Here is a 57,143-nt window from a genome sequence, read left to right as displayed (position 1 = left end):
CGGCCGCCCAGCTCCAGAACGCGCAGCTGCGGCCAAAGGCTGTGGAAGGCCGCAGCACAGAAGTCCTGCGGGCATTGCTCAAAATCAAAGGTAAAAACCTGTCCTACCTCATGGCAGTGACATGCCCGCCCTGCCTCGTTTTTCGGACACTTTTCGACAACAATCCGTACTTTCTTCGGTTTCTGAAACGTTCCGTATTCACGATCCATAACATTTATGCTCCTTTTCCGTTTTATTCAATTAATGGGCAGCCTTACAGTCCCCGTATGCGGGACCCCTGCGCCAATTCTGCTTGGTCTCTGTACCCCAAAAAGTTTGCGCTGTTTAGGGATCCCTCCAGATGATAACAACCTTCTTTTATCACTTTGCACATATACGCAAGTTTTGTCCCCAGCGCCTGTGCCTCCAGCATACCAATCTGATCCCGTGGCGCGATCTCATTTTGGGACCATACCGCAGCTCCATTATAGAACTGAACGCCTCCGCCGACAATGTTGGTGCCGGTGGCCTGCAGCATATTGTTCAGCACGGAGAGGCAGAAGTCCTGTCCGCCATTTCTCATCCCGCCGACTACGATTCCGCCTCCCATGCGGGTCCCAAACACACCGCTGCGCGCATAGGCACCTAATGGTTTCATCCGGCTCATAAAATTTTGGATCAGTCCGGTGGCCGTCATGTAGTAAATCGGAGTTGCCAGGATGATTCCGTCGCAGCGCAAATAGAGATCGTAAAATCTCTCTTCCATGTCGTCTTCAATGACCGGGCAATAATGCGTCTCTTTTTTTACACAGACATTGCAATTCTTACAGCATCGGATGTCCTTCCCATAGAGCGCGATTTTTTCGGTATAGACTCCCTCAATGTTTTCCGCTGCATCCAACGCCAAATCCAGTGCACGGTCCGTTGCTCCCCGTCTTGGACTTCCGCAAATTCCTAAAATCAACACATCTTTCTCATTCATACTCTGTCCCCTTGCACTTTATTGCTGCGCCAACCGTATCGGGTTATCCTAACTGCGCCCCTTTTTTGAAAAAGACTCCATGTCCTTCCGGCTTATTTCCGCTGCCTGTGAGGAACATCACGATCAGGGTAAAGATGTAGGGGAGCATCAGCATAAACTGATACGGAATATTGATGCCAAAGGCCTGCAAATTAAGCTGAAGTGCATCTGCAAAACCATAGAGAAGGCATCCCAAAAATGCGCCTATCGGGTGGTATTTTCCCAATATGATAATCGCGAAGGCCGCGTATCCTTTTTCTGCGGAGATTCCCTCCACAAAGCTGCTTGCTGTGGCAATGGACAGATAGGCCCCTGCGATTCCCGCAATCGCACCTGTGATCAAAACATTGGTGAAGCGATAGCAGCGCACCCGCAAGCCGAGCGTATCGGCTGCATAGGGATTTTCTCCCATCGCTCTGCACTGCAGGCCCAGCGCAGTGCGGCTGTAAAAGAACCAGCTTCCGATCACCAGCAAATAGGACAAATAGACCAGAATGTTTTGCTCAAAGAAAATCGTTCCAATGACCGGGATCTTATGGAGCACTGGAAGTGCAATATCCTGGAACGGGTCCACCGACGGGAATTCCACGGATACACCAAAAATACTTCTGTAAAAAAAGCTGGTCACACCTGTGGCAAGCAGTACAATTGCCGTACCTACCAGGGCGGGCTTGCTTCCCAGGTACACAACCATATACCCATAAATCGCCGCGAGCAGCACTCCGGAGATCATTGCAGCCGCCAACCCGATCCAGAGCCGATTGGTCATATAGGCAGCTGTAAATCCAGAAAACGCGCCCATCAAAAGAATACCTTCCAGCTCAATACTGCTTACACCGGCCTTATCCGAGTATAAGCCTCCCATTGCCGCCAGCGTATAGGGCGTTGCCATTCGCACCGTGGACTGCAATAGCACAAGCCACACGGAACCGCTCAAGAAGCCATTCATTTTACGGTCTCCTTTCTCTTGAAGATAAACTGCTTCTGCTCCAGGATGGAGAATCCGACCACAAAGAGCAGGACCAGCGCCTACAAAATGGATGCGAGTGTACTCGGGATTCCGATGCTGCGTGCCATCTGATTGGAACCGGTATTCAGCATTCCAAACAGCAGCGCACTAAAAATAATTCCAATCGGATGGAGCCGTCCCAACAGGGCCACCGCGATGGCATTGTATCCATACCCGGGAGACAGGCCTGCATACAGTTTCCAGGATGTACCCAGCACTTCGATTCCTCCGGCCAGACCGGCGATGGCTCCACTGAACGCCATCGTGGAGAGCGTAACCATACCGACCCGGATTCCTGCATACTCTGCCGCATTGCTATTTAGGCCGGTTGCCTTGATTTTATAGCCCAGCGTGGTCTTTTCCAGCAAGAAATAGACCAGTCCCGCAATCAACAGCGCAAGGAAAAATCCCAGGTGCAGTCTGGTTCCGGGAATCACATACGGAAGCTTTGCCGCATCCATGATCTCCTGCGTCTCCGGATAAATCCCCCGCGGTTCCGCGATCGGACCTCCCTGGCCCACCAAAAACTTCACCAGAAGTACCATAATGGAGGAGAGCATCACAGATGTAACGACCTCAGAGGATCCCCGTACCGCTTTCAAGTACCCCGGGATGCCTCCCCACAGCGCACCAAAGAGGAATGCCCCCAGGAGGCAGAAGGGAATGACGACGATTCCCGGAAGACCGCTATTATGTACCAGCATCTCGCACAGGACGCATCCAAGTGCTCCGGCATAAAACTGTCCTTCACCGCCAATGTTGAACGCAGAGCCTTTGAAGGCCACCGCCACAGCAATTCCGATCAACAGAAGAGGGGTCGCCTTGCACAGTGTCTGTGTCAGTGCGGTCTTACTTCCAAATGCGCCTCGGACAATGTTTATATACGCCTCAAGGGGCTGATATCCGGCCGCAAGCAAAAAGAACGACCCTACTACCAGGGAACAGAGCAGCGCCAGCAGAATGAGGCAAATAGACCGCAGCATTCTCTGAAAAGATTCCGTCATTTTCACATTATCTCTCCTTCTCTCGGTACCTCAGCCCAATCCTCTGTTTTTTGTCCAGCCATCATCAAACCCAGTTTTTCTGCATCGACCTCATCTGGGTAGACAATTCCAGTAATCTCTCCGCCGTGCATGACCATAATGCGGTCACTCAATGTCATGAGCTCTTCCAGCTCGGACGAGATCAGCAATACCGCCTTCCCGCGATTGCGGTGCGCGAGCAGACAGGAATGGATGTACTCTACCGCACCAACGTCTAGGCCGCGAGTGGGCTTTACTGTGATCAGCAATTCGGGGTCTGTGGCCAGCTCCCGTGCAATGATCACTTTCTGCTGATTTCCGCCGGACAAGCTTGCGGCCGTGTCCCGCTCGGACTGGGATTTGATGCGATAGTCCTGAATGTTCTTCTTTGTAAATGCCACGGCCTCTTTTTGATCCAGAAGGATACCATGGGAAAATGGCGGGCTATCATGTTTGACCAGGATGCTGTTTTCTACCAGAGTAAACGGAAGAATCAGGCCGCGTTTTCTTCGATCCTCGGGTACATGCGCCACTCCGCTGTTGCGGATTTCCCGCACGCTTTTCCCGGACAGCTCCACTCCATTGACCTGAATGCTGCCCGACTCCATGTGGCACAGTCCCGTAATGGCCTCTGCCAGCTCCTTCTGTCCATTTCCATCCACGCCTGCAACGCCCAGTATTTCGTTGGAAAATACATCAAACGAAATGCCTTTGACGCAATATTTCTTATCCGACTTCACTGTGCAATTTTTTACCTGCAAAATCCGCCGGCGCTTCAAGTCTTGAGGCAGCGGCTCTTTTTTCAGTACCGCCAATTCACGCCCAATCATCATGCGTGCCATCTGCCCCGGGTCTGCATCCTTTGTCTCCACAATACCCGTCACTTTTCCAAGGCGGAGTACCATGATCCTCTGACTGATTTCCTTTACCTCGTCCAACTTATGGCTGATGAAGAGGACGGATTTTCCCTCTGCCTGCAACTGGCGGATGATATGAAAGAGCTCCTGAATTTCCTGGGGCGTCAGAACGGCTGTCGGCTCATCCAGCACCAATATATCGGCACCCCGGAAGAGAACTTTCATAATCTCCACTCGCTGCTGGAGTCCAACCGGCAAATCCTTCACCAATGCGTCCGCCGGAACATCAAAATGATACTGAGAAAAAAATTCGTTGATTTTCTGATTGATTTTTTTGCGGTCCAAAATCGGACCGGTTACCTCGCTCAACCCAAGAATCAGGTTTTCCGCCACCGTAAATTGGTTCATCAACATGAAGTGCTGATGAACCATGCCAATGCCAAGCCGGATCGCATCTTTGGGCGAAAGAATCTGTTCCTGCTTGCCATTGATCCATATCTCTCCCTGGTCCGGTACATCCATTCCGTAAATCCCGCGCATCAGGGTGGTCTTTCCGGCTCCGTTCTCTCCCAGAATGGCCATCACTTCTCCACTGTCCAGGGAAAAAGAAATGTCATCATTTGCCACAAGATTTCCAAATCGCTTTGTAAATCCCTTTACCTCTAATTTGTGCATAGATGCCTCCCTTTTGTTATGGGGCCCCTTCTCAAAACAACTTTGAGAGGGGCCCCAACAGCAAGCGACTCATTCACCTATTTTTTAATATTCGCCAATATCGATCTCGATTTCGCCATTCCGGAATTGTTCGACCGCCGCATTATAGGCATCCATTGCCTCATCCTCTACCGGAAGCTCATCATTAAAGTAAATCACCGCGCCTCCGTTGAAAATGTCTGCAAAATACTGCTCACCCGGTTTAAAGGTGCCGTCTTTGATCTCGCCAGCCATCTTCACAAACACGGGCTCATATTCGGACACCATGTCTGCGATAAAGCAGTCCGGATACGTCTCTGTAATACGGGCATAGCTTCCGAAGCCCAGCACGCCCTTATCCTTGTTTTCATCGACGGCCTGGAATACGCCCTGTGCCGCAGCATTTGCATTTCCAAAAATGATGTCACATCCGCTGTTGATCAGCGCTACGGTCGCTTCTCTCGCCTTTCCGACATCGGTGGCGCTTCCCAAATAAGTGGTGGTCACCTCTACACTGCTGTCCGTATCCATGACACCCTGTTCAAAGCCCACCATGGTCTTTGTGATAGAGGGAAGCTCTTCGCTTCCAATCAGACCAACTTTTCCAGTTTTCGTGATCTTGGCCGCCAAAACGCCCAGCAGATAGGACGCCTGCTCCGACTGTACATAGATGGGGGTTATATTCTCCGTCATAACCGTGCCGCCCGAAGTAATGAACTGCGTATCCGGATAGTCTGGCGCAACTCTGGCACAGGAATCCTGATAGTCATAGCTGTGGCAAAACACAATATCAAATCCTCGCTCGCCATAATCGGTGAGCGCCTCAATGGCATCTTGCGGAGATTTCGTCTCTGTATAGCTAAACTCAGCGCCAATGGATTCTGCGGCTTTTTTCGCTCCCTCATAGCCGGTCGTTCCCCAACCGCCATCGTTAATGGACCCTGGAATCAAAATCGCCACTTGATATGTGTGCTCTTCCCCTCCAGGATCACTTCCAGTTGTGGATTCTGTCTCTGTGCTACACGAAGTGGTTCCAATCAACATCGCTGTGGTAAGGACACACGCAAACCATCTTTTTGCTTTCATGAATACTCAACCTCCGATGCAGTAGCCTGTCGGCTTTGATGGCTCCATTATATTATTTGATTATTTTTATTTCAACCACAAAAACATATATGAAATATTTTTTTCATATATGAGCAAAAACACCGCCTTGTTTTTGTATGATATGACATAAAATTATTTTATTATTAATTATTTTTTGTGTTTTTTGTTTTCTGTCTTCACTTCTATTTCTGGCACAAAAAATATTAAAGCTTCCTTTTTTTATAAAATATGTTATACTTATAATGATATTTTCACCGCATTTAAAACAATTTTTTGAAAATACCAGCATTTTCCCCAGCACTCTTTACTTTGACTACAAAAGGGGATGCGTTATATGATTTTAAATAAAATCCAAAAAAGCTACGCTACCATGTCCGAACGTCAAAAAAAGCTTGCAGATTTTATTACAGCGCATACAGACGAAGCGGTCTATATGAACGTGAAACAGATGGCGCAGCAAGCAGGCGTGAGTGAAGCAAGTGTCGTCCGTTTCGCTACCTTTCTTGGGTATGGCGGCTTTCGAGAGATGCAGCGCGATATCCGTGGTGAAGTGGAGTCCGGCAAGTCGATTGTAGAACGCTTTATGAAAGCGCTGGCCTCAGACAATCAGGATCTGACCGATACCGACCAAATCTACAATCAAACACTCTACAATTTGAATGAAACCATTCGCCAAATTCCGGATTCTCTCTATGATGAAGCGATTTCTCTTATTTCCTCTTCCAGACGAATTGGAATCGCCGCCACCCGTGTGGCGATTGGCCCCGCAATTACCCTGCAAATTTTGTTAAATCAGTTAATCCCAAACTGTCAATTGCTGATCCCCGGGCTGGATACTTCCTTTGACATAATCAGTACCTGGGACAAAGAGGATCTTATCATCGCTTTTTCTTTCATGAAGAAAAAAAATTTCACCTATGATCTGCTTTCATACGGAAAAGAAAAAGGCTGCCGTATCATCTCCATCTGTGACGGATACCGCAATTGTGTTGCCAGCCTCAGTGATCTCATCTTCCCCGTGCAGAGCGAAGCGGCCTTTCTCTCCTTTGTCCCAACCATGCACATTATTGATACGCTGCTATATAAGCTTTCAAAGCAAGAGGGCCTATATAATACCGACAAGATCCGAGAAATCGATGAAATTATTGAGCGTTTTTCAAACCATTCTTAGTACTGTATGCGACAGCAGGGCGGCTTTGACATTCTTGTCAAAGCTGCCCTGCCCTGTTATGAGGTACTCCATATGACTGAAAAAGTTACTTCTCTCTGCTCAAAGGTGAGACCCCCGGAAGATTTCTTCCGGGGGTCTCATATGTTCTGCTCTTATTTCTCATAGGGCTTGGACAAAGCCGCCGGACGGGCGGAGGCCTTGCCCCGGACCAACAGCACCATGATGAGCGCCAGCACCATCGGGATCACCAGCAGCAGGCTGGTGGGGATGGGGACATTGTAAATCTGAAGGCGCATCTGGAGTGCGTTGCCCGCGCCGAAGATAAGTCCGCCGGCCAGCGCACCAAAGGGATTCCACTGGCCCAGGATCACACAGGCCACCGCCATATAGCCCCGGCCGGAGGCAATGTTATCCACAAAGCAGTTGGTAAAGCAGATGGACAGAATCACACCCGCCACAGCCGCGCAGACATTTCCCAGCACCGACATGCCATATTTCCAGCCGATGACATGGATACCCATGGTGTCGGCCGCCTTGGGATACTCGCCGATGGCCCGGATCTTCAGTCCCCAGGTGGTCTTATAGAGCACAAAGGCCAAAACAAACACCATCAGGTAGGAGACATACACCAGAAAGCTGTGCCGGAACAGGACCGGACCAATTAAGGGGATGTCGCTCAAGAGCGGAATAGGCACCTCCTGAAAGGCCGGCACGGTCAGGGGAACATCCCGGACACCCCAGATCATCCGGGCCAGCAGAGAGGTGAGACCCGCAAAGAGAATGTTGATTCCGGTCCCGGTCACCGCCTGGTTGGCGCGCAGGCTGATGGTGGCCCATCCAAAGATCACGCCCAGCACCACGCCGCCGAGGATGGCCAGAAGCAGTCCCATCCACGGACTCTGGAACAGATAGGAGCCCAAAACCGCCAGGAAGGCCCCCAGAAGCATACCCCCCTCAATGCCCAGATTGAAGATACCGGCCCGCTCCAGCATGACCTCGCCCGCAGCAGCCAGAATGATGGGAGCCGCCATCCGGATCGCCGTATAGAAAAAATCCTGATTGAAAATACCCAGAAATTCCATACGCTCTCCTCCTTAGACCGTGCCGGACAGGCTGCCGCTCTGGCGGTTCTTGCGGTTCATTTCCCGCAGCGCCAGATAGCGGGGCAGTTTCATCAAAATGGGACTGATCGCCACAAAGAAGATAATGACGCCGCTGAGCACCATGCTGAAGCTGGTGGGCAGATCGGCCGCCCGGGCCATGCTGCCCCGTCCGGATTTCAGCGCGCCGAAAAGGATACCCGCAATGACCACGCCGAAGGGATGCTTCTGTCCCAGCATGGCCACGGCCAGCGCCTCATAGCCGTAGTTGGACAGGAAGCCCGAGCGCAGACGGTACTGCGACCCAAGGATCTCCGCCGAGCCGGCCATACCGGCCAGTCCTCCCGCCAGGATCACAATGACCATCTGCATGCCAAAGACATGGATGCCCGCATGCCGGGCCGCCGTGGGATTTTCACCCAGCGTCCGCAGATCATGCCCAAAGGGGGTCTTGAAGAGCACGAAGAAGGCCAATGCCGCCAAAATCACCGCCAGCAAAAAGCCCGCGTGAAGGCGTGTCCCGGAAAAGAGAATGGGAAGCCGAGCGGATACCGCCACCTGGGCCGACTGAGGGGCAAATTTATCGGCCTCCTTCATGGGGCCCTGTACCAGCGCGGTGATGATGCCGTTTGCAATGTCATTGAGCAGCATGGTGGTGATCATGAAATTGACCCCATGCCGCGCGAAAAAGTACCCGGGGACGGCAGCCCAGAGGGCTCCGCCCAGAAAGGCGGCCAGCAGACACAGGGGCACATACACCGGGGCAGGCAGGCCCTGCAATTGGGGCAGCGTCCCCACAAAGGTGGCGAAGATGCCGCCCATCACGATCTGTCCCTCTCCGCCCAGGTTGATGATGCCGCACCGTGCCGCCAGGGCGATTCCCAGGCCGGTCAGGATCAGCGGAGTGGCCATGACCAGGCTGTTGGACAGGTTATAGGCCCCTCCGAACGCGCCCTGCACCAGCGCGGCGTAGGCCTCCAGAGGCGACGCCCCCTGCGCAAGGATAATGATGCTGCCGATCAGCAGGGAAACCACAATGGCCACCACTGGGATCAGGATGTTGAATACCTTTTCAAACTGCCGGACCAGTTGGTCCAGCCGGTCGTAGCTGGCAGACGCATCCGCTTTGGGCGGCGCCGCTGTTTTTTCACTCATAGTCGCGTTCCTCCTGGCCATTTATCTCTCCGAGCCCCGCCCTCTTTGCAGGTATTTTCCGGCAGGGCTCCTGCGGTACGGTGTCGGGTGTTCTGTGCCGGGGACGGTATCCCGCCCCCGGCAAGTAATGTACCGTTTAGCTGGCGGAAATCTCCAGATTCAGGGCGCCGGACGTCAGATCGTCCACCACCGACTGGACCTGCTGCTGGATCTCTTCGCTCATCAGCTCGCTGTTGAAGCCGCCCACTTTGAAGAGGCCGGAGGCAAAGGTGCCCTCGATCTTCAGATCGCTGTTGAAATTCCCCTCAGTATAGGCCTTTACCGCGCTGACGATCTGCTCCTTGGTATCGGTCTGCACGTACATGACGGCCGTATTGGCGGCCATCTCCTGCTGGCTGGGGCTGGTGACCACGATCAGCTTCCCGGCCTCCTCGGCCGCCTGGACCACGCCGATGCCGGCGCCCTGGGCGTACTGGAAGATGCAGTCCACTCCCTCGTCAAAGAGGGCGTTGGCCTGCTCCTTGGCCTTGGTGGAGTCGTCCATGGAGCCCACATAGGTGACCACGGCCTCCGCCTGGGGATTGGACGCCTTGAGGCCCTCTACAAAGCCGTTTTCCACGCGGGTCTGGGCCAGGCCCTCGATGGAGCCCACAAATCCCACCTTACCGCTCTGAGTGAGCAGGCCCAGGGTGTAGCCTGCCACATAGCCCTGCTCCTCATTTTTCACGTCGATGCCGACCACGTTGTCAAATCCCTCCACAGTGGAGTTGGTGATGGCAAAGGCGGTGTCGGGGAACTCGCCCGAGACGCTCTCGATGGCGTCCTGGAAGTCGTTTCCGTGTCCAATGATCAGGTTATAGCCACGGCTGGCATAATCCCGGATGGTGCTCTCCTGCTCGGCCAGGGGGACCGACTCAGAATAGTCGGCGGCCGCCAGTCCAAAATCCTCCTTGGCCTGCATCAGGCCGTTGTAGCCCGCTGCGGACCAGCCGGCGTCGTTGATGGTGCCCGGCAGCAGGATGGCCACCGATACGCCGTCCGGGTTCCCGGTCTCCGGCGTCTGTGAGGACGGAGTGCTTCCGCCGCCGCAGGCGGTCAGGGCAAGGGTCATCGCAGCTGCAAGAGTCATGGCTGTCAGTCTCTTTTTCATAACAATCACCTTTCTCCGTAACATAATATGGTTTTGGATCACAGTCTCCTGCGTCCATCCTCGCTTCCTCAGCAGGCGCCCGCCTGCACTTTCTTTCCCAGCATCATCAGGCCGATCTGCTGTACCGCCTCCGGCGTAGCGGGCGCCTCGCCCATGATCTGCCCCTTGAAGAGGACCAGGATCCGGTCTGAGAGGGCCAGCAGCTCATCCATCTCCGTGGAGACTAGCAGGACTGCCTTCCCCTCCTCCCGCTCACGCAGGATCCGCCGGTGGATGAATTCAATGGCGCCGATGTCCAGTCCGTGGGTGGGATGGCAGGCCACCAGCAGGTCGTGGGGACGCTCCATCTCCCGGCTGGCGACGATCTTCTGCTGGTTTCCGCCCGACATATTGCCCGCCCGGGTCTCTGGCCCATTGGCCTTGATGGAATACTCCTGAATCATGCGCCGGACGGTCTGGTCAATGACCTTATTTTGCAGCAGACCGTGCTTGGCGTAGGGGGCGTGCCACCGCTCCTTCAGGATAAAGTTGTCCCGCACCGAAAAATTCAGGACCAGTCCCTCGGTCTGCCGGGAGAAGGGGATGTTGGATACTCCCCGCTCCAAAATCTCTTTGGGCGTACAGTGGGTGATCTCTTTTCCCTTGAGACAGATCTCCCCGGAGGCAGAGGGGGTCAGGCCCATGATGGCCTCGATGAGCTCCAGCTGGCCGTTTCCGTCCACGCCGGCGATCCCGACGGTCTCCCCCGCCCGCACCGTAAAGCTCACGTTGGATACCGCGGGCACGCCGCTCTCCGCCTGCACGGTCAGATCTTTGACCTCCAGGACGGTCTCCCCGGTTTTGGGAGGCGCCTTCTGGAGCCGCAGCTCCACCTCCCGTCCCACCATCATGTGGGCCAGGCGCTCCTCGTCGATCTGGCTCACCGGAACGGTCTCGATGAAATGCCCGTCCCGCAGGACGCTGACCCGGTCGCAGAACTCCAGTACCTCCCGCATCTTGTGGGTGATGAAGATGACGGTGTTCCCCTCCTTGATCCAGTTGCGCAGCACCTGGAAGAGCTCGTCGGTCTCCTGGGGCGTCAGCACGGCGGTGGGTTCATCCATAACGAGGACGTCCACCCCTTTGTAGAGCACCTTGATGATCTCCACCCGCTGCTGGTCTCCCACGCTCAGGTCATGAATGCGGGCATCCGGGTCCACCTTCAGTCCGGTCTTGGCGGAGAGATCCAGGATCCGTTTCCGGGCCGCGCGGGTATCCAGCAGCGGTTCCCGGTCCAGCTTCCCGCCCAGGATCACGTTCTCCAGCACGGTAAACTTGGGGATCAGCATAAAATGCTGGTGGACCATGCCGATACCGTGGGCAATGGCATCCTGAGGCCCGTTGATCCGGACCGGCTGGCCGTCTATGGTGATCTGTCCCTCATCGGGCTTCAAAAGGCCGTAGAGCATATTCATGAGGGTGGATTTTCCGGCGCCGTTTTCCCCCAGCAGTGCATGGATCTCCCCCCGTGCAAAGCCGATGGACACGTCGGCGCTGGCGGTGACGCCCGGGAAGCGCTTGGTAATATGCTCCATTCGGATATAGTCGCTCACGCACTCTCCTCCTCTTCTGCGTTGTTCCGGCGCGCGTGCCCCGTTACTCCATAAAGCGGAAGCGGTGCAGGGAGATGAACAGGCTCAGCAGCTTGTTGGTCACCGGCTCTCCCTCATTGTGGTTGCCAAGCTCCTCCAGGGCGGCGTCGATTTTGGCCGAGGCGGCACGCAGCTCTTCCACCGGCATATTGGCCATCATACCATAGATTTCAATGGGGAATACCGCCTTTGCTGTCTGATCCTCCGTCACGATGCAGGCGCCGGAGTACTGGTCCACCGCCTTGAGGCAGGCATACATCTCACTGCTCTCCTGGCCCACCACCACCATATAGGGCGTGGGAGCCGGGAAGGATGTAGAAACTGCGCCCCGCTCCACATAGACCCCTTTGAAGAGGCCGTTGACGATGTGCCGCTCCTCTCCGGCGGCGGGGTAGCGCTTGACCACCGAGATCCGGGCCAGCTTCTGACCGTCCAGCTCGGGGACCACCTTCCCATCCACGTAGGGTACCCATACCTCCTGATAGAACTTGGCGTGTCCCCGTCCATAGACGTCAAAGAGGAGCACTTTGGCCTGTGTTCCATCTGCCGAGACCTCGATGGGCCGCAGGTCCAGCTGCTCGGGCCGAAGGTCATCCAGGCCGGGCACGCCCTTGGTCACCATGCCGTCATAGCCGATCTCGGTATGCTTGAGGAGGGTGCGGTCCTTGGCGATGAGCTCGCCGGATTTAAAGACGTACTTGGGCTCGATGACCGAGAGGCTGTCGGTCAGGACGATGTCCGCCCAGCGGCCGGGGGTGAGAGAGCCAATCTGATCGTCCATGCGGAAGTACTTTGCGGTATTGTAGGAGGCCATCTTGATGGCCTTGATGGGCGGGATGCCCATTTCCACACACAGGGAGATGATCCAGTCCATGTGGCCCATCTTGGTCAGGCGGTCGATGGAGATATTGTCGGAGCACAGACAGAAGTTGTCGGTGGGGAACTTCCGGTCCACAATGGCGCGCAGGAGGGTCTTGATGACCTCGCTGCTGCCCACGCCGAATTTGATCTGAGTGGAGTAGCCGTAGCGGATGCTCTTGGCGATGTCATCCCCATTCCAGACGTCGTGGTTGTTGGTGGAGCCGATGGCGGGCAGATAGTTGAGCTCCAGATCGCTCAGCGTGGTGATGCCCCAGTGGGAATTCTGGAAGCCGCCCCGCTCCCGCAGCCAGGCCGCTTTCTGGAAGTCCTCCTCATTTCCGCTAGAGTATGAGAAGTGTTCAAACTCGCCCAGACCGATGACGGGCTTCTCTTTCAGAATTTCCTCTGTAATGTGAGCCGGGACCTTTTTGCCGGGGGCAAAGGCAAAGACCCGATAGGGCAGCTTTTCATAGTCCTTGAAGAGCATCCGGAAGGCCTCCAGCCCTTCCTCCCCGGCCGAACCGATGAGGTCCAGGCACTCGGCAAAAATGGTCGTGGTCCCGTTGGGCACCATGGCCTCGCCCAGGGCGGTGGGATGGGCCAGCTGGGACTCAAAGTGGAGGTGGGCGTCGATCAAACCGGGGATGGCGTACAGCCCCTGTCCGTCAAAGACCTCCTTGACCTGGATCTGATCCTCATCGGGGGAGAGGGCCACGATCCGTCCGCGGTAGATCAGGAGGGATCCGCCATACACCGTCTCCCCGTGGACGTCCAGGATCTGTATATTCTTGATCAGCAGATCGGCCTCTTTTTTCCCGTGGACCACATCAAAGATGTCGTGGACCTGCTGAAGCTGCGGTACTCCGTTTCCATACATAAAATCTACCTCTTCTCTTTTATTCGCATTTAGTTATACGTTTAACCTTTATAACAAAAGACGAACTTTAGTCCGTCTTTTGTGCTGCTACGTTGATTTGCGCTGTACGATAGAAGGTTCCAGCATGGTGACCGGCTCGATGGAAAGCCCCTGGATCTGCCGGAGGATTAGCCGGGCGCCATGGACGCCCAATTCATAGTTTTGCAGGTCCACACAGGAGAGCTCCGGCGCTGTAATCTCTCCAACAAGAGAATTACCAAATCCCAGGACTGCAATGTCCTCCGGAATCCGTATCCCCTGCTGGGTGAGACATTTGATGAGGCCGGCCGCCATCAGCTCGTTGAGGACAAAGACCCCGTCGATCTCTCCCCCGGTCAGGCGGTCCAGACACTCCGGCGAGGTGACCAGGCCGGGGGCCGTCTCCAAAATGGCAGGAGGCTCCAGGCCATGGGCCTGCACAGCTTTCCGGAAGGTCTCGGCATGGTGTACCACCAGGTCCTCCCCCGATGGCTTTTGCAAAAGGGCCAGGCGGCGCTTACCCCGCTTGATGAGATGGTTGGCGGCCAGCTCCCCCACCCGCATGAAATCGGGATAGAGCAGCGGGTACCCCTGGTACGGGATCAGGCGGTTTACATACACCACAGGGATTCCCCACTCCACCAAATACACTAGGGAATCCCGGAACATCATGTCATCGGACATCCCAATGGAGATGACCCCTGCCACCATGTTCTCCCGCATCATCTGGAGGACTTCCAGCTCCGGCTTGTGCAGGTTCTCCATCTCATAGATGAAGAGATGGTAGCCGTGCTTGGCAAGCTCCCAGCTGATACCGCTGGTCATGTCGGAATAGTAGGAGGTATTGATCCGCGGCAAAATCACCGCAATATTGTCGGTACTGCTCCGTTTGAGGGACTGCGCCACCACATTGGGCACATAGCCAAGTTCCTGAATGGCCCGCTCCAGCCGCTCCCGGGTCTCCGGCCGGACATTGATCTTGTTGTTCAGATAGCGGGATACGGTACAGACGCTTACCCCCGCATGGAGCGCAATATCTTTGATGGTTGCTATTTGGCTCCCCTCCCGCCTTTATAACGGTATCATTTCGGTGGTCTTGTTTAGTTATACGTTTCACCTGATGAACACAGTATATCTCTTTTTGTCAAATTGCGCAAGTGCTCTTTTTTTCAATTTCAATTTTAGTTGTAATTGCACAAAAACAGTGTCTAATTTTTGTAATATAGAGTTTCCGTTTTCTTGCTGCCCCATTTCACTATTTTCCCGCTCTTCTTCCGCCGATTTGTCCCCAATCTTTCCATCTGTGCACACACCGCCCCCCACTGCGGCCCTTCTTTCCATTTGAAAAAAGTATGTCTTTTTTTACAACAATAATTGACACAGCGCTTTTTTCTCTATATAATCTGATTGATAAAACGCTTTATCAGTTAAATTTCACAACTCTAAATTGTGATTTCTCTGATTTTCTCCCCTATCTGTACAGCCGACAAGGAGGATGAACATGCTCGAGCAGGACCTGTGGCTGCGTGCCGCAGATGATATCGCCTGGGAGCTGCGCCAGGCTCAGCAGGAAGGACGGACCATTCCGCAGGAACTGCAACAGCAGATCCAGAACCTTCCCTCCGGGGGCAGCCGGGAACAAGCTGCCTGGAAACTGTATGATGCAATTGCTCAGCTGCCGGTCGATCCCGCCCAGGCCGCCCGGGAGCCGGATGATCTGGATGCCATCCGGGCGCTGCGTCCCCAGAGCCCCCCTCTGACCCTCTCCGGGGATGTGGAGGACCGGGTGCTGGGCGGATGGCTGGGCCGCTGTGCCGGCTGTCTGCTGGGCCAGCCGGTGGAGAGCTGGACCCGCGCCCGGATCCAGGGTCTGCTGAAGGAGACAAACAATTATCCCATTGCCCGCTATCTCTCCTCCGATCTGCCGGAGGAGGTGCGCAAGCGCTGGGATGTGACCGACGGCCCCGGTCCCTATGACGCCCTCCACAAAAACTGGATCAATCTGATCGACTGTATGCGGGAGGACGACGACACCAACTACACCGTCTTTTCCCTGAAAATCCTGGAGCGGGTAGGCCGGGACTTCACCTCAGAGGATGTGGCGGTGGGCTGGCTGACCAGCCTTCCCTTCCTGCTTACCTGCTCTGCCGAGCGGGTGGCCTACCGCAATCTGGCCAATCTGGTCCCCCCGCCCGCCTCTGCTTCCCTCCGCAACCCCTACCGGGAGTGGATCGGCGCACAGATCCGCACCGATCTGTATGGCTGGGTCAATCCCTGTGATCCCGAGACCGCCGCAGATATGGCCTGGCGGGATGCCCGTATTTCCCACACCAAAAACGGTATCTATGGCGCCATGTTTGCCGCCGCCATGTCGGCCGCTGCCTTTGGAGGCGGCACCCCCGCCGCTATCCTCCGGCAGGGCCTGGGCCAGATCCCCGCGCACTCCCGCCTGACCGCCGCCGTGGAGGAGGTTCTCCAGTGGCACGCCGACGGCCTGTCCGCCGAAGAGGCCGTGGAGCGGGTCCATCAGGCCTGGGATGAGACCGATTCCTTTGACTGGTGCCACGTGATCCCCAACGCCATGCTGGTCGCCATGGCCCTGCTCTGGGGCGAGTGTGACTTCACCCGCACCATTGGCCTGGCGGTGGAGTGCGGTTTTGACACCGACTGCAACGCCGCTACGGCCGGTTCCGTCCTGGGCGTTCTGCTGGGCGCCAAGGCGCTCCCCGCCCAGTGGATCGAGCCGCTGGCGGACCGGCTCCAGACCGGTGTGCATGGGTATCCTGAGGCGTCCATCTCGGACCTGGCCCGGCGTACTGTCGCGCTGATGAAGCGCTGAGCTTCTCTCATATGCCGCAGCGGCTCACCGCCGCTGTTCATAAAAACAAAGGAAGAATCTGGAGGTACATCATGAAAGTATGGAAGTCTCTCATCGCCCTCACTCTGGCTGTCACCATGGGTCTGGGCCTGGCTGCGTGCAGCACCCGCGATCCCGCTCAGACCGGCGGCACCAGCTCCGCTACCCCCGCTCCCACCGCTCAGACCGGCTCCTACACCCCCAAGAACGGTGAGTCTCTGAACCTCGTTCTGCTGGTCCCCGGCCTGCTGGGCGACAAGTCCTTCTTTGACGCCACCAACTCCGCCATGGACCTGATCCAGAGCGAGCTGGGCGCCCAGGTCAAGACCGTGGAGATGGGCACCGACCAGACCAAGTGGTACCCCACCTTTGTGGACTACTGTGAAGATGGCTCCTATGACCTGATCCTCACCGTGTCCGACTCGGTCAACGACACTCTGATCCAGGTGGCCGAGGAGTTCCCCGAGCAGCTGTTCATCAACGTGGACGCCACGATGACCGATGTGCCCGACAACGTGTATGCCATGCTGGCCAAGATGGGCGAGATGAGCTTCCTCTCCGGCATGGTCGCCGCCAAGAAGGCCGAGGAGCTGGGCGTCAACCAGATCGGCTTTGTGGGCGGTCTGGACATCCCCGGCATCAACGAGTTCCTCATCGGCTACATCGATGGTGCCCAGCACGTCAACCCCGACATCAAGGTGGCCTATTCCTACGTCGGCAGCTTTACTGATCCCAGCAAGGCCAAGGAAAACGCCCTGATCATGTACCAGGATACCCAGATCATCTACACCGCCGCCGGCGCCTCCGGCCTGGGCGTGTTTGACGCCGCCAAGGAGTTCACTGCCAAGGGCGAGCCCCGCTTTGCCATCGGCGTGGATACCGACCAGGCTATGAGCCTCAAGGACAGCGATCCCGAGGCCGCCAGCCTCATCATCACCTCCTCCATCAAGAACATCCCCCAGTACACCTGTGACGCGGTGGAGCGCTTCCTCAACGGCGAGATTCCCTGGGGCACCAACGAGATGCTGGGCCTGAAGGAAAACGGCGTGACCATCGCCAAGAACGAATTCTATGAGAAGCTCCTCTCCCAGGAGAGCCGCGACTATGTGGACGCCGAGTGGCAGAAGGTCATCTCCGGTGAGGTGACCCCGCTGGATACCGTGGGCATGTCCACCGAGGAAGTGGAGCAGATCCGTCAGGCTGCCAAGCCCTGATCCTCCCCATTCCAGACCGGATCCTTTTCCCGCCGCCTGTTCCCGCCGGAGCAGGCGGCGGCCTTACCAAACAGGAGGTGTTCCCGTGCAGGAAGAGTATGTATTGAACATGGAGCATATATCCAAGATCTACGGCAACGGCATTGTCGCCAACGAGGATGTAAACTTTAACCTCAAGCGCGGTGAGATCCATGCGCTGGTGGGCGAAAACGGCGCTGGTAAGACCACGCTGATGAAGATCCTCTTCGGGATGGAGAAGCCCTCCTCCGGCACCATCACCCTGGAGGGAGCTCCTCTGGAGATGAACTCCTCGGAGGATGCCATTTCTCATGGCATCGGCATGGTCCATCAGCATTTCATGCTGGTCAACTCCTTCACCGTGGCCCAGAACATCGCTCTCGGCATCGAGCCCAAAAAGGGGCTCTTCGTGGACTCGGCCAAGGTCAACGACTTTGCCCGGGAGCTGGGTGAAAAATATCACTTTGATATCGACCCCACCGCCGTGGTGGGCACTCTCCCGGTGGGCATCAAGCAGAAGGTGGAGATCCTCAAGGCGCTGGCCCGCGGCGCCCGTATCCTGATTCTGGACGAGCCCACCGCCGTGCTTACCCCCCAGGAGACCGACCAGCTCTTTGCCGAGCTCAACGTGCTCAAGGACCTGGGACACACCATCATCTTCATCTCCCACAAGCTGCGGGAGGTCAAGGCCATCTCCAACCGGGTCACAGTCATGCGCAACGGCCGCAGCGTGGGCGTCTACGACACCGATGAGCTGACCGAGGAAGAGCTCTCCGCCAAGATCGTAGGCTGGGAGGGCGGTGGGGAGCTGGAAAAGGCCCCTTGTACTCCCGGCGAGGTCCTGATCCGGGCCGAGCACCTCTCCTACTACGGCGGCGCCCAGGTCCCCGTTCTGGACGACGTCAGCTTTGCCGTCCATGCGGGCACGGTGCTGGGTGTGGCCGGCGTCCAGGGCAACGGCCAGGTGGAGCTGGTGGAGCTGCTCACCCGCGCCCGGGAGCTGGAGCAGGGCCGTGTGGAGATCAACGGCATGGACATCTCCCGCCAGAAGGTGCGTGCCCTGCGGGAGGGCGGCCTCGGCTACATTCCCGAGGACCGGCTGCGCCAGGGTGCGGCGGCCGGAGCCTCCATCCGGGAGAATCTGATCTCCTGCTCCTATTATCGCGCCCCGGTCTCCGGCCCTGCGGGCCTGCTCTCCAATGAGCAGATCGACGCCTTTACCCATCAGAGCATTGCCGACTACGAGATCAAGTGCGGCAGTGGTGCCTCCAAGATCTCCATGCTCTCCGGCGGCAATATGCAGAAGGTGGTTGTGGCCCGGGAGTGCAGCGGTCAGCCCAGCGTGCTCATCGCCGAACAGCCCACCCGTGGCGTGGACATCGGCGCGGCCCGTATCATCCACCAGAAGATCCTCTCCCTCCGGGACAGCGGAAGCGCCGTCCTGCTCATCTCGGCGGACCTGGCTGAAGTCATGAAGCTCTCTGACGCGGTGGTGGTCCTGTATGACGGACGGATCGTGGCCTATTTCCCCGATGTCTCCGCCGTGACCGAAGAAGAATTGGGCCTGTGCATGCTGGGGCTCCAGCGGCACGCCCCGGAACGCATCCAGGAGGTGACAAAATGAACCGGGAACGAAGCTTCCAACTGCTCCGCACCGCCGTCTCACTGCTCATCGCGCTGGCGGCGGCCTATGTGATCATTTTCCTCATCAGCGATACCCCTCTGGAGGCTATCCGGATCTTCACCGTGGGACCCTTTGACTCCAAGCGTCACCTGGGCAACATCGTAGAGGCCGCCATCCCCCTCATCTTCTCGGGCCTTGCCATGGCGGTGGTGTTCCAGGCCAGCCTCTTCAACCTGGGCGCCGAGGGCATCTACTACATCTCGGGCGCCGTGGTCTCCCTGGTGGCCATTTTCTACTCCATGCCCTCCGGGATCCATCCTCTGGTCATCGTCATCCTGGGCGGCGTGATCGGCGCGGCCGTGATGGCCATTCCCGGCGTACTCCGGGCCAAATTCAACGCCAGCGAGCTGGTGACCTCCCTCATGCTCAACAACATTCTGTTGGGCGTCGGACTGTGGATCCTCACCAACTTCATGCGGGACCCGGAGACCGGCAACCAGATCTCCTATAAGTTTGCCGAGACCGCCCTTCTTCCCAAGATCGTCCCCGGCACCCGGATCCATTTTGGCCTGATCATCGCCCTGGCCTGCGTGCTCCTCACCTATCTCTTCCTCTACCGCACCAAGTGGGGCTATGAGATCCGTATGACCGGTATCAACCGGGACTTTGCCCGCTATTCGGGCATCAACACCGCCAAAGTGATCATCATGGCCCACCTGGTCTCGGGCGTGCTGGCCGGCATGGGCGGCGCAGTGGAGACCATCGGCCTGCACCAGCGCTTTGAGTGGACCGCTCTGCCCGGCTACGGATTTGACGGAGCCATGATCGCCATGATGGGCGGAAACCACCCCCTGGGCGTGGTGCTCTCGGCCCTGTTCGTGGCCTATCTCCGGGTGGGCGCCGACATGGTGGCCCGACTCTCCGACGTGCCCACTGAGATGGTCTCCATCCTTCAGGCGCTGATCATTCTCCTGGTCTCCGCCGAGCGGTTCCTCCATACCTATCGTCAGAAGTGGATTGAAAAGGGGGTCAAGCATGGACGCGCTGCTTAATGTGATTCTCACACCCAGTTTCTTCTATTCCATCCTGCGTGTGACCACGCCCATCGTCTTTGCGGCCATGGGCATGGTGGTGGCCAACACCGCAGGCATTCCCAACATTGCCCTGGAAGGCATTATGCTCATCGCCGCCTTTGTGGGTATGATGACCTCCGCGCTCTCCTCCAGCGCGTGGATCGGCCTGCTGTGTGCCATCCTCTCCGGTCTGCTGTGCGCCGGTATTCTGGCCTTTTTCACCCTGTACTACCGCACCAATGTGATTCTGGGCGGCATCGCCATCAACTCCCTTGCCTCCGGCGGCACCGTGTTCGCCCTGTATCTCTTCTGCCACGACAAGGGCACCTCCGCCTCGGTACCCAGCGGCGTTCTGCCCCAGGTAAAGATCCCGCTCCTGGACCAGATCCCGGTGGTGGGTGAGATCCTCTCCGGACACAATATCCTGACCTACCTCGCCTTCCTCTCGGTCATCGCCGTGTACATCCTGCTCAAGCGCACCCCTCTGGGCTTCCATCTCCGCGCGGTGGGCGAGGATGCCCATGCCGCCGAGTCGGTGGGTATCCATGTCATGCGGGTGCAGGCCGTTGCCCTGCTTATCTCCGGTTTCCTGGCCAGCCTGGGCGGCGCCTTCATGTCCATGGGCTATGTCTCCTGGTTCTCCCGGGACATGGTGGCCGGCCGTGGATGGATTGCCATCGCCGCCGAGGCCATGGGCTGCTCCCACCCCATCGGTACCGCCCTTACCTCGCTCCTCTTCGGCGCGGCCGATGCCTTCTCCAACGCCGCCGGCGTGCTGGGCTGGCCGGCCGATCTGGTACGCACCATCCCCTACTGTGTCACCCTGGTGGGTCTGATCCTCTTCTCGGTACGGCAGTACCGCAGAAGCAATCATAAACGTCGGAAAGCACAGAACCAGCCTGCGGCCAAGCCGGTCGGATGACCACAGAAAAAACGGGCATCCGTCCCTGAGACGGATGCCCGTTTATGTTTCCTGACAGACGGCTCCGGCCGCCGGCGGCGCAGTGCTCTCCCGGATCTGGAGCTGCGGCTCCAGCAGAGTACACTTCCCCGCCTCTTCCGGACACTCCAGTTCCCGGAAGGCCTGCCGGGCGGCCTCCACACCCAGCTGACGGGCAGGCTGCCACACCGTGCTGAGGGGTTTCTCCAGATAGTCGGAGAAGAGCACTCCGTCGAAGCCCATGACAGACAGATCGTGAGGGATGGAGATCCCCCGCTCCCGACACCGCTTGTAAAATCCATAGGCCATCATATCATTGAAGCAGAATACCGCCGTGTAGTCCCCCTCCAAAATGGCGTCGGCCACGGCATACCCGCTCTCCATCGTATAGGCCCCCGGGTAGAGATCTCGCTCCCGCAGAGCGATCCCCCGCTGGGCGCAGGCCTCCTGCACCCCGCTCAGCCGGGGCGCACAGGTATTGGTGGGGCCCAATACGCAGGCCACCCGGCGGTGTCCCAGATCCAGCAGGTGCTCCATGGCCAATTTGGCTCCCCGCCTCTGGTGGATGGCGGTCAGACTCACGCCAAGATCCGGAATGATCCGGTCCACCTGGACCACAGGGCGGCCATAATCCCGGATGGCCTGACGGTACTCCATGGCCAGCGTCTCATCCGCATCGCTGGCCGGGACCAGAAGAATCGCCCCTACATCCCGGGCCGCCAGCGTCCGGAAATTGGCCAGAGCCAGCGCACTTTTGTCGCTGGACGAGGTGATGACGATATTCCACCCCGCCTCCAGCGCCACTGCTTCCACACCGCTGACCAGCTCGGCAAAAAAGAGGTTCCGGATGTCCGGAATCACCACGCCCATCGCCTGGCTCTGCCCGGTCACCAGAGTCACTGCATTCTGGTTGGGGACATAGCGCAGCTGTGCCGCGGCCTGCCGGATCTGCTCGCAGGTCTCGGGAGAGATCCGGTGGGGTTTTCCGTTGAGCACCTGAGACACCGCCCCGGGGGAAACCCCCGCAAGCCGCGCCACATCCCGCAGCGTCACCGCCATTTCTCTCACTTCCTCCCGCATCTTTGTTTAGTAGTACATATTTTACCACAGCCCTGTTGAAAGGACAAGACAACTCCCTTGATCCGCAACGCATGGAGGTTCATCTGCATGAAGGTACTTAATTTCGGTTCTCTCAACATCGACCGCTCCTACATCGTGCCCCATTTTGTCCGTGCGGGCGAGACTCTGGCGTCCCTGGAGATGAAGACCGCCGGAGGCGGAAAGGGACTCAACCAGAGCATTGCCCTGGCCCGGGCCGGTCTGCCCGTGTGGCACGCGGGAAAGATCGGCAGCGACGGCGCCTTTCTCCTGCGGGAGCTCTCTGAGAGCGGGGTAGATGTCTCTCTCGTCCACCAGGACTCCACCCTGCCCACCGGGCACGCCATCATACAGGTGGACCCGCTGGGGCAGAACTGCATCCTGCTCTACGGCGGCGCCAACCAGTCCATCTCCCGGGAGGAAGTGGACGCAGTTCTGGCGCATTTTGCCCCCGGAGACTGGCTCTTTCTGCAAAATGAGATCTCCTGCCTCCCCTACCTGATCGCCCAGGGCCGGGAGCGTGGTATGCAGGTGGTCCTCAATCCCTCCCCGCTGGATGATGCCCTCTTGCATACCGATCTCAGCGGTGTCTCCTGGCTCATTCTCAATGAGATCGAGGGCGCCGGACTCACCGGTGAGCAGGAGCCTCAGGACATTTGCCAGGTTCTGCGCCGCCGCTGGCCGGGTATGCAGGTCGTTCTTACCCTGGGCGACAACGGCTCTCTCTGTGCCAGTGAGCAGGGTCTCCTCCGTCAGGCCGTCTTCCCCGTGGAAGCCGTGGACAGCACGGCGGCCGGCGATACCTTCACCGGCTATTTCTTTGCGTCGGTCTGCATGGGACTCAGTCATGCTCAGGCCCTGACCCGGGCCAGCATGGCAGCCGCTCTGGCCGTCGCCCGGCCGGGCGCCGCCCCCTCCATCCCCCATGCACAGCAGGTAGACGACGCACTCACGGCACTGGTCCCCTCGAAATCCTCCGCCATCTGAAAGGAGCATATGGTATGTATCAGCCGCTGACACAAGAAGAAATCCGATCCAGACTGACCATTCCCACCGGGAAGCTGCGTCTGGTCATTGACACTGACGCCAAAAATGAGGTAGATGACCAGTTCGCCATTGCCTGGGCGCTGCGCTCCAAGGAGCGCTTTTCGGTGGAGGCAGTCTATGCCGCGCCCTTCTCCCACGGTCCCTCTCCCCTGGGCGAAAGTGAGGAGAGCAAGCTGGCCAGCGCCCTGCACGGTGCCGCTGACGGACCGGCTCACGGTATGGAGCAGAGCTATCAGGAGATCCTCAAGCTCTTTTCGCTGCTGAAGGAAGACTCCTCCGGGCGGGTCTTCCGGGGCTCCCCCGGCTATCTCCCTGCGGAGGGCGCCATCGAGAGCGACGCCGCCCGGGATTTGATCCGCCGTGCTACGGAAAGCGAGGAGCCACTCTATGTGGCCGCCATTGCCGCCCTGACCAACGTGGCCTCCGCCCTCCTGATGGCCCCCGAGATCGCCCGCAAGCTGGTGGTGGTCTGGCTGGGAGGACAGCCGCTCTCCTTTGGACACGGCTTTGAGTATAACCTCTATCAGGATGTCCGGGCCGTTCAGGTGGTCCTAGACAGCGGCGTCCCCCTGGTCCACATTCCCTGCATGGGCGTGGCCTCTCTCCTCACCACTACAGAGGACGAGCTGCGCTGCCGCCTCTGGGAGCGCAGCGAGATCGGCCGCTATCTGGCTCAGAACTGTCTGGACGCCTTCCAGAAGCCGGAGGCCTCCATTGCGCTCATGGACCTCAACCGTCAGGGCTATCTCAAGGGACAGTCCGATCAGAGCGACGCATATCTCTCCCAGTTCCCCACCCAGTATGTGGCCTGGAGCCGGGTCATCTGGGATATCTCCACCATCGCCTTCCTGAAAAATCCCAACTGGGTCCTCACGCTGGAGACCGAGGCCCCCACGCTGAACAACGACCTGACCTGGGACCACACGCCCCGGGGACGCCATCGGATGCGCACCGCCACTTACTGTCACCGGGACATGATCTTCGGGGATCTCTTCCACGCTTTGGGATAAAAAATTGCCCCCGTATCACAGAGGCTCTCCTCTGCGGTACGGGGGCTTATACAAAGCGCCCTTTTACAGCCACTGTTTCAAACCGTTTCTCTTTCGAACGCATTGAACTATTTTGTATCGTATTGTTTCATTGCGTTTCGGTTTCATTCCAAACAAAGAGCCGCAAAACATCGGTATGAATCGATACCGATGTTTTGCGGCTTGAATCTATCGGATGGCCTTCTGCTCGTCCTCTCTATGCCTTCTGTTCTCCACCGAGACGGTACTGGAGCTGATCCAGCTTCCGGTTCTTTCGGTTGTTTTGTGCGATGAGATCGGCAATCTGTCCCTCCGCCTGTTCGATCTCCATGCGGAACATCCGGGCCGAGACACGCAGGGCTCCGTGCCCCAGGATGATGAGCTGTTCCACACCGTCGGAGGTGGCCACCCGGACCTGGTATTTCCGCCCCAGCTCATAGGTGACCTTTTCGATATAGTTGTCCGCCGTCTCCGCCTCTTTCGTGTACACCACATGGATGTTGTGATACTTGGACACACTGCCGGGATTCCCCTTGACCTTGTAGGCGTCAAAGACCACGATGACCTCACACTTTCGGAAGCCCTGGTAGTTGCTCAGAATATCCATCAGCGCTTTCCGGGCGGCAGACAGGTCCGCCCGGGCCAGCTCCTTGAGCTCGTCCCAGGCGTGGATGATGTTGTACCCGTCCACCAGCAGATACTCCGGTCCCCGGTTCTGAGTGCGGACATTATACCGGCTCTCGTCCAGGCTGGTGCGGGCAGGGGCCTTGGGCTGGGGACGGAAGGCATCCCGCTCCACCTTTCCGTAGGTCCGCTCATAGATGGCCTGGAGCTCCGCATCCTCCGCAAGAGAGCCGGTATACCGCGCCTCCCGCCGGGGTTGGCTCTCGGATATCTCCGGCTCCTCCTCTTTCAGCATGAGTCCGCTCTCCACATGCATCTGGGCCTTTACTTGATCCCATTTTACCACATATCCCGCACCATGCGTACAGAAAACAGAGTCCGGGGTGTGTTCCACATCCCGCTCCGGGTCATAGCCTATCTCTTCCACCACCTGCTGGGCGTTGTGGCAGGGCTCATAGCCGCTCAGGGTGCAGAAGAGACGGCCCTGGCCCCTGGTATAGGCGGCCACCTCGGCGGCATAGTCCCGCATTCCGGCCACCGGCGCCCGCCCGGTCAGGACGGTATACTCTCCCACGGTCTCCGGGGGCTCCATGGTTCCCCCTCTCCGCTGGAGGTCCGACATGGCCCGTCCCACCTGGGCCGCCGGCACTTCCAGGCGCACGTCGTACCAGGGCTCCAGCAGAATGCTCTCGGCCTCCATGAGACCCTGGCGCACCGCCCGGTAGGTGGCCTGGCGGAAGTCGCCTCCCTCGGTGTGCTTGGCATGGGACCGGCCCGCCACCAGTGTGATCTTCATATCGGTGATCGGAGAGCCGGTCAAAACCCCCAGATGGACCCGCTCAGCCAGATGGGTGAGCACCAGACGCTGCCAGTTGCGGTCCAGCATGTCCTCGCTGCACGCAGTGGCAAAACACATGCCGCTCCCCCGGGGGCCGGGCTCCAACAGCAGATGGACTTCGGCGTAATGGCGCAGGGGCTCAAAGTGCCCCACTCCCTCCACCGGGGCGGCAATGGTCTCTTTGTAGAGGATGCTCCCCGTGTCAAAGGTCACCGAGAGCCCAAACCGCTCCTCGATGATGGCGCGCAGGATCTCCAGCTGGACCTCTCCCATGAGCTGAAGGTGGATCTCCCGCAGGGACTCGTTCCAGAGGATGTGGAGCTGGGGGTCCTCCTCCTCCAGCTCCCGCAGCCGCCGCAGGGCGGTGTGGGGATCGGCACCCTCGGGCAGGTTGAGCCGGTAGGTGAGTACCGGCTCCAGCATGGGAAGCTGCATGGGCCGGGCGCTCCCCAGACTCTCCCCCGCCCGGGTATGGGTGAGCCCGGTGACGGCGCACACCGTCCCCGCCTCGGCCCGGTCGGTCGTCTGAAAGCGCTCACCAGAGTAGATGCGGATCTGGTCCACCTTCTCCTCCCACGGGGCCTCCCCTCCGGCGTCGCCCGTTCCGCCCGAGAGCAGATCCTTGACCTTCAGGCTGCCTCCCGTGACCTTCAGATAGGTGAGACGCCCCCCCTGGGCGTCCCGGCCGATCTTATAGACCTGGGCTCCAAAGTCCGCCGGATAGTCGGGGATGGGCGCATAGCGCTCCAGGCCCTCCAAAAAGGCCTTCACCCCTTCCAGCCGGAGGGCCGAGCCAAACCAGCAGGGAAAGAGCCTGCGCTCCCGGATCAGGCGGCGGATGTCCCCGTCCTCCACGGTTCCGGTCTCCAGATAGCGCTCCAGGGTGGCCTCCTCGCACATGGCGACCTGCTCCTGGAGGGTCTCCCCCTCCCGCTCCTGGGTAAAGTCCACACAGCCGTCGTGCAGCCGCTCCCGGAGCTGGGCCAGGCAGCCCGCCCGGTCGGCCCCGTCCAGGTCCATCTTGTTGACAAAGAGCAGGGTAGGGATATGGTAGCGCTCCAGCAGCTTCCACAGGGTCTGGGTATGGCCCTGTACCCCGTCGGTTCCGCTGATGACCAGAATGGCACAGTCCAGCACCTGGAGGGTGCGCTCCATCTCGCTGGAAAAATCCACATGGCCCGGGGTGTCCAGCAGGGTCACCTCCACGGTGGGCAGGGTGAAGACCGCCTGCTTGGAGAAGATGGTAATGCCCCGCTGCCGCTCCAGGGCGCCGGTATCCAGAAAAGCGTTCTGATGGTCTACCCGGCCCAGTTTGCGTACCGCTCCACTGACGTAGAGCATCCCCTCTGAGAGGGTGGTCTTGCCCGCGTCCACGTGGGCCAATATGCCAACCACAAGTTTCTTCATATCTGTCATCCTCTGCGCTCGCCTGTATATGAATACAAAACATAAAAATCATAGACAAAAATACCGGCCGGACTTGAACGACAAGGCTCAAGTCCGGCCGGCACGCTCTGTACCTCATAGTCTATCACAAAATAGGCCCCACGCAAAGGGTCCTCAGGGATCGGGACAGTATTCCCGTTTCAGCACGGCCAATACCTCCCGCAGGCGGGGGTCGGCCAGGGAATAGGTCACAAACTGTCCCCGCTTCTCATCCCGCAGCAGTCCCGCCCCACGCAGGGCGTGAAGGTGCTGGGAGAGGGCCGGCCGAGTGATCCCCGGCACCACCGCCGCCAGCTCCCCCACCCCCTTGGGTCCCTCCAGCAGGGCACAGACCAGAAGCAGACGGTTTTCATTGGCCAGCAGCCGCAGCAGATCGGCTACCTGGCGGGCGTGTTCCTCCAGTCCCATCATTCTCCCTCCTGTTCCGTTCCCCGGGAGAGGGTGCAGGCCGTGCAGGAGGCACAGCTTCCGCCGCAGCCAGCCTCTGCCGGACGGCCCGCCCGCAGGCGGGAGATGAGCTGGGTCATGGTCCCCATGGGGCAGAAGACGCACCACCCTCTGGGCTTATAGAGGGCCATCACCACCAGGCCGATCAGCGTGGAGGTAAGCATGAGGCTGTAAAATCCGAAGGCGAATTGGGCCACCCAGGGGGTCACCTCCACCGGATAGGCCCAGGCCCAGGGCACGCGGAAGGTCCACAGCAGCTTGATGCTGGTTCCCAGCGCCCGGTTTCCCGCCCATACCATCCAGGTCACATAGAGCATGTTGGCGAACATCGCCAGGAAAAACACCAAAAATCCATAGCGGAAGGCCGGATGCTTCATCCACCGGGGCAGAGGCCGGTTGCGGGAGAGCTTGAGCCGGCTGCCCAGCAGGCTGAGGAACTGCCCCCGGTCACAGAAGCGGTTGCAGTAGAGCTTTCCCCCGCCAAAGATGGAGATGAGCAGGGGGAGGCTAAAAAAGATCATGCCCAGCCAGGCAAAGAGGATGTTGAACATGCCCAGCCCCAGATAGATGGGGGTCACGATCCAGAGGTAGTCGTACCAGTGCCGCTTCTGTCTCATGCCAGTTCCTCCCGCGCCTTTACATCGATGACCCCCGCGGGACACTCCCCGGCACAGCGGGCGCAGCCCACGCAGCGGTTCCCGTCCACCCGGGCCTCCACACCCTTCCATACCTGGATGGCCCCCACCGGGCAGACCTTCACACAGCTTCCGCAGGCCACACAGCCACGGCCCACCCGGGCCACTCGCTTCGACGGCATTTCCCCATCTCCTTTTATTAAGTATTTTCTTAATTACTTAATAAAGTTACCACACCCGTCCCTTCCCTGTCAAGTGGGATTTTCTGTGGGCACACTACTCCGTCCGCCGCTCCAGACGCAGGAGGATGGCGGTGCGGTCATCTCCGCTCCCCACCCGCCGCTGTCCCTCCTCGATCAAGATGCGGGCCAGCTCCTTGGGGCTCTCCCCCTGGAAGGAGCGCAGCCGCTCCCGGAGCCACACATCCCCCTCCCCGCCGGCCACGCCGTCAGAGACCATCAGCACGCAGTCCCCTGGCTCCAGGGAGAAGCGGCTCACATCGGGGGCCGCTCCCTGGACCGGGGAGAGCCCGGCGGGCAGCGTACTGCCTGTAATGCGCTGCACGGTATTCCCCTTTTTCACATAGGTGGGGGCCGCACCGTATTTGTAGACTGCCGCCGCACCGGTAAAGAGGTCCACCCGCATCAGGTCGATGGTGGTAAAGCCCCCCGTCTCCTCTCCCTGGAGGGCCAGTGCCCCCGATAGGGTGCGCAGGGCCTCCTCCGGCGGCACCCCAGCCCGCAGGAACTGCTCCAGCAGGCGCACGGCCTCACTGCTCTCCCGGTGGGCGGAGGGTCCCGAGCCCATGCCATCGCACAGGAGCACAAAGAGGCTCCCGTCCTCCTGCTTGAACCAGGCGCCCGTGTCTCCCGACACGGTCTCCCCGTCTTTTTTTCGGGCCGCCACGCCCGCCATGGCCATAAAGGGCTCCCGCTCGGCCAGCACCACCCGGTCATGGCGGGGCGGGCACTCCTCCACCAGACGCAGGGGCTTATCCATCAGCTGAGCCAGGCGCTTGACGGCCTCCCCCCGCCGGAGGGATTGAAGCCCTACCCCCTCGATCTCGATCCGGAGCCGTCCGGACTCGTCATAGTAGACCGCAGGCTCGGCCTCCAGTCCCATTGCCGTAAAATGCTGGCGCAGCCTCCGCTCCCGGAGGGGATCGGGGGAGAGCTCCGCCGAGAGCTCGCTGGCCGCCGCGCCCAGGGCGGCCGAGAGCTCGGCATACTGGCGGCACACCTCCCCCCGGCTCTCCCGCAGGCGGTTTTGGTACTGCCGGCGGTAAAAGAGAGCGGAAAGCTCCTCATTGGCCGCGGAGAGAAACTGTGCAAACCGCTGGCACCGGCTGGAAAAGTGCAGGGGAAAGTCGCTTCCCTCGCCCCTTCCCCGCTCCAGCATGGCGGGCAGGGCGTCGTTGAGGGCGTTATAGGTGTCCACATAGGAGCGCTGCCAGCACATGATCTGCTGGGGACAGGTCTTGCACACCCGGTTGGCGGCCCGGTCAAAGATAATGGCCGTATCTCCGTCGTTTCCGCCGGAGTGGTCAAAGCGGCTGCGCAGAGAATCGTGGAGCTCCCGAAAGGCCCGGGCTGTCCCCTCCAGGCGCTTTCTGGCATACTCCCGGGCCTTGTCCACCGTATCCCGGCGGGGCTCCCGGACCAGCAGGGCCCGGACCTGGCGCAGGCTCCGCTCCGGCAGGAGGAGAAAGAGCACCGACGCGGCAAAGACCTCGTAGAGTACCGACAGGCGCGCTCCATTCCCCCAGGTCCAGAGCACGGCCACGGCGTTGGATAGGACATAGGCCAGGGCGGTACACAGCCGTCCCTGACGGTGAAAGACCCCCGCCATGACCCCGGAGAGCGCATAGGCCATGGAGTAAAAGGGCGCCCCTCCTGCCGCCAGATCCATCCCGATCCCGGTACTGACCCCCACGGTGGCCCCGGCGCCGATGCCGCCCTCATAGGCACACACCATCACAGCCAGAGCGGCTGCCAGCCGTCCGATGGAGAGGTCTCCCCCCAGTGTGATCTTGGACAGGGTGAGCAGCACCGTTCCCGCCAGAATGAGCAGGCTCACCGTCTGCCGGATGGTCAGGGCGTCCTCCTCCCGGTTCTCCGTCCAGGGGGAGAAGGCGATGCGGTAGAAGTAGGCTGACGCGCCCGCCAGCAGTACCTCGGTCCCAAAAAAGATAAAGTGCTCGGCCGTCCAGCCCCGGTCTGAGAGGTAGATAAACCCGGTGATCCCATTCATCAGCGCGGCGGCGGCCGGCATAAACCACACCTTGCGGTACGCACCGATGTCATAGAAGGCAAAGGCCACCGAGAAGATCAGTATGGCCGCCGCCGCATAGCGCAGCCCCTCCACAAAGCCCTGGAAGAGCAGATACCCCATGCAGGCGCCCAGCAAGGCGCAGAATCCATCCAGTCCCGAGCCCGACGCGGCCACCATGCCCAGGCCAAAGGGCGCATAGTTTCCAAAGATCCCCGCCCCCGCCAAAATGCTTCCCAGGAGGAAGCGCATAGCGCACTCTGCGCCCCGCACCAGAATGGGCGCACGGAGCACCAGGCGTCCGGTCTCCCGCATCTCCTCACTGACCCGGGCTGCCCGGGTTCGGATCGTCTCCTTTGCTGCCATTTCGGTTTCCTCCCTGTCCACAGCGGTCCTGCCGCCATCTTTCGTGTGTCCGTCATTATATCCCAGCTTTTGGAAAAACGCCGTCGGAATGGGGAAGAGAAGTTTGCCCGCTCCACTTTTCCTGTGCTATTTCAGGTCATTTCCCAGTCTCTTTTTCGCTTATCGGTAAAAATCCGCACAAAAAGGACGGCATTCCTCCTGATCGGAACGCCGTCCAAAGGGCTGAATCTCTTATGTCTCCATCGGTGCGAACAATTCTTTCCCCTGGTGGCACCGGGGGCAGGCCCACTCCTCCGGCAAATCGGGAAACCCGGTTCCCGGGGGTACGCCCCGGGCGGCGTCTCCCACCATGGCCTGGTAGACATATCCGCATACCGAGCAGAGATAGGGCCGCATATCGCTGTCCATCCGCATCACCTCCTGGGAGGAGTATGCCCCCCGCGCCCGGGATTCATCCCTTGCCCCCCTTTTCTCCTTATGTTATGATAGTAAGGATTGAGTCGGCCGCCCCTGTGACGCGGCTGACACCAAAGACCTATCGTTTTGATTGAGAGAGGGATCCTTTTGAACATTGGCAGCGTCACCATACCTTCCAAACTGGTCCTGGCCCCCATGGCCGGCGTCACCGATCTGGGCTTCCGCACGGTTTGCCGGGAGCTGAGCGGCTGCTACACCGTCACCGAGATGGTCAGCTCCAAGGCACTCTGCTACCAGGACAAAAAATCCATCCCCCTGCTCAAGCTGGGGGAGATCGAGCATCCCGCCGCCGCCCAGATCTTCGGCAGCGACCCGGCCTGCATGGAACAGGCCGCCGGACTGGCCGCCGAGATCTCGGGCGCCCAGATCATCGACATCAACATGGGCTGTCCGGTCCCCAAGGTGGCTCAGAGCGGGGACGGCTCAGGGCTCATGCGTACCCCGGAGCTGGCCGCCCGGGTGCTGGAGGCCGTGGTCCGCGGCGCGGGCGGACGGCCCGTCACCGTCAAATTCCGTCTGGGCTGGGACAAGGGCTCCATCAACTGTGTGGAGTTTGCCCGCATGATGGAACAGGCCGGCGCGGCGGCGGTGGCTGTCCACGGGCGCACCCGCAAGCAGATGTACGCCGGGGAGGCCAACTGGGACTATATCCGGGCGGTCAAGGAGGCGGTCAGCGTCCCCGTCATCGCCAACGGAGACGTCTTTACGCCGGAGGCCGCCGTGCGCATCCTGCGCTACACCGGCGCGGACATGGCCATGGTGGGCCGGGGTGTGTTTGGTAACCCCTGGCTCCTCCAGCAGTGCGCCGCCGCGCTCGCCGGGGAGGAGATCCCCCCGCTCCCCCCGCTGGCCCAGCGGTGCGATACCGCGGTCCGTCAGTTTGAGATCAATGCCGCCCACAAGGGGGAGAAGGTGGCCTGTCTGGAGGCCCGGCGGCACTATGCCTGGTATCTCAAGGGTGTGCCCTATGCGGGCTATTATAAGGAACAGATCTCCAAAATCTCCACCATGGAGGATATCTACAAGGTCACGGAAGGCATCAAGCGGGACCTGCGCTGACGCGTGTTCCTTCCGTCCGGGAAAGGAGGGGAGCGTGTGTCCATGCAATCGGAAGCGGAACTGGTCAGACTGGCCCGGCAGGGCGACGAGTCTGCCTTCGCCCTTCTGGTGGAACAGAATCAGAGCCGCATCTATAACCTGGCCCTGCGCATGACTCGCAACCCGGACGACGCGGCCGAGCTCACCCAGGAGGCCTTCCTCAACGCCTGGCGGGGACTCAGTAAATTCCAGGGTGAGAGCTCCTTTTCCACCTGGCTCTACCGTCTGACCTCCAATCTGTGCATCGACTTTCTCCGCCGGGAGAAGCGGCGCAGCGGCCTCTCCATGACGGTCTCTCTGGATGACGAGGAGGAGGGCCGCCAGGCCGATGTGCCCGACGAGCGCTTCTCTCCGGAGCAGAGCGCCGAGCGCCGGGAGGTCCAGGAGCTCATCCGCGCGGGGCTGTGTTCCCTCTCGGAGGAGCACCGCCGGGTGTTGGTCCTGCGGGAGCTGGACGGGCTCTCCTATGCTGAGATCGCCCAGCTTCTTGGGTTGGAGGAGGGGACCGTCAAATCCCGCATCGCCCGGGCCCGTCTGGCCCTGCGAAAATATCTCATTGTCACCGGGAACTTTTCCTCCGCTTCTTCGTCTACTCCTTAAGAACACAATCCCCATCACCCTACTCTATTCCGAAAGGAGGGACCCCTATGCTCACCTGTGACGAGGCTCTGGAGCTCATCAGCGCCTCTCTGGATGGCCCCCTTGCGCCCGATGAGGCGGTGCGTCTGGAGGAGCACCTGAAGATCTGCGCCCCCTGTCGGGCCCTCCGTGCGGATCTGGAGTCCCTCCACGATCAGCTCCCGCTGCTGAATGCCCCGGTCCCCGAGGGACTCTCCCAGCGCATCCTGGATCAAATCCACGCCGAGCCCCAGGTGGTCCCGCTGCCCCGGCGGCACGGTCTGCCCCGGCACTGGCGGCAGTGGGCCGCCTCGGCGGCGGTCTTTGCTCTGGTACTCCTGGGGGCCGGCGGAATTGGTCTGGCCCAGATCACCGCGCTGCCCGGAGAGAGCACCCTCTCCTCCCCTTCGCCCACGCCCCAGACGGAGCGTTCCACAATCAGCACCTCTTTGCCCGATGGGTCCGGCTTCCCCTCTGTTTCTGCCCCTGTTTCCACCCCTCCGGCAACGGAGGATACGTCGGAAGATCTGCCCTCGGTATACGCGGCGATCCCGGACGGAAGCGCTTCTTCCGCTCCCCCTTCGGCAGAGCCCTCCCCCACATCCGTTCCCGCCCCTACTCCTGCTCCCGCGCCTGCCCTTTACGGGAGTGAAGAACTTGATTCTTTGCCAGCTGCTCCCAAGTCACAGCCTCAGGCAGATGGGCCGGTCCAGGACGCTCCCGCCTCCTATGGAGCCCAGACCAACTCTGGTACCTCGGACGGGCTGCAGGAGACCATTCAGGAGGCCCTTGTGCTCCTCTATGAAGAGGAATTGGGGGGGCAGGCCGCCTTTACCCGAAGTGTCCTGCCTGAGGCGGAGACAACCGCCCTTCTGCTCCAGCCCATTCCTGTGACCGAGGAACCCGCTCCGCGGTGCGCCGTACTGATCTACGTAGGCATGACCGCAGAGAAGGAGCTGAAATTTCATCTTCACAGCTATGCGAGCGCAGAACCCCTTCTCTCCGCCCGGGATACTTCCTATCTGTGCTACTATGTCCTCCCGGCAACCGAGACCGTGCGCGTTGAGACGATATCGGAGGCCCAGGCCCAGCAGGAAGCTTCTGCGGTCCACACCCTCTGTGACAAAATCGACAATTGAATTTCTCTCAAAAGCAGGTCTGTGCACGTATCACACAGACCTGCTTTTGCTTGTCTCCCATGGCTTTGCGGCGTTTTGCATTATTTTGATAAAATTCCAGTTGCCAGTATGCTGTTTTTGAGTTATAATGACTAATGTCAGTTGTGACGCTCCATCGGACGCACGGCTGCTCCGATTTTGAACGCAAGGAGAGGAAACCATATGAGCTATTCCGCGCAAAACATCCGCAACATCTGCCTGCTGGGCCATGGCGCCAGCGGCAAGACCACCCTCGCCGAGAACATGCTGTTTTTGACCGGTGGCACCATCCGGATGGGCTCCCCCGCCGATGGCAACACCGTTTGTGATTTTGATCCCGAAGAGATCCGCCGTCAGGTTTCCATCTCCACGGCGGTGGCCCCCGTCGACTATAAGGGCTGTAAGATCAACGTACTGGACACCCCCGGTTATTTTGATTTCTCCGGCGAGGTCATGGAGGCCCTGAGCGTCTCCGGCGCCGCCGTGATCGTCACCCCCTCCAAGGCCGGCCCCCTGAGCGTGGGCACTGAGAAGGCCTGGAACTACTGCGAGGAGCGCCATATGCCCCGCATCCTCTACATCTCCAAGACCGACGAGGAAAACGCGGACTACAACGCCGCCTTCGCCGCCCTGCGGGAACGGTTCGGCAAGAACGTGGCCCCCGTCGTCGCCCCCATCTGGGACGAGAACAAGAAGGTCATCGGCATCATCGACGTCCTCCACAAGCGCGCCTATGAGATGCAGGGCGACAAGCGCGTGGAGATCGAGGTCCCCGAGGATAAGCTCCCCGTGCTGGATGAGCTCTATGACGCTCTGAAGGAGTCGGTGGCTGAGACCAGCGAGGAGTTCATGGACAAGTATTTCTCCGGCGAGGACTTCACCTATGCCGAGATGCTCCAGGGCCTGCGCCAAGGCGTGCGGGACCTGTCCCTCTTCCCGGTGGTCTGCGGTTCTGCCGTGCAGGGCCTGGGCACTCTGATGCTGCTGGACACCGTGGTGGATCTGATCCCCAATCCCCTGGAGGGCTCCGCTGAGCTGGTGGAGAACGCCGACGGCGAGCTGGAGGAGTATGTCCTCTCCGACCGCGCCTATCCCTGTGCCTTTGTCTTCAAGACCACCTCTGACCAGTACGGCAAGTACTCCTATGTCAAGGTGATGTCCGGCAATCTGACCCCCGATATGACTCTGGTGAACGCCCGCACCGGCGAAAACGTCAAGCTGGGCCGCCTGTATATCATGAAGGGCAAGAAGGCCGAAGAGGTCAAGGAGCTGGTCTGCGGCGACATCGGCGCCATCTCCAAGATGGAGGCACTCAAGACCGGCGATACCATCTGTGATGCCCGCAAGGTGGTCAAATTCCCCGCCCTGCCCTTCCCCGAGCCCTGCTACTCGGTGGCCATCGCCCCCAAGACCCGCGGCCAGGAGGACAAGATCGCCGCCGGCCTCACCCGTCTGAACGATGAGGACCTGACCTTCAACTGGTCCAACAACGCCGAGACCCGCCAGATGGTGGTCTCCGGCACCGGCGATATGCAGATGGACGTACTCCTCTCCAAGCTGAAGAACCGCTTCAGCGTCGAGGCTGAGCTCTCCATTCCCCGTGTGGCCTACCGGGAGAAGATCCGCAAGAAGGTGGAGGTCCAGGGCCGCCACAAGAAGCAGTCCGGCGGTCACGGCCAGTTCGGCGACGTCAAGATCCGCTTCGAGCCTGGCGAGCAGGAAGAGCTGGAGTTCTGCGAGGAGGTCTTCGGCGGCGCGGTGCCCAAGAACTACTTCCCCGCCGTGGAGAAGGGCCTGCGCGAGGCCGTCCAGCACGGTGTTCTGGCTGGCTATCCCGTAGTCAACCTGAAGGCCACCCTGTACGATGGATCCTACCACCCGGTGGACTCCTCCGAAATGGCCTTTAAGACGGCGGCCCAGCTGGCCTACAAGGCCGGTCTCCCCGATGCCAATCCCACCATTCTGGAGCCCATCGGCGAGCTGAAGGTCACCATTCCCGACAGCTACATGGGTGACATCATTGGCGACCTGAACAAGCGCCGCGGACGTGTCATGGGCATGAATCCCGACGGCAAGGGCAATCAGGTGGTGGAGGCCGAGGTCCCCATGGCCGAGATGATGACTTATGCCATCGACCTGCGCTCTCTCACCCAGAGCCGCGGCTCCTTCACCTTCCACTTTGTCCGCTACGAGGAGGCGCCCCCTGTGGCCCAGCAGAAGGCCATTGAGGCGGCTAAGGCTATCCAGGAGCTGGACAGCTGATCCATAAAAGCACTGACCCCCCGGCGAAAGCCGGGGGGTCTTTCTTTGGATAAAACTTCTGACTTTCTCCCCTTCTTCTACTTGTATCTTTGTCGGAAAGGTGCTATAATAGTACCACTAGATTGTTAAAATTCTAACAATATAAATTTTACAATACGAGGTGTCAGACGATGAATTATCGGGAGCAGTATCAGAGCAAGCTGACCACGCCGGAAGAGGCGGTCAAGGTCGTGCAGTCGGGCGACTGGATCGATTACGGCTGGTGTGCCATTACCCCCGAGGCTCTGGATCAGGCGCTGGCAGCCCGCTATCAGGAGCTCTATGATGTCAAGGTGCGCGGCGGCGTCCTGTTCCACAAGCCCGCTATCATGTCGGTTCCCGACGTGGCGGAGCATTTTACCTGGAATTCCTGGCATATGTCCGGTGTGGAACGCAAGATGATCGCCGAGGGCGCCACCTTCTATGCTCCCATGCGCTATTCCGAGCTGCCCCGCTTCTACCGGGAAAATGTGGCTCCCATCCATGTGGCCATGTTCCAGGTCTCTCCCATGGACAGCCAGGGCTACTTTACCTTCGGCCCCAGCACCTCCCATCTCCAGGCCGTCTGTGAGCGCTCGGAGATCATCATTGTGGAGGTCAACCCCAACATCCCCCGCTGCCTGGGCGGTATGGAAAACAGCATCCACGTAGACCAGGTCTCCATGATCGTGGAGCATGAATCCCCCATTGGCCAGCTGCCCGCCGGCGGCCCGGCCACCCCGGTGGATGAGGCGGTCGCCCGTCTCATCGTGGAGGAGATCCCCAATGGCGCCTGCCTCCAGCTGGGCATCGGCGGCATGCCCAATGCGGTGGGCTCCCTCATCGCTCAGTCCGATCTGAAGGATCTGGGCGTCCACACCGAGATGTACGTGGACGGCTTTGTAGACATGGCCATGGCCGGCAAGCTGACCGGTGCCAAAAAGCCCATTGACCGCTTCCGTCAGGCCTATGCCTTTGCTGCCGGCAGCCAGAAGCTGTACGACTACCTCAACGACAACCCCGCCTGCATGGCCGCTCCGGTCAGCTACACCAACGACGTGCGGGTGGTAGCCCAGCTGGACAACTTCATGTCCATCAACAACGCGGTGGATGTGGACCTCTTCGGCCAGGTCAATGCCGAGAGCGCCGGGACCAAGCACATCAGCGGCGCCGGCGGTCAGCTGGACTTTGTGATGGGTGCCTACCTCTCCAAGGGCGGTAAGAGCTTCATCTGCTGCTCCTCCACCTTCATGAACAAAAAGACCGGTCAGCTGGAGAGCCGCATCAAGCCCACGCTGGATAACGGCTCCATCGTCACCGATACCCGCGCCAACACCCACTTCCTGGTCACCGAGTACGGCAAGGTGAATCTGAAGGGCACCTCCACCTGGGAGCGCGCCGAGAAGATCATCTCCATCGCTCACCCGGATTTCCGGGATCAGCTCATCTCCGATGCCGCCAAGATGGGCATTTGGAGACGCTCCAACAAGCGCTGATTCAACCATTGGAACAGACGCCGCAGCCAGCAGGCTGCGGCGTCTGTTTTTACGTTCCCCTTGACAAACGGCATATCTGTATTTTATACTTTAATATTAGAATTCTAACTATTATAATTCTAATATTAGAGGAGGAGATTTTTCCTTGCAGCCTTCCTTTCACTATCTTCTCATGGCCAACCAGGCTATCTTTCACAAAAAACTGCTGGCAGGCCTGCGGGACACCGGGCTCACCCTGGGTCAGCCCAAGGTGTTGGACTACCTGGGGGACCATGACGGTGCCAGTCAAAAAGAGATCGCCACTGCCTGCCACATTGAACCCGCCTCTCTGACCTCGATTCTGAATCGCATGGAAGAGCGTGGAATGGTGGAGCGGAGAATGCTCCACGGAAACCGGAGGAGCTTCTATATTTTTCTCACCGACCGGGGGCGTGCGCTCCAGGGCAGCGTACAGGAGATGTTTGACTCCCTGGAAGAGGACACCTTTCACGGCATCTCGCCGGAGGACCGCAGTGCGTTTCTCCGCGTTTTTTACGCCATTTATCAAAATCTGAGCGGAGAGAAGGAATGATTCACATGGAAAAACTAAAGCGCTATCTGATTTTTCTTCTGGGGCTGTTTCTCAGCTCCCTGGGCGTGAGCCTGATTACCAGAGCTGATCTGGGTACCTCTCCTATCTCCTCCATCCCCTATGTCCTCAGCCTGTCTCTCCCCTGGACACTGGGCACCTTTACGGTGGTATTCAGCCTCCTGCTTATTCTGCTCCAGCTGCTCATCCTGCGCCGGAACTTCCAGCTGGAACACCTGCTCCAAATCCCCATTTCCATGGCATTCGGCGCCTTTATTGACCTGACCATGGCCCTGCTGGACCTCTCCCTTCCGGCCTGGTATCCCATTCACGCGGCTCTTCTCCTAATCGGGTGCGTGGTGCTCGGCTTCGGCGTCTATCTGGAGGTCCTGGCCAACGTGGCCATGCTGCCCGGCGAGTCCTTTGTCCGGGCGGTGAGCACCACCTGGAACACCAATTTTGGCAATACAAAGGTAGCCTTTGACGTCTCTATGACTGTTATTGCGGCGCTTCTCTCCCTGCTGCTCAGCCGCCGGCTGGACGGCGTGCGGGAGGGCACCATTCTGGCCGCTCTTCTGGTCGGCCTGATCGCCCGCTTCTTTGGACGCCTTCTCTCCTTTTTGCCCGAACGGCTCTTCCCCTGCACCGCTCCGGAGCAGGCTTCCGTCTGAGTCCCGGAAATAAAAAATGACCGGCCGGCCCTGAAATAGGGCCGGCCGGTCGCTGTCTCTACATCTACGTGAGGTGAAGTGGGTCAGGAGCCCTCCCGCTCCTCGCTCAGCTCCCCGTGCTTGGGCGCAGGCAGCTGCGGTTCATCGTGCTCAAAGGTATCGAAGTAGTCCTCCTCCTGAATGACCGCCTTGCGGTGGCGGGCAATGGCAATGATGGTGGGGTAGAGGACAATGGCAATCAGCCCGGCGGAGAACCCATTGTTATAGAGGTTCATACCGGCCACCGGACTGCCGGTACTGAGTACCACCACCGAGTGGAGGAATCCGGCCAGGACGCCATACTGCCAGCCGAAATACCCGGCAATGGGGGCCATAGCCGTGCAGAAGAGTACCGCCAGCTGGAGGGAACCGCTCTCCATTCCGCCCTGGAAGAAAAATCCCCCGGCCGTCACGCCGACCATAACCGGAATGATATTGCCCGCATGCTTACCGAAGGCAGAGAAGCCCATGATGGTGAAGAGGCCGCCCAGCGTGGGCCCATTGAGATCGCCGCCCAGCAGAAGCAGAAAGGCCAGTCCAATGAGTCCGTTGATGCCCATGTTGATGAGGACAGGGCCCATGCCGAACATGCGCAGGTAGTCGCTGGGCGCCCGCCCGCTGGTCTTGAGGAGCCGGCGGTATCCGGCCCAGGCCGCCCAGGGGGGACGGTGGCACAGGAAGAGTCCCGCCAGAACAAAGCCCACACATGCCGCTCCCAGCAGGCCGCCGAAGAGAACATTATATCCCTCGGCCCAGTGGTAGTTCAGGGTAGGATCGGCGCCCAGCGCCGTCATCACCGGCACAAAGAGCATGGCCAGCAGGCCACAGGCAAACCCCACGTTGTAGAGGTTCATCCCGTTCTGGATCCGGAAAGTATAGGCACACAGGGGCGGCATAATGAACCCAATCACGATTCCCACCACGATCCCGCTGAAGAGATTGCCAAAACCGTTATCCAGTGCAATATAGCTGACCATGGGGGCCAGGGCGGTGGCCAGCAGTGAGACCGAGATATATTTCGCAAAGGGCTCCTTCCGGCTCCTGGCATAGAGCCAGGTCCCCAGAAGGATGGGCCAGATGTTCAGAAAGTTCTTTCCAAAGAGGGAAAAGCCCCCCATCAGGCCCAGTCCCACCAGGGAAGAGCCATTGAGGGGGTCCCCCGACAGCCGGTAGAGCGCCGCAGTGATGAGTACCACAATCGCTGCGTTGGCAAAGGCCGCACCCGGTCCGGCCAGCTGGATATAGTCTGTGATGAGGGCATTTTCCGTCATCACGATCTTTCCAAGTCCGGTCCAGATGGCCAGCGGACCGTCCATGACCAGGCCGATCAGCAGCAGTACCGCCGCCAGGCCCAGCGCTCCGTAGTAGATCTTTCCATAGCGCATTTACGATCCCCCGCTCCCGCGTTCCAGACTTGCAAAATAGGCACGGGTCTCCTCCGCGTTGCGCATGACTTCCTCCCGCAGCGCCTCCAGAGAGGGGAATTTCCGCTCCCCCCGCAGGCGCTTATAAAACTCCATGCGAATGGTCTTTCCGTACAGGTCTCCGCTGAAATCCAGCAGGAATCCCTCCACGTTGACCCGGTCCCCGTCATCTACCGTTGGACGGGTCCCCACATTGGTCACCGCCAGACGGCTGCTCCCATCGGAAAAGCAAGCCCGGCAGGCATATACCCCGTGGGCGGGAATCAGCACCCCTTTGGGTATGGACAGGTTCACGGTGGGAAAGCCCAGCGTGCTTCCCAGCCGCTTTCCGTGGGCTACCGTATTGCTCAGGGTGTGGGGATGGCCCAAAAATTCATTGGCCCGTTCCATCTCGCCCTGGGCCACCAGGGTACGGATGTAGGTGGAGGAGATCGTAATGCCGTCCTGCTCCACTTTGGGGATAATGTCGCAGCCGATCCCCAACTCCTCACAGGTCTCCCGCAGGCGCTGGGGATTTCCCTCCCCTTTATAACCGAAGTGGAAGTCATGCCCCGCCACCAGATGGACGGCTCCGTGCTCCTTTACCAGGTAGTCGGTAATGAATTCCCGCCAGGGCATATGCATCATCCGCTCATCAAAGCGGGCAATGATAACGTCCCGTATTCCATAGTACCGCTGCATCAGGTCGGCCCGGTCATGGGGGGAGCTGAGCAGGGGCAGGGGACTGCGGAGGATCAGGTTCTCCGGATGGGTGTCAAAGGTGACGGCCGCCGGCACTGCGTCCAGCTCAGCCGCCTTCTCCCCTACCCGGCGCAGCAGTGCGCCATGCCCACGGTGGACCCCGTCAAAAAAGCCCAGTGCGATCACACGTCTTGTCTCTTCCATTCCTCTCACACCTCAAAAAAGCTCTTGATCGTGGTCATGCAGCCATCCTGCAGCCGGCCCAGCAGCAGAAAGTCTCCCTCCGGCCCATAGACCCGGTAGGTTCCGTCCGCTCCCTGCTGCGGAAAGGCCGCGCCGTTCCGGGCGGCCTTTTCCCGCCGCGCATCCACCGTGAGGGCCGGATAGGTGGAAAAGTAGGAGTCCACCGGGCGCAGAAGGGACTCGGCCTCTCCCCGCTCGGCAACCTGGGCCAGCTCCTCCAGCGAGACCGCGCTCTCCAGGCCAAACCCGGCGGCCCAGGTGCGGCGCAGGGAACACATGGCTCCGCCGCAGCCCAGCTTCTGTCCCAGGTCATGGCAGAGGGTGCGGACATAGGTGCCCTTGGAGCAGGCCACCCGCAGAAGATAGGTGTCCGCTCCGGTCTGCTCCAGCACCTCCAGGGCGTGGATGGTCACCGGACGGGGCTTGCGCTCCACCTCCACGCCCTTCCGGGCCAGCTCATAGAGCTTCTGCCCCTTCACTTTGAGGGCGGAGTACATGGGAGGGATCTGGAGGATCTCGCCCCGGAACACCTCCAGGGCCTTCTCCAGCTGCTCCCGGCCAGTCTGGACGGGCCGCTGCTCCAGCACAGTCCCGGTGGTATCCTGGGTATCGGTGATAATTCCCAGTTTTAATCCGGCGATATATTCCTTTCCGGATTCAGAGGCAAACTCCACCGCCCGGGTGGCACGCCCCACAAAGACAGGGAGCACGCCGGTGGCCATGGGGTCCAGGGTGCCCGCATGACCCACTCGCCGCTCGTGGAAGAGGCGGCGGCACCGCCCCACCACATCGTGGCTGGTCCAGTCCTGGGGCTTATCGATGACAATGATCCCGTTAGCCATGGCTTGCCACCTGCCCGATGGCATCCAGGATGGCCTTCTCTGCTTCCTCCAGCGTACCGGAGACGGTGCAGCCCGCGGCGGCAGCGTGTCCGCCGCCACCCAGAAGAGCACACACCTTGGTGGCGTTCAGCCCGCCGCTGGTACGCACGGAGAGCTTGCAGGTACCGCCCTCCTGCTCCCGGATGGTGACCGAAGTCTCCACACCCTCGATCTGGCCCAGGAAGGCGGCGATGTCTTCCAGGTCCTCCTCGGTGGCCCCCGCCTCGTCCAGCAGGGAGCGGGAGATGAGCGCCACGGCGATGCGCCCCTCCTTGTACCGGTGCATCCGCTCCACGATGAGCCGCTCCACCTGGAGCCGAGCCCAGCTCTTGGTGCGGAAATGGCGCTTGTTGAGGGCAAAGACGTCGATCCCGGTCTCCATCAGGGCGGCCGCCACCCGGTGGGTGTCGGCGGTGGTGTTGCCATACTGGAAGCAGCCGGTGTCGGTGGAAACCGCCACATAGAGGGGAACCGCCATCTCCGGCGTAATCTCGCCCAGTTCCCGCAGGATGTCGTAGATCAGCTCGCCGCAGGCGGCCCGCCCGGCGTCCAGGCAGGTCTCCCGGGCGAAGAACTCCTGAGAGGGGTGGTGGTCGATGGCTAGGTCGATCCCCCGCTCCAGCCACCGCTCCCCTTCCCTGGTGAAGAGGCTGCGGGCGGCAATGTCGGTGGAGACTACGGTCTCCGCCTCATAGTCCTCCGGGGCCAGGTATCCCTCCAGATAGGGGGTGAAGAGGTGCGTCTCCCCGGTACCGGGGCAGATGTGTGCGGTCTTCCCCAGACGGCGCAGCCCCGCGCACAGGGCGGCGGCACAGCCGATGGTATCCCCGTCCGGCCGCTTGTGGGTGAGGATGAGATAGCGGTCATGCTGCCGCAGCCAGGCAGCCGCTTCCTGATAGGTCATGGCGCTCACTCCTCATCCTCGGCATCCAGGTCAATGTGGGCATTGGCCGGATTGGCCGGCTTGACCACCTCCGGATTGCGCAGCATGCTCAGGATATGGGCGCCCTGGCCGATGGAGTCGTCCTCCACGAACTGGAGCTCCGGGGTATAGCGCAGCTTGAGGGCGGAGCCCAGCTCCCGCCGCAGGTACCCGGCCGCCGACTTGAGGCCCTTGACGACCTCCTTCACGTCGCTCTTGTCCAGCACGCTCACGTAGATCTTAGAAAAGCGCAGGTCGGGGGTGGTCTCCACCGCAGTGATGGACACCAGCCCGTGGACCCGGGGGTCCTTGACCGTGCGGATGAGGGTCGCCAGCTCCCGCTGGATCTCCTCGTTGATGCGTCCGATGCGATTACTTGCCATATGATTCTCCTATCACGTAATACAGACCCGCCCCTCCTCAAATGACTTGGGGATGGAACGGGTCTGTTTGATTTGGTTCCGAATGGGACAGAGCCTTGGCTCTGCCTGGATCTTATACCTCGATCTGCTCCATCAGGAAGCACTCGATGATGTCGCCCTGCTTGATGTCCTGGTACTTCTCGATGGTAATACCACACTCGTAGCCCTGGGCCACTTCCTTGGCGTCGTCCTTAAAGCGCTTGAGGGAGGCAATGGCGCCCTCGTGGACCACGATGCCGTCGCGGACCAGACGGATCTGGGCCTTGCGCTCCACCTTGCCCTCGGTGACATAGCAGCCGGCCACGATGCCCGCGCCGGTGATCTTGTAGACCTCGCGGACCTCGGCCTGGCCCAGCGCCACTTCCTTGAACTTGGGCGCCAGCATGCCCTTCATGGCGGCCTCGATCTCGTCGATGGCGTCGTAGATCACGCGGTACATCCGCATATCCACGCCGTTGCGGCCGGCGGTATCCTTGGCGTTGGCGTCGGGGCGGACGTTGAAGCCCACGATGATGGCCCCGGAAGTGGTGGCCAGCATGACGTCGCTCTCGTTGATGGCGCCCACCGCGCAGTGGATGACCCGGACGCGGACCTCGTCGTTGGAGATCTTCTCCAGGCTGGCCTTGACGGCCTCGGCAGAGCCCTGCACGTCGGCCTTGACGATGATGGGCAGCTCCTTCATCTCGCCCTGCTTGATCTGGCTGAACAGATCCTCCAGGGAGACCTTGTGGCCCACCGGGCCGGAGGCGGCCATCTTCTGCTCGTGCTTGCGCTGCTCCACCAGCTCGCGGGCCATGCGCTCGTCGGCCACGGCGTGGAAGTCGTCGCCGGCGCCGGGCACTTCGCCCATACCGATGATCTCCACGGGCACAGAGGGGCCGGCCTCGGTCAGCTTCTGGCCGCGGGCGTTGGTCATGGCGCGGACACGGCCCACCGCGGTGCCGGCGATGATGACGTCACCCTGCTTCAGGGTACCGTTCTGGACCAGCAGCGTGGCCACAGGGCCGCGGCCCTTGTCCAGACGGGCCTCGATGACGGCGCCGTGGGCGGAACGGTTGGGGTTGGCCTTGAGCTCCTGCATCTCGGCGGTCAGGTTGACCATCTCCAGCAGGTTGTCGATGCCCTCGCCGGTCTTGGCGGAGATGGGGCAGATGATGGTGTCGCCGCCCCACTCCTCGGGCACCAGCTCATACTCGGTGAGCTGCTGCTTGATGCGGTCGGGGTTGGCCTCGGGCTTATCCATCTTGTTGATGGCCACGATGATGGGAATCTTGGCGGCCTTGGCGTGGTTGATGGACTCCACGGTCTGGGGCATGATACCGTCGTCGGCGGCTACCACCAGGATGGCGATGTCCGTGACCATGGCGCCGCGGGCACGCATGGCGGTAAAGGCCTCGTGGCCGGGGGTATCCAGGAAGGTGATGGTCTGGCCGTTCACCTGGACCTGGTAAGCGCCGATGTGCTGGGTGATGCCGCCAGCCTCGCCGGAGGCCACATTGGCGTTGCGGATATAGTCCAGCAGGGAGGTCTTGCCGTGGTCGACGTGGCCCATGACCACCACCACGGGGGCACGGGGGAGCAGATCCTCTTCCTTGTCCTCGGCGGTGTCGATGAGGCGCTCCTCGATGGTGACGATGACCTCCTTCTCCACCTTGCAGCCCATCTCCTCGGCGATGATGGCGGCGGTGTCGAAGTCGATGACGTCGCTCAGGGAGGCCATGACGCCGTTCTTCATCAGGGTCTTGACCACCTCGGCGCCGGTCTTCTTCATGCGGGAAGCCAGCTCGCCCACGCCGATCTCATCGGGGATCTTGACGGTGAGCGGGGTCTTCTTGGCGATCTCCAGCTGGAGCCGGCGCATCTTCTCCTGTTCCTCCTGGCGGCGCTTGTTGCCGCCCTGGAAGCCGCCCTTGCGCTGGTTGCGCCCCTGGAACTTCTGCTTGCCGGCCTGCATCTGCTTGGTCTTACCGGCGGCCAGGTCCTCCAGGCGCTCGTCGTACTTATCCAGGTTCACATCGCCGCCCTTGCGGGTGTCCACGATCTTCTTCTCGGGGACGCGGCTGGCGGGACGGGCGGCGGGCTGCTGGGTCTGGCCGCTCTTCTGGGCAGGCTGCTGCTGGGCAGGACGGGCCTGCTGCTGGCTGCCGGTATTCTGGGGCTTCTGGTTGTTCTGGGGCCGGGGAGCGCTCTGCGCGCTCTTCTGACCACCCTGGGGAGCCGCCTGGGCCGGCTTGGCGGCCGCCTTGGGCTCATGGTAGACGTCGGCGTAGATGGACTCCACGCTCTCCACCTGGTTGTGCTGGGTCAGATAGTCGAAAATAACGGACAGCTCACCGTCCTCCAGAACCTGCATGTGGTTCTTGGGGGCGGTGGCGTAATCGGTGAGGATATCAGCGATCTCTTTGGAATTCTTGCCAAAATCCTTGGCCACCTCATGGACACGATACTTGTTGTTCAGCAAATAAAGCCACCTCCACTGTGGGACTTGTACCAACGAGAAAACACAGCGCACACCGCTATGCTTTCTGATTGGAACAAGTCCGGTTGTTGTTTGATACGTTCTCATGCCGCGCTTATGTCTCATGGCGGCGCGGGGCCCCCTTGGGGCCGGATCTCTTGCGGGACTTCTTCCCGGCGACCGATCCTTCTTTCTTTCTGGGCGGCGCGGCCCAGGGCTTGCTGCGGGCCGCCTGGCGTTCCTTTTCCCGGGTACGCCGCTCCTTCTGCCGCTCCAGCGCCCGGCGGGCCCGGGTACGCAGCAGCTCGGCCGCAGCGCCGTATTGCTCCGGGTCCTCTGCGGCCAGCTTCTCCGCCGCGGCACAGGCCAGCCCCACATCCGTGAAGGCCAGCAGCGCACAGCTGGAGCGCCCCACGGTATGCCCCAGCTCCGCCTTGGTGAAGGGGACGGTGAGGCAGGGCGCGGTGCCGCTCTCGGCCATGTGTCCGGCCCGGCGTATGGTATTCTCCGCCGCATCGCAGGCCACCAGCAGGAGCTTGCCCTCCCGGCTCTTGACCGCCTCGCCTACCGGGTCCTCCCCCACGGCCAGGCGGCCCGCCTTCCGGGCCAGTCCGATCAGGTGCAGTACGCTATTCATCCTTTGCCCCTTCCTGCATCTGCTCCTCCAGGCCGGCATAGACCTCATCCGGGATCTGGGTGGAAAAGGCCCGCTCCAGCGCCCTGGACTTGCGGGCCCGGGCCAGGCAGGCGCTGTCCGGACAGAGATAGGCCCCCCGTCCGGGTTTCTTCCCCTTAAAATCCAGGGAGATCTCATTCTCCGGGGATTTGACCACCCGGATCAGCTCCCGCTTGGGTTTCATCTCCCGGCAGCCCAGACACTGGCGCATGGGGATCTTCTTCGGCATAGGGATTGCCCCCTTTCTCTGGGCGTGGGCGGGGAGAGCTCTCCCCGCCCGCCGCGCTTATTCCTCGCTGTCGCTCTCGGCGCTCTCGTTCTCCAGCACTTCCTCGTCGGCCAGGAAGTCCTCCTCCTCATCCTGAGGCAGTTCCTCCTCCACGGGGGCGCTCTGGGGCTTGATGTCGATCTTATAGCCGGTCAGCTTGGCGGCCAGACGGGCGTTCTGACCCTCCTTGCCGATGGCCAGGGAGAGCTGATCGTCGGGTACAACCACCCGGCAGCTCTTCCCCTCCTCCAGCGTGGTGACGCTGATGACGTCGGCGGGGGAGAGGGCCGCGGCGATGTACTCGGCGGGATCCTCGCTGTACTTGATGATGTCCACCTTTTCGCCGCCCAGCTCTTCCACGATGTTGTTTACGCGCTGACCGCGGGGACCCACGCAGGCGCCGATGGCGTCCACGTTGGGGTCGGCGGACCAGACCGCCAGCTTCGTGCGGGAGCCAGCCTCACGGGCGATAGACTTGACCTCCACCGTGCCGTCATAGATCTCAGGCACTTCCATCTCAAAGAGGCGCTTGACCAGACCGGGATGGGTGCGGGAGAGGAGGACCTGGGGCCCCTTGGTGGAGCGGCGCACTTCCACCACATAGACGCGCAGGCGCATGCCCTCGGTGAGGGGCTCGCCCTTGACCTGCTCACTGACCGCCAGATAGGCCTCGGTGCTCTCGTTGCCGGAGCCGATGCGCAGGCTGGCCGCGCCGGAGCGGGGATCGATGCGGGTGACGAGACCGGTGAGGATCTCATGCTCCTTGGAGTTGAACTCGTCATAGATCATGCCGCGCTCGGCCTCACGCATGCCCTGGATGATGACCTGACGGGCGGTCTGGGCGGCGATCCGGCCAAAGTTGCGGGGCTTGATCTCGATGCGCAGCACGTCGCCCAGCTGCGCCCGGGGCAGCGCGGCCCGGGCCTCCTCCAGGCTCATCTCGGTGCAGGGGTTATCCACCTCTTCCACCACGTCCTTCTTGACAAACATGCGCACGGTGCCCAGCTCTTCGTTGGCGTCCACGGTCACGTTATCGCCCACGCCCTCGTGGTCCCGCTTATAGGCCGAGACCAGAGCCTGGGTGATCTTCTCGATCATATAGGCCTTGGGGATGCCCTTCTCCTCTTCGATCATACGGATCGCGGCGAAAAATTCCGTCGCGTCCAGCTCGTTGCTCTTCTGTGCTTTTGCGTTCTTTCTCGTCGCCATTGTTCTTTACTCCTTTAAAAACGCACATACAGGCGGACCTGTGCGATGTCTTTCTTTTCAAATGTGACGGTGCCGTCGCCCTCCTCCAGGGTGACGTTGCCGTCAGCATACCCCCGGAGCAGGCCCACATATTCCTTTTTCCCCTCCCGGGCCCGGTAGAGCTTGACCTCTACCTCGCTGCCCAGATAGGCCGCAAAGTGCTCGCTCTTACGCAGCACCCGGTCGATGCCGGCCGAGCCCACCTCCAGGGTATAGCTCCCCTCAATGGGGTCGGCCTCGTCCAGCGCGTCGGAGAGGGGCCGGGACACGGCCTCACAGTCGTCAATGGAGACGCCGCCCTCCTTATCAATATACACCCGGAGGTACCAGGAACCGGCCTCCTTCACATATTCCACATCCCACAGGGTACACCCCTGCGCCTGGGCGATGGGGGCGGCCAGTTCGGCCACCAGATCCGTTACCTTTGCCATGCGCGCACCTCCAGTTCAATGCCCTCAACAGTAGGTTCCAGAATTTTACATACCGAATTTTTCTCAAAAAGAAGAGCGGGGCGGACCCCACTCTAACCATAACCTACTCTTACTATCATAGCGATTATACCACAGCGGGGGCGGCGGTGCAAGTGCTTTGCCTCATCTTTTGCCGCTTCTTTTGGCGCAGAACCGCCGTTTTTAGGCTCTTGCGGGGTGGAAAACAAACTTTTTTCGCCTTCGGACATCCTCTTGCCTCTTTGTAACCTTTTTTTGTTGACATAATGAGGATGTTTGATAGAATGGGGTAGAATGGGAAGTTTATCCCCTTGGGATTTGATCTGAATTTTTGATTGGAGGAGGCGCACCTATGACCGAACGCAAGCTGGCCGCGGACGTGATCCTGGAGGTCCGCAAGGCCGTGGTTGGAAAGGACGCGGTGCTTTCCAAAGCCCTGCTGGCCATCCTGGCCCGGGGCCATATTCTGCTGGAGGACATCCCCGGCGTGGGCAAGACCACCATGGCCCTGGCGTTTTCCCGGGCTCTTTCCCTCCGGTATCACCGGGTCCAGTTTACCCCGGACGTCATGCCCTCGGACCTGACGGGCTTTACCATGTTCAACAAGGCCACCGGGCAGATGGAGTACCAGCCGGGGGCGGTGCTGTGCAATCTCTTTCTGGCCGACGAGCTCAACCGGGCCACCAGCCGCACCCAGTCGGCCCTGCTGGAGGCCATGGAGGAGGGGCAGGTCACCGTGGACGGCGTGACCCATCCGGTCCCCCAGCCCTTTCTGGTCATCGCCACCCAGAACCCGGCGGGGGCCTCCGGAACCCAGCTGCTCCCCGACTCCCAGCTGGACCGCTTCATGGTCAAGCTCTCCCTGGGCTATCCCTCTGCGGCCGATGAGACCGAGCTCCTGCGGCGCAAGCAGAGCGGAAATCCCCTCTCCCAGGTGGAGCGGGTGGCCACTCTGGAAGAGCTGGAGGCCATGCGCACCGCTGTGGACCGGGTCTATCTGAGCGACGCGGTGTGCGAGTACATCGTCCGTCTCATCGGCGCGACCCGGGAGCACCCGCTCATCGTTCAGGGGGCCAGCCCCCGGGCCACTCTGGCGGTGGCCGCCATGAGCCGGGCCGCCGCCTTCGTCCGGGGCCGGGACTACGTGACGCCCGACGATGTGCGTCTGGTCTTTGCCGACACCATTTCCCACCGGCTTCTCCTCTCCCCCCGGGGCGAGTCCGGCGAGGTCGGCAGCCCCGTGGAGGCCATCCTCAAAGGGATCCAGCCCCCTGCCATCCAGTGAGGCCGCCCCCATGCTGCACCGACGAATCGCCTATGGGGTGGCCCTGCTTCTGGCACTGCTGTTCCTGCTGTGCTCCACCGGGTATGCCGCTCTCTTCTTCCTGCTGTTTCTCCTCATCCTCCCGCTCCTCTCCCTAGCGCTGAGCCTGCCCGCCGCTCTGGGCGGTACCCTGGTTCTGACCTGCGCGTCCCCTTTGCTCACCCGCGGCGAGTCGGCCGGATGGATCCTCTCCTGTTCCAGCCACTCCCCCTTCCCGCTCACCCGCTTTCGGGCCCGGGTGGTGCTGGAGGACCCCTTTTCCGCCCAGCGCCTCATCCGGCAGGTGGACATCCGGGAGGGCGCCGGAACCTGGGAACAGGATATCCCCGCCGAACACTGCGGTGCCTGGACCTGCACGGTGTACCGGCCCCGCCTGTGTGACTTTTTGGGGCTCTTCTCCCTGCCCCTCTCCGTGCCCAAACCGGATACCCGGTATGTGCTCCCCGCACCCATGGAGGCAGGCCCTGTCCCCCAGCTCATCGGGGAGGGCGGACACTCCGTCCAATGGAAGGTCCGCCCCGGCGGCGGGAATACCGAGGACTATGATCTGCGGGAGTACCGCCCCGGGGACCCCATGCGCCTGGTCCACTGGAAGCTCTCCTCCAAGCGGGAGGAGTTGGTGGTCAAGGAGATGCTGGAGCCCTGCCGCCCCACGCTGCTGCTCACCTTTGACCACTTCGGCACGCCGGAGGAGCTGGACGCTGTTCTGGATCGCCTGCTGGCCATCTCCCGCCTGCTGCTGGAGCAAAATACCCCGCACGTCATCCAGTGGGCCCATCCGGTGAGCGGCGCGGTGGAGAGCTGCCCGGTCCCCGATGCCGCCTCCCTCATGGACGCCGTCCAGCGCATCTTGATCCAGCCCGCCCCCCTCCAGGGGCACTCCATTCTGGACGCGGCGGCCCCGCCGCCCGCCGGGGATGGGCCGCCCCGCCGGCTCCATGTGACCCCGACGCTCTGGCAGGAAGGGGGATGGCTGTGAACCGTTCTTCTTCCCCTCGCCCCTCTGCTCTGCGCCTGCTGGCCGATGGGCTGCTGCTGGGACTGCTTCTGTGGGCGCCGGTGGGCTGGTTCTGCACCGCCTTTTCCCTGCCGGTGGACCCGCTCCTCCTGTACGGGGGACTTACCCTGCTGACCTTACTCTCTCTCACTATATTCTCCCTCCCCCTGCGCTTTGGGATGCCCCTTTTGTTTCTCTCCTCCCTGCTCTGGGGGCAGCTGGTCTGGCGGATTTGGGAGGACCTCTTCGCCGGACAGGCGGCCATCCAGTGCGCCGTGGTCAATACCTATTCTGAGCACTTCCCCGGTCTCTCCCGCCTGGTCCCGGTGATGGAGCGCACCCCCGAGCAGTGGAGCTGGGCGGTGACCCTCACCGTACTGGCCGCTGCCGCGGTCTATGCCGTCTTGCTGGGCCTTCTGGTGGTATGCCTGCGCTCCTGTTGGGTCAGCGGACTGGCGGTTCTGGTCCCGGTGATCCCCGCCCTTCCGCTGGGCACCCCGCCCGTCTTGTGGCTGGTACTCCTGCTGACCGGCTGGGGCGGACTGCTCCTCAGCGCCCGCAGCGCCCGGGAGGACCCCCGAAGGGCGGCGCGCCTCACACTGGCCGCGCTGCCTCTGGTGGGTATCACCCTGAGCCTTCTGACCCTGCTTGTTCCGGCGGTGGATTATCAGCCCCCGGCCTGGGTGGAGGACGGTCGGGACACTCTTTTTCAGACCGTGGGGGACCTGAGCCTCTCCCTCAACTGGACCGGCCCCTTTGGCCGCTCTCTGTTCTCTTCCGCCGGCTCCACCGCCACGGTGGACCTCTCCGCCGCCGGAACCCAGAGCTACGACGGCCATACTGTCCTGCGCATCCGCACCGACTATACCGGAAAGCTCTACCTGCGGGGATACAGTGCCGCCCTCTATCAGGACAACCGCTGGACCCCCCTGGAGGAGGATGCCTATGCCTCCATCCTCTCGGATGGGGCTGTGGTGGACTCCACCGGGACCTCCTCGGGACTCAATCCTCTCAATTTCCCCGCCCGGGCGGAGGCCGATCTTCCCTATTATGCCTTTGAAGTGGAGCAGGTATCCGCCCCCGGCGGCTGTGTCTACTTCCCCTATCAGATCCTCTCCCGGCCGGAGGAGCTGCGGGGGGCCTCCTTTCAGGATGATTCCGGCATAATACGAAGCCCTCTGGTGGGGAAGCACACGGTCTATTTCCGGCCCGGCGCGCTGGAACCGGACGCCGCACCCCCGCTGGAGTGGCAGGATGCCCTGGCCGAACAGGAATACCAGGCATTTGTGCAGCAGCACTACCTCCAGGTCCCCGACGACCTCTTCTATGCCCTCTCCCCCCACGTCTATGCGCTCTCGGACCGGCTCTTCCAGGCTCAGATGTCCTCCTCCCGCTACGCCTTTTACTCTGCTTATGACCCGACCCGCGCCCCTCAGCTGGCGGCTGAACTGGTGGCGGAATACCTGGCTGAACTGGCCGAATACGACCTGGAGACCCCGCCCGTCCCGGACGGCGAGGATGTTACCCTCTATTTTCTCAACGAGAGCCATCGGGGATATTGTATGCACTTCGCCTCTGCCGGTACCCTTCTGCTGCGCTCCCTGGGAATCCCGGCCCGGTATGTAAGCGGCTATGTGACCAACGTCAAAACCCCCGGCTCCCACTCCGTACCCGACCGCGCCGCCCACGCCTGGGTGGAAATCTATCTCTCCGGCTACGGCTGGTATCCGGTGGAGATGACCCCCGGCTATCAGGGCGACGCCCTCCCCTGGAGTCAGGGCGAGAGCGAGGAGCCGGTCTCCACCCCCAGCGCCACGCCCAAGCCCACACCCACACCCAAGCCAAGCGCCGCGCCGGTGCAGACTCCCCGGCCCACCGCTTCCATCCCGCCCGCACAGACGCAGGACGACGGCGGGACAGGGTCTCTTCCCGGCTGGCTGCTCCCGGTTGGAATCCTTCTGGCGGTGTGTTTCCTCCCCATCCTGATCCGCTATATCACAGGGACCCTCCGGCGGCGCAGACTCCGGCAGGAGGACCCCCACCGGGCCATGGTATCCATCTACCGCTATGCCCGCAGACTCTCCCGCCACGGCGGAACGCTGCCTCCTTTGGTGGAGGAGCTGGCCCAAAAGGCGGCCTTCAGCCGGGACGGGGTGACGTTGGAGGAGTGCAGGCTGGCCCGGAAGGCGGCAAGCGCCGAAGCGGAGCGGCTCTACCGCTCCCGCCCCTGGTGGAAACGGCTTCTGCTGCGCTGGTTCTGGTTCCTCTGCTGACGGGATCTTTTCCACCCTTTCACCCCTCTGTGTGCAAAACCGCCGGGCGATCCATTGGGATCGCCCGGCGGCTCCACTTTCTACTGCTTCCGTACCGCAGATCATTCTTCTTTTATTCCACATCCTCCGGCAGATAGGCCTCAAAGGGCAGGACATCGGACAGCTCCACCAGCACCTGGGAAAAGCCGCCGGTGGGGTCGTAGCCCATTCGAGGCGTGTGCAGCCCCGTGGCCTCTGTGTCGTTGGCCACCGGCAGAGAGATGACTGCCCGCAGTCCACGGCGCTCCTCCCCCTGCTCAAAGACCAGGGTGCCTTGATGGCACTCCACCACTTCCCAGGCCAGCTCCACCCCCATCCGGGTCTGGACACCGGAATCTTTCTTCCAGCCGCTCCCGGACTCTATAGATTCGGATCTGGGCAGCGGAGTTTCTCCCCCGCTGTTCCACACGGACAGACGCACGCTTCGCCCCTCGGTACAAAGCCGCAGCCCGGCCTGGCCGCCGCTGCTGGCGGCATGCAGGGCGTTAGCAATCAGATTCAGAAGCATCCGGCGCAGCAGCAGCGGATCCCCCAGTACGGCGGCCTCCCGGCCGTCCCACTCCCATTGAAAGTCCACGCGGAGCGGGGCAGCAGCCCCCGTTACCTTCTGGCACAGCTCCCGGCAGAGGGGCTCCAGCTCCAGCAGGACCGGATGAAACTCCAACTTGTCGCCCCGCCGCTCCCGCTGGGCTAGGTCTACATGCTCGGCCAGGCGCAGCAGTCGATAAAGGCTCTGATTCAAAATGGCCATATATTGGTCATAGTGCCGATTTTCCTGCTCCCGGATCACCGGGGCCAGGAGTTGGGAGGCTGCCATCAGGTTCCCCACCTGTTCCCGAAGCTGTTCTGCCAGGAAGCGCTCCAGCTCATCCGCATCCTTACTCAATTTAAAACCTCCCTCGGCCAACGCCTGAAAGTGCTTTCGAACACGCTACTAGGATTACAGGGCAGCATAAGCCCCATACACACGGCCAGTATAGCAAATACTGGCTTCTACAACAAGCTTAAAAGTCGACTTGTGTCGAATTTCGCCCACTTTTGGTCAAACCGCCACGGCTTTTTATGGACAATGACCAGTTTTTTACGTTTGGCCCTTTTCATTTCCCCCCGTGTGGGATATAATAAGGATGCGCGAAGGTACAACAACTACACTTTGTGAAGGAGAGATTCCCATGAGCATCAAAGTTGGCATTAATGGTTTCGGCCGCATCGGCCGTCTCGTGTTCCGCGCCGGCCTCGAGCGTTCTGACATCGAATTCGTTGGCATCAACGATCCTTTTATGAGCCCTGACTACATGGCTTATATGCTGCGTTACGACACCATGCACGGCAAGTTTGAGGGCACCATCGAGTATGATGAGACCTCCATCACCGTCAACGGCAAGAAGGTCAACTTCTACGCCTGCATGGATCCCAAGGACATTCCCTGGGGTGAGATCGGCGCGGAGTACGTGGTGGAGTCCACCGGCCTGTTCCTGACCAAGGAGAAGGCCCAGGCTCACATCGACGCCGGCGCCAAGCACGTCGTCATGTCCGCCCCCTCCAAGGACGACACCCCCATGTTCGTCATGGGCGTCAACCAGGACAAGTACGACTCCAGCATGACCTTTGTCTCCAATGCCTCCTGCACCACCAACTGCCTGGCTCCCATCGCCAAGGTGCTGCATGACAACTGGGGCATCACCGACGGCCTGATGACCACCGTTCACTCCGTGACCGCCACTCAGAAGACCGTGGACGGCCCCTCCAAGAAGGATTGGCGCGGCGGCCGTGCTGCTTCCGGCAACATCATCCCCTCCTCCACCGGCGCTGCCAAGGCCGTGGGCAAGGTTATCCCCGAGCTCAACGGCAAGCTGACCGGTATGTCCATGCGTGTTCCCACTCTGGACGTGTCCGTGGTCGACCTGACCGTCAACCTGGCTAAGCCCGCCAAGTACGAGGAGATCTGCGCCGCCATGAAGAAGGCTTCCGAGGGCGAGCTGAAGGGTGTTCTGGGTTACACCGAGGACGCCGTCGTTTCCTCCGACTTCCTGGGCGACACCCACACCTCTATCTTCGACGCCACCGCCGGTATCGCCCTGACCGATACCTTCGTGAAGGTCGTGTCCTGGTACGACAACGAGATCGGCTACTCCAACAAGGTTCTGGATCTGATCGCTCATATGTACAGCGTGGACCACAAGTAAGCAATTCCTTACGTGTCCTGAAGTCATATGCAAAAATGCCTCCGCTCAGTATGAGCGGAGGCATTTTTTTGCCCTCTTGCGTAAACTCAGCGGACATCCACCCGGTCTACCGCCGTGCAGCGCCCGGTGGCGGTGTCCACGGAAAAGCGGACCGCGTCAATCTTACAGGGCCCTTCCGCCGACTCAAACCGCTGGGGCAGCCCGCCCAAAAAGCGGTTGATGGCCTGATTGGGCCGGATCCCCAGCACGCTGTGGATGGGCCCTGCCATACCCAGGTCGGTGACAAAACCCGTTCCCTTGGGCAGGATCTGTGTGTCGGCGGTGGGTACGTGGGTGTGGGTCCCCCAGACTGCCTGGACCTGTCCGTCCAGATACCAGGCCATGGCCCCCTTCTCACTGGTGGCCTCTGCATGGAAGTCCACCAGAATGATGTCGGCCTCGCCCCGCTTCACCCACCGTTCCGCCACGGTAAAGGGATTGTCAAAGTTGCAGTCCATCTCACACCGACCGATGAGGTTGAGCACCCCGATCCGCAGGCCTCTGGGCCCCTCATACACGCCCCACCCCCGGCCGGGCACCCGGTTGGTGTAGTTGGCCGGGCGGAGGATGTAGGGGTTCTCCTCCAGATAGTCGGCGATCTGGAGCCGGTTCCAGGTGTGGTTGCCCAGGGTGATCACATCGGCTCCCGCGTCAAAGATGGCCTGGGCCTGCCGGGGCAGGATCCCCACGCCCGAGGCATTTTCTCCGTTGACCACTGTGAAGTGGATCTCATGGTCTTTTTTCATGCCGCGCAGACGGCGGGACAGGTATTCCACCCCCGCTTCCCCCACCACGTCGCCAACAGCCAAGATATTCAGGATCATTTCGGTTCCTCCCCATGTGAGATGACCAGCTCGTCATAACCGGTCTCGGGGTCATAGCCCGCCCCAAAGGCCACGCCGGACAGCTCCAGCAGCACCACCTCTGCGGTGGTATTGACGATGCACCCGTCCTTCAGGTGCCCGCCCACGGTGGAGAGGTCCTCCCGGGACAGGGCAATATGCAGATGGGTCCGCTCCTCCGAGAGGGTCCCCA

General features: G+C 60.6%; 52 protein-coding genes and 1 pseudogene (2 of these 53 running past the window's edge). 19 read left to right on the top strand and 34 right to left on the bottom strand.

Annotated features, from left to right (window positions below; translation table 11 throughout):
• The 6 genes from I2C21_RS14145 to I2C21_RS14120 all read right to left on the bottom strand — a co-directional run.
• A protein-coding gene (locus I2C21_RS14145) for a TIGR04076 family protein (protein WP_195279549.1) crosses the window boundary here: on the bottom strand, positions 1-209 show its 5' portion. It extends 97 nt beyond the left edge of the window; the window shows 209 of its 306 coding nt (coding positions 1-209); its start codon is at positions 207-209; its stop codon lies beyond the left edge, outside the window.
• A 44-nt stretch (positions 210-253) separates the two neighbouring features.
• A complete protein-coding gene (locus I2C21_RS14140) occupies positions 254-961 on the bottom strand; it encodes a flavodoxin family protein (protein ID WP_195279548.1) in 708 nt (235 codons plus the stop codon).
• A 43-nt stretch (positions 962-1,004) separates the two neighbouring features.
• Positions 1,005-1,949, bottom strand: coding sequence for an ABC transporter permease (locus I2C21_RS14135; RefSeq protein ID WP_195279547.1), 945 nt, complete (start codon positions 1,947-1,949; stop codon positions 1,005-1,007).
• Between the two features lie 80 nt (positions 1,950-2,029).
• Positions 2,030-3,013, bottom strand: a complete 984-nt coding sequence (locus I2C21_RS14130) for an ABC transporter permease (protein ID WP_286167311.1) — start codon at positions 3,011-3,013, stop codon at positions 2,030-2,032.
• 2 nt (positions 3,014-3,015) lie between these two features.
• Complete coding sequence (locus I2C21_RS14125) at positions 3,016-4,563, bottom strand: ABC transporter ATP-binding protein (protein ID WP_195279545.1); 1,548 nt, start codon at positions 4,561-4,563, stop codon at positions 3,016-3,018.
• An 84-nt stretch (positions 4,564-4,647) separates the two neighbouring features.
• Positions 4,648-5,667, bottom strand: coding sequence for a BMP family protein (locus I2C21_RS14120; RefSeq protein WP_195279544.1), 1,020 nt, complete (start codon positions 5,665-5,667; stop codon positions 4,648-4,650).
• 355 nt (positions 5,668-6,022) lie between these two features.
• On the opposite strand from I2C21_RS14120, the gene I2C21_RS14115 reads away from it, so the two are divergent.
• The gene (locus tag I2C21_RS14115; protein WP_195279543.1) at positions 6,023-6,859 is read left to right on the top strand and encodes a MurR/RpiR family transcriptional regulator; all 837 of its coding nucleotides are present in this window, start codon (positions 6,023-6,025) and stop codon (positions 6,857-6,859) included.
• A 152-nt stretch (positions 6,860-7,011) separates the two neighbouring features.
• On the opposite strand, the gene I2C21_RS14110 is transcribed toward I2C21_RS14115, so the two are convergent.
• The 8 genes and pseudogenes from I2C21_RS14110 to I2C21_RS14075 all read right to left on the bottom strand — a co-directional run bounded on the left by I2C21_RS14110 (position 7,012) and on the right by I2C21_RS14075 (position 14,992).
• Positions 7,012-7,941, bottom strand: coding sequence for an ABC transporter permease (locus I2C21_RS14110; RefSeq protein WP_195279542.1), 930 nt, complete (start codon positions 7,939-7,941; stop codon positions 7,012-7,014).
• 12 nt (positions 7,942-7,953) lie between these two features.
• Entirely contained in the window at positions 7,954-9,114 is a 1,161-nt protein-coding gene (locus I2C21_RS14105; protein WP_193536018.1) for an ABC transporter permease, read from the bottom strand.
• 136 nt (positions 9,115-9,250) lie between these two features.
• Entirely contained in the window at positions 9,251-10,264 is a 1,014-nt protein-coding gene (locus I2C21_RS14100) for a BMP family protein (protein ID WP_193536015.1), read from the bottom strand.
• A 68-nt stretch (positions 10,265-10,332) separates the two neighbouring features.
• Positions 10,333-11,856 (bottom strand): ABC transporter ATP-binding protein, encoded by a 1,524-nt coding sequence (locus I2C21_RS14095; protein ID WP_353654822.1) that lies wholly within the window; start codon positions 11,854-11,856, stop codon positions 10,333-10,335.
• A 43-nt stretch (positions 11,857-11,899) separates the two neighbouring features.
• On the bottom strand, positions 11,900-13,633 hold the full coding sequence (locus tag I2C21_RS14090) for an adenine deaminase C-terminal domain-containing protein (protein ID WP_195279541.1): 1,734 nt from the start codon (positions 13,631-13,633) through the stop codon (positions 11,900-11,902).
• 87 nt (positions 13,634-13,720) lie between these two features.
• A complete protein-coding gene (locus I2C21_RS14085; RefSeq protein WP_195279540.1) occupies positions 13,721-14,569 on the bottom strand; it encodes a LacI family DNA-binding transcriptional regulator in 849 nt (282 codons plus the stop codon).
• Positions 14,570-14,572: 3 nt separating this feature from the next.
• Positions 14,573-14,686: pseudogene (locus I2C21_RS17840) on the bottom strand (LacI family DNA-binding transcriptional regulator); the annotation flags it as partial.
• Positions 14,687-14,764: 78 nt separating this feature from the next.
• Positions 14,765-14,992: a hypothetical protein gene (locus I2C21_RS14075; RefSeq protein WP_195279539.1), complete on the bottom strand. Its 228-nt coding sequence runs from the start codon at positions 14,990-14,992 to the stop codon at positions 14,765-14,767.
• Positions 14,993-15,152: 160 nt separating this feature from the next.
• Here I2C21_RS14075 and I2C21_RS14070 point away from each other — a divergent pair, with 160 nt between their 5' ends.
• From I2C21_RS14070 to I2C21_RS14050, 5 genes are all read left to right on the top strand, one after another.
• Entirely contained in the window at positions 15,153-16,490 is a 1,338-nt protein-coding gene (locus I2C21_RS14070) for an ADP-ribosylglycohydrolase family protein (protein WP_186963057.1), read from the top strand.
• 71 nt (positions 16,491-16,561) lie between these two features.
• Entirely contained in the window at positions 16,562-17,722 is a 1,161-nt protein-coding gene (locus I2C21_RS14065) for a BMP family ABC transporter substrate-binding protein (protein ID WP_186963058.1), read from the top strand.
• A gap of 85 nt (positions 17,723-17,807) precedes the next feature.
• Positions 17,808-19,364, top strand: coding sequence for an ABC transporter ATP-binding protein (locus I2C21_RS14060; protein WP_353654821.1), 1,557 nt, complete (start codon positions 17,808-17,810; stop codon positions 19,362-19,364).
• Positions 19,361-20,416, top strand: a complete 1,056-nt coding sequence (locus tag I2C21_RS14055) for an ABC transporter permease (RefSeq protein ID WP_195279538.1) — start codon at positions 19,361-19,363, stop codon at positions 20,414-20,416. The genes I2C21_RS14060 and I2C21_RS14055 overlap by 4 nt, the downstream gene beginning before the upstream one ends.
• Positions 20,400-21,359 carry an ABC transporter permease gene (locus I2C21_RS14050; RefSeq protein ID WP_101692249.1) on the top strand — a complete coding sequence of 320 codons (960 nt, stop codon included), beginning with the start codon at positions 20,400-20,402 and terminating at the stop codon, positions 21,357-21,359. Before I2C21_RS14055 ends, I2C21_RS14050 begins: the two co-directional genes overlap by 17 nt.
• A gap of 42 nt (positions 21,360-21,401) precedes the next feature.
• Here the strand turns inward: I2C21_RS14050 and I2C21_RS14045 are convergent, their stop codons facing one another.
• Positions 21,402-22,436, bottom strand: a complete 1,035-nt coding sequence (locus I2C21_RS14045; RefSeq protein ID WP_180956801.1) for a LacI family DNA-binding transcriptional regulator — start codon at positions 22,434-22,436, stop codon at positions 21,402-21,404.
• A gap of 108 nt (positions 22,437-22,544) precedes the next feature.
• Between I2C21_RS14045 and I2C21_RS14040 the strand changes: the two genes are divergently transcribed.
• Both I2C21_RS14040 and I2C21_RS14035 read left to right on the top strand, forming a co-directional pair.
• The gene (locus I2C21_RS14040; RefSeq protein WP_195279537.1) at positions 22,545-23,462 is read left to right on the top strand and encodes a ribokinase; all 918 of its coding nucleotides are present in this window, start codon (positions 22,545-22,547) and stop codon (positions 23,460-23,462) included.
• Positions 23,463-23,476: 14 nt separating this feature from the next.
• Positions 23,477-24,532, top strand: a complete 1,056-nt coding sequence (locus I2C21_RS14035) for a nucleoside hydrolase (protein ID WP_186963060.1) — start codon at positions 23,477-23,479, stop codon at positions 24,530-24,532.
• A 235-nt stretch (positions 24,533-24,767) separates the two neighbouring features.
• On the opposite strand, the gene I2C21_RS14030 is transcribed toward I2C21_RS14035, so the two are convergent.
• The 6 genes from I2C21_RS14030 to I2C21_RS14005 form a co-directional block, all read right to left on the bottom strand.
• Positions 24,768-27,419, bottom strand: a complete 2,652-nt coding sequence (locus I2C21_RS14030) for a translation factor GTPase family protein (RefSeq protein ID WP_195279536.1) — start codon at positions 27,417-27,419, stop codon at positions 24,768-24,770.
• 153 nt (positions 27,420-27,572) lie between these two features.
• Positions 27,573-27,866, bottom strand: coding sequence for an ArsR/SmtB family transcription factor (locus tag I2C21_RS14025; RefSeq protein ID WP_235964128.1), 294 nt, complete (start codon positions 27,864-27,866; stop codon positions 27,573-27,575).
• Positions 27,866-28,522, bottom strand: coding sequence for a 4Fe-4S binding protein (locus I2C21_RS14020; RefSeq protein ID WP_195279535.1), 657 nt, complete (start codon positions 28,520-28,522; stop codon positions 27,866-27,868). The genes I2C21_RS14025 and I2C21_RS14020 overlap by 1 nt, the downstream gene beginning before the upstream one ends.
• The gene (locus tag I2C21_RS14015) at positions 28,519-28,722 is read right to left on the bottom strand and encodes a 4Fe-4S dicluster domain-containing protein (RefSeq protein WP_193536003.1); all 204 of its coding nucleotides are present in this window, start codon (positions 28,720-28,722) and stop codon (positions 28,519-28,521) included. Before I2C21_RS14015 ends, I2C21_RS14020 begins: the two co-directional genes overlap by 4 nt.
• 94 nt (positions 28,723-28,816) lie before the next feature.
• Entirely contained in the window at positions 28,817-31,174 is a 2,358-nt protein-coding gene (locus I2C21_RS14010) for a SpoIIE family protein phosphatase (protein ID WP_193536000.1), read from the bottom strand.
• A 231-nt stretch (positions 31,175-31,405) separates the two neighbouring features.
• Positions 31,406-31,582, bottom strand: a complete 177-nt coding sequence (locus I2C21_RS14005; RefSeq protein WP_353654820.1) for a rubredoxin — start codon at positions 31,580-31,582, stop codon at positions 31,406-31,408.
• A gap of 156 nt (positions 31,583-31,738) precedes the next feature.
• Here I2C21_RS14005 and dusB point away from each other — a divergent pair, with 156 nt between their 5' ends.
• The 7 genes from dusB to I2C21_RS13970 all read left to right on the top strand — a co-directional run bounded on the left by dusB (position 31,739) and on the right by I2C21_RS13970 (position 39,539).
• The gene (gene dusB, locus I2C21_RS14000) at positions 31,739-32,710 is read left to right on the top strand and encodes a tRNA dihydrouridine synthase DusB (RefSeq protein ID WP_101692257.1); all 972 of its coding nucleotides are present in this window, start codon (positions 31,739-31,741) and stop codon (positions 32,708-32,710) included.
• 42 nt (positions 32,711-32,752) lie between these two features.
• Positions 32,753-33,349, top strand: coding sequence for an RNA polymerase sigma factor (locus I2C21_RS13995; protein WP_195279568.1), 597 nt, complete (start codon positions 32,753-32,755; stop codon positions 33,347-33,349).
• A gap of 47 nt (positions 33,350-33,396) precedes the next feature.
• Positions 33,397-34,506: a zf-HC2 domain-containing protein gene (locus tag I2C21_RS13990; RefSeq protein WP_195279534.1), complete on the top strand. Its 1,110-nt coding sequence runs from the start codon at positions 33,397-33,399 to the stop codon at positions 34,504-34,506.
• Positions 34,507-34,707: 201 nt separating this feature from the next.
• Positions 34,708-36,786 (top strand): elongation factor G, encoded by a 2,079-nt coding sequence (locus I2C21_RS13985; RefSeq protein ID WP_193535996.1) that lies wholly within the window; start codon positions 34,708-34,710, stop codon positions 36,784-36,786.
• A 170-nt stretch (positions 36,787-36,956) separates the two neighbouring features.
• Positions 36,957-38,300 (top strand): butyryl-CoA:acetate CoA-transferase, encoded by a 1,344-nt coding sequence (locus I2C21_RS13980; RefSeq protein WP_195279533.1) that lies wholly within the window; start codon positions 36,957-36,959, stop codon positions 38,298-38,300.
• A gap of 145 nt (positions 38,301-38,445) precedes the next feature.
• Positions 38,446-38,871 (top strand): MarR family winged helix-turn-helix transcriptional regulator, encoded by a 426-nt coding sequence (locus tag I2C21_RS13975; protein ID WP_353654819.1) that lies wholly within the window; start codon positions 38,446-38,448, stop codon positions 38,869-38,871.
• 5 nt (positions 38,872-38,876) lie between these two features.
• Entirely contained in the window at positions 38,877-39,539 is a 663-nt protein-coding gene (locus tag I2C21_RS13970) for a YczE/YyaS/YitT family protein (RefSeq protein WP_195279532.1), read from the top strand.
• 83 nt (positions 39,540-39,622) lie between these two features.
• Here I2C21_RS13970 and I2C21_RS13965 read toward each other — a convergent pair whose 3' ends face one another.
• From I2C21_RS13965 to rimP, 10 genes are all read right to left on the bottom strand, one after another.
• Positions 39,623-40,963 (bottom strand): DUF1576 domain-containing protein, encoded by a 1,341-nt coding sequence (locus I2C21_RS13965; RefSeq protein ID WP_195279531.1) that lies wholly within the window; start codon positions 40,961-40,963, stop codon positions 39,623-39,625.
• Positions 40,964-41,887, bottom strand: coding sequence for a riboflavin biosynthesis protein RibF (gene ribF, locus I2C21_RS13960; RefSeq protein WP_186963065.1), 924 nt, complete (start codon positions 41,885-41,887; stop codon positions 40,964-40,966).
• A gap of 5 nt (positions 41,888-41,892) precedes the next feature.
• A complete protein-coding gene (truB, locus tag I2C21_RS13955) occupies positions 41,893-42,768 on the bottom strand; it encodes a tRNA pseudouridine(55) synthase TruB (RefSeq protein ID WP_195279530.1) in 876 nt (291 codons plus the stop codon).
• A complete protein-coding gene (locus tag I2C21_RS13950) occupies positions 42,761-43,711 on the bottom strand; it encodes a DHH family phosphoesterase (RefSeq protein ID WP_193535984.1) in 951 nt (316 codons plus the stop codon). The genes truB and I2C21_RS13950 overlap by 8 nt, the downstream gene beginning before the upstream one ends.
• 5 nt (positions 43,712-43,716) lie before the next feature.
• On the bottom strand, positions 43,717-44,112 hold the full coding sequence (gene rbfA, locus I2C21_RS13945; protein ID WP_101692266.1) for a 30S ribosome-binding factor RbfA: 396 nt from the start codon (positions 44,110-44,112) through the stop codon (positions 43,717-43,719).
• Between the two features lie 112 nt (positions 44,113-44,224).
• Complete coding sequence (infB, locus tag I2C21_RS13940; protein ID WP_346727987.1) at positions 44,225-46,609, bottom strand: translation initiation factor IF-2; 2,385 nt, start codon at positions 46,607-46,609, stop codon at positions 44,225-44,227.
• 115 nt (positions 46,610-46,724) lie between these two features.
• Positions 46,725-47,246, bottom strand: coding sequence for a L7Ae/L30e/S12e/Gadd45 family ribosomal protein (locus I2C21_RS13935; RefSeq protein ID WP_195279529.1), 522 nt, complete (start codon positions 47,244-47,246; stop codon positions 46,725-46,727).
• On the bottom strand, positions 47,239-47,514 hold the full coding sequence (rnpM, locus tag I2C21_RS13930) for an RNase P modulator RnpM (RefSeq protein WP_101692269.1): 276 nt from the start codon (positions 47,512-47,514) through the stop codon (positions 47,239-47,241). Before rnpM ends, I2C21_RS13935 begins: the two co-directional genes overlap by 8 nt.
• A 57-nt stretch (positions 47,515-47,571) precedes the next feature.
• Positions 47,572-48,762 (bottom strand): transcription termination factor NusA, encoded by a 1,191-nt coding sequence (gene nusA, locus I2C21_RS13925; protein ID WP_101692270.1) that lies wholly within the window; start codon positions 48,760-48,762, stop codon positions 47,572-47,574.
• A gap of 14 nt (positions 48,763-48,776) precedes the next feature.
• Complete coding sequence (gene rimP, locus I2C21_RS13920) at positions 48,777-49,232, bottom strand: ribosome maturation factor RimP (RefSeq protein ID WP_193535982.1); 456 nt, start codon at positions 49,230-49,232, stop codon at positions 48,777-48,779.
• A 370-nt stretch (positions 49,233-49,602) separates the two neighbouring features.
• Here rimP and I2C21_RS13915 point away from each other — a divergent pair, with 370 nt between their 5' ends.
• The 3 genes from I2C21_RS13915 to I2C21_RS13905 are packed head-to-tail and all read left to right on the top strand — an operon-like array spanning position 49,603 to position 53,844.
• Positions 49,603-50,535, top strand: coding sequence for an AAA family ATPase (locus I2C21_RS13915; RefSeq protein WP_195279528.1), 933 nt, complete (start codon positions 49,603-49,605; stop codon positions 50,533-50,535).
• Positions 50,536-50,545: 10 nt separating this feature from the next.
• A complete protein-coding gene (locus I2C21_RS13910) occupies positions 50,546-51,553 on the top strand; it encodes a DUF58 domain-containing protein (RefSeq protein ID WP_195279527.1) in 1,008 nt (335 codons plus the stop codon).
• On the top strand, positions 51,550-53,844 hold the full coding sequence (locus I2C21_RS13905) for a transglutaminase-like domain-containing protein (RefSeq protein WP_195279526.1): 2,295 nt from the start codon (positions 51,550-51,552) through the stop codon (positions 53,842-53,844). Before I2C21_RS13910 ends, I2C21_RS13905 begins: the two co-directional genes overlap by 4 nt.
• A gap of 112 nt (positions 53,845-53,956) precedes the next feature.
• On the opposite strand, the gene I2C21_RS13900 is transcribed toward I2C21_RS13905, so the two are convergent.
• A complete protein-coding gene (locus tag I2C21_RS13900) occupies positions 53,957-54,769 on the bottom strand; it encodes a sensor histidine kinase (protein WP_195279525.1) in 813 nt (270 codons plus the stop codon).
• A gap of 286 nt (positions 54,770-55,055) precedes the next feature.
• Between I2C21_RS13900 and gap the strand changes: the two genes are divergently transcribed.
• Entirely contained in the window at positions 55,056-56,069 is a 1,014-nt protein-coding gene (gene gap / locus I2C21_RS13895) for a type I glyceraldehyde-3-phosphate dehydrogenase (protein ID WP_101692276.1), read from the top strand.
• A gap of 86 nt (positions 56,070-56,155) precedes the next feature.
• On the opposite strand, the gene I2C21_RS13890 is transcribed toward gap, so the two are convergent.
• Both I2C21_RS13890 and I2C21_RS13885 read right to left on the bottom strand, forming a co-directional pair.
• Positions 56,156-56,932, bottom strand: a complete 777-nt coding sequence (locus I2C21_RS13890; RefSeq protein WP_101692277.1) for a TIGR00282 family metallophosphoesterase — start codon at positions 56,930-56,932, stop codon at positions 56,156-56,158.
• Positions 56,929-57,143, bottom strand: partial view of a PPC domain-containing DNA-binding protein gene (locus tag I2C21_RS13885; RefSeq protein ID WP_286167307.1) — the 3' portion only. 202 nt of this gene lie beyond the right edge of the window; only the last 215 of its 417 coding nucleotides appear in the window; its start codon lies off the right edge, out of view; it ends in the stop codon at positions 56,929-56,931. Before I2C21_RS13885 ends, I2C21_RS13890 begins: the two co-directional genes overlap by 4 nt.

The organism is Clostridium sp. J1101437_171009_A5 (genome assembly GCF_015547905.1).
In the GTDB taxonomy this organism is placed as follows: domain Bacteria; phylum Bacillota; class Clostridia; order Oscillospirales; family Oscillospiraceae; genus Pseudoflavonifractor_A; species Pseudoflavonifractor_A gallinarum.
This window is presented reverse-complemented; position numbering and strand designations above follow the sequence as displayed.

What these genes read in the sequence shown, in the direction of transcription:
- I2C21_RS14100 (WP_193536015.1), bottom strand. Translation starts at nt 10,264, where the DNA reads ATGAAAAAGAGACTGACAGCCATGACTCTTGCAGCTGCGATGACCCTT.
- I2C21_RS14015 (WP_193536003.1), bottom strand. Translation starts at nt 28,722, where the DNA reads ATGCCGTCGAAGCGAGTGGCCCGGGTGGGCCGTGGCTGTGTGGCCTGC.
- rbfA (WP_101692266.1), bottom strand. Translation starts at nt 44,112, where the DNA reads ATGGCAAGTAATCGCATCGGACGCATCAACGAGGAGATCCAGCGGGAG.
- I2C21_RS14130 (WP_286167311.1), bottom strand. Translation starts at nt 3,013, where the DNA reads ATGACGGAATCTTTTCAGAGAATGCTGCGGTCTATTTGCCTCATTCTG.
- rnpM (WP_101692269.1), bottom strand. Translation starts at nt 47,514, where the DNA reads ATGCCGAAGAAGATCCCCATGCGCCAGTGTCTGGGCTGCCGGGAGATG.
- I2C21_RS14035 (WP_186963060.1), top strand. Translation starts at nt 23,477, where the DNA reads ATGTATCAGCCGCTGACACAAGAAGAAATCCGATCCAGACTGACCATT.
- I2C21_RS13950 (WP_193535984.1), bottom strand. Translation starts at nt 43,711, where the DNA reads ATGACCTATCAGGAAGCGGCTGCCTGGCTGCGGCAGCATGACCGCTAT.
- I2C21_RS13990 (WP_195279534.1), top strand. Translation starts at nt 33,397, where the DNA reads ATGCTCACCTGTGACGAGGCTCTGGAGCTCATCAGCGCCTCTCTGGAT.
- I2C21_RS14040 (WP_195279537.1), top strand. Translation starts at nt 22,545, where the DNA reads ATGAAGGTACTTAATTTCGGTTCTCTCAACATCGACCGCTCCTACATC.
- I2C21_RS14125 (WP_195279545.1), bottom strand. Translation starts at nt 4,563, where the DNA reads ATGCACAAATTAGAGGTAAAGGGATTTACAAAGCGATTTGGAAATCTT.
- I2C21_RS13965 (WP_195279531.1), bottom strand. Translation starts at nt 40,963, where the DNA reads ATGCGCTATGGAAAGATCTACTACGGAGCGCTGGGCCTGGCGGCGGTA.
- I2C21_RS14065 (WP_186963058.1), top strand. Translation starts at nt 16,562, where the DNA reads ATGAAAGTATGGAAGTCTCTCATCGCCCTCACTCTGGCTGTCACCATG.
- I2C21_RS14030 (WP_195279536.1), bottom strand. Translation starts at nt 27,419, where the DNA reads ATGAAGAAACTTGTGGTTGGCATATTGGCCCACGTGGACGCGGGCAAG.
- I2C21_RS14120 (WP_195279544.1), bottom strand. Translation starts at nt 5,667, where the DNA reads ATGAAAGCAAAAAGATGGTTTGCGTGTGTCCTTACCACAGCGATGTTG.
- I2C21_RS14025 (WP_235964128.1), bottom strand. Translation starts at nt 27,866, where the DNA reads ATGGGACTGGAGGAACACGCCCGCCAGGTAGCCGATCTGCTGCGGCTG.
- I2C21_RS14075 (WP_195279539.1), bottom strand. Translation starts at nt 14,992, where the DNA reads ATGGAAAGAAGGGCCGCAGTGGGGGGCGGTGTGTGCACAGATGGAAAG.
- I2C21_RS14020 (WP_195279535.1), bottom strand. Translation starts at nt 28,522, where the DNA reads ATGAGACAGAAGCGGCACTGGTACGACTACCTCTGGATCGTGACCCCC.
- I2C21_RS13915 (WP_195279528.1), top strand. Translation starts at nt 49,603, where the DNA reads ATGACCGAACGCAAGCTGGCCGCGGACGTGATCCTGGAGGTCCGCAAG.
- I2C21_RS14010 (WP_193536000.1), bottom strand. Translation starts at nt 31,174, where the DNA reads ATGGCAGCAAAGGAGACGATCCGAACCCGGGCAGCCCGGGTCAGTGAG.
- I2C21_RS14005 (WP_353654820.1), bottom strand. Translation starts at nt 31,582, where the DNA reads ATGGACAGCGATATGCGGCCCTATCTCTGCTCGGTATGCGGATATGTC.
- ribF (WP_186963065.1), bottom strand. Translation starts at nt 41,887, where the DNA reads ATGGAAGAGACAAGACGTGTGATCGCACTGGGCTTTTTTGACGGGGTC.
- I2C21_RS14055 (WP_195279538.1), top strand. Translation starts at nt 19,361, where the DNA reads ATGAACCGGGAACGAAGCTTCCAACTGCTCCGCACCGCCGTCTCACTG.
- I2C21_RS13890 (WP_101692277.1), bottom strand. Translation starts at nt 56,932, where the DNA reads ATGATCCTGAATATCTTGGCTGTTGGCGACGTGGTGGGGGAAGCGGGG.
- I2C21_RS14135 (WP_195279547.1), bottom strand. Translation starts at nt 1,949, where the DNA reads ATGAATGGCTTCTTGAGCGGTTCCGTGTGGCTTGTGCTATTGCAGTCC.
- I2C21_RS14115 (WP_195279543.1), top strand. Translation starts at nt 6,023, where the DNA reads ATGATTTTAAATAAAATCCAAAAAAGCTACGCTACCATGTCCGAACGT.
- I2C21_RS13910 (WP_195279527.1), top strand. Translation starts at nt 50,546, where the DNA reads ATGCTGCACCGACGAATCGCCTATGGGGTGGCCCTGCTTCTGGCACTG.
- I2C21_RS14140 (WP_195279548.1), bottom strand. Translation starts at nt 961, where the DNA reads ATGAATGAGAAAGATGTGTTGATTTTAGGAATTTGCGGAAGTCCAAGA.
- I2C21_RS13995 (WP_195279568.1), top strand. Translation starts at nt 32,753, where the DNA reads ATGCAATCGGAAGCGGAACTGGTCAGACTGGCCCGGCAGGGCGACGAG.
- I2C21_RS13985 (WP_193535996.1), top strand. Translation starts at nt 34,708, where the DNA reads ATGAGCTATTCCGCGCAAAACATCCGCAACATCTGCCTGCTGGGCCAT.
- gap (WP_101692276.1), top strand. Translation starts at nt 55,056, where the DNA reads ATGAGCATCAAAGTTGGCATTAATGGTTTCGGCCGCATCGGCCGTCTC.
- I2C21_RS14045 (WP_180956801.1), bottom strand. Translation starts at nt 22,436, where the DNA reads ATGGCGGTGACGCTGCGGGATGTGGCGCGGCTTGCGGGGGTTTCCCCC.
- I2C21_RS14105 (WP_193536018.1), bottom strand. Translation starts at nt 9,114, where the DNA reads ATGAGTGAAAAAACAGCGGCGCCGCCCAAAGCGGATGCGTCTGCCAGC.
- I2C21_RS14050 (WP_101692249.1), top strand. Translation starts at nt 20,400, where the DNA reads ATGGACGCGCTGCTTAATGTGATTCTCACACCCAGTTTCTTCTATTCC.
- I2C21_RS13970 (WP_195279532.1), top strand. Translation starts at nt 38,877, where the DNA reads ATGGAAAAACTAAAGCGCTATCTGATTTTTCTTCTGGGGCTGTTTCTC.
- rimP (WP_193535982.1), bottom strand. Translation starts at nt 49,232, where the DNA reads ATGGCAAAGGTAACGGATCTGGTGGCCGAACTGGCCGCCCCCATCGCC.
- truB (WP_195279530.1), bottom strand. Translation starts at nt 42,768, where the DNA reads ATGGCTAACGGGATCATTGTCATCGATAAGCCCCAGGACTGGACCAGC.
- I2C21_RS13980 (WP_195279533.1), top strand. Translation starts at nt 36,957, where the DNA reads ATGAATTATCGGGAGCAGTATCAGAGCAAGCTGACCACGCCGGAAGAG.
- I2C21_RS13935 (WP_195279529.1), bottom strand. Translation starts at nt 47,246, where the DNA reads ATGAATAGCGTACTGCACCTGATCGGACTGGCCCGGAAGGCGGGCCGC.
- I2C21_RS14090 (WP_195279541.1), bottom strand. Translation starts at nt 13,633, where the DNA reads ATGTATGGAAACGGAGTACCGCAGCTTCAGCAGGTCCACGACATCTTT.
- nusA (WP_101692270.1), bottom strand. Translation starts at nt 48,762, where the DNA reads ATGGCGACGAGAAAGAACGCAAAAGCACAGAAGAGCAACGAGCTGGAC.
- I2C21_RS14070 (WP_186963057.1), top strand. Translation starts at nt 15,153, where the DNA reads ATGCTCGAGCAGGACCTGTGGCTGCGTGCCGCAGATGATATCGCCTGG.
- I2C21_RS14110 (WP_195279542.1), bottom strand. Translation starts at nt 7,941, where the DNA reads ATGGAATTTCTGGGTATTTTCAATCAGGATTTTTTCTATACGGCGATC.